Origin of the sequence: Pseudomonas sp. RIT357 (assembly GCF_000632245.1) — a bacterium.
In the GTDB taxonomy this organism is placed as follows: domain Bacteria; phylum Pseudomonadota; class Gammaproteobacteria; order Pseudomonadales; family Pseudomonadaceae; genus Aquipseudomonas; species Aquipseudomonas sivasensis.
Genome location: NZ_JFYX01000049.1, coordinates 228,428 through 286,098 on the forward strand (window position 1 = coordinate 228,428; position 57,671 = coordinate 286,098).

General features: G+C 61.1%; 44 protein-coding genes and 1 pseudogene (2 of these 45 running past the window's edge). 18 read left to right on the forward strand and 27 right to left on the reverse strand.

Annotated elements, in window-relative coordinates; all coding sequences use genetic code 11:
* The 3 genes in view from BW43_RS00235 to BW43_RS00225 are tightly spaced (each overlapping or abutting the next) and all read left to right on the forward strand, a layout consistent with a single transcriptional unit that may run on beyond the window.
* Window positions 1–276, forward strand: partial view of an ATP-binding protein gene (locus BW43_RS00235; RefSeq protein ID WP_032891816.1) — the 3' end only. The gene continues 1,626 nt to the left of window position 1, outside the view; 276 of the gene's 1,902 nt are visible here — the last part of the coding sequence; its start codon lies off the left edge, out of view; its stop codon occupies window positions 274–276.
* Window positions 273–1,610, forward strand: coding sequence for a sigma-54 dependent transcriptional regulator (locus BW43_RS00230; protein WP_032891818.1), 1,338 nt, complete (start codon window positions 273–275; stop codon window positions 1,608–1,610). The genes BW43_RS00235 and BW43_RS00230 overlap by 4 nt, the downstream gene beginning before the upstream one ends.
* Window positions 1,610–1,948, forward strand: a complete 339-nt coding sequence (locus BW43_RS00225; protein WP_032891820.1) for a GlpM family protein — start codon at window positions 1,610–1,612, stop codon at window positions 1,946–1,948. The genes BW43_RS00230 and BW43_RS00225 overlap by 1 nt, the downstream gene beginning before the upstream one ends.
* Before the next feature lie 124 nt (window positions 1,949–2,072).
* On the opposite strand, the gene BW43_RS00220 is transcribed toward BW43_RS00225, so the two are convergent.
* The 6 genes and pseudogenes from BW43_RS00220 to BW43_RS00200 form a co-directional block, all read right to left on the reverse strand.
* Window positions 2,073–3,470 (reverse strand): sigma-54 dependent transcriptional regulator, encoded by a 1,398-nt coding sequence (locus BW43_RS00220; RefSeq protein WP_032891821.1) that lies wholly within the window; start codon window positions 3,468–3,470, stop codon window positions 2,073–2,075.
* Window positions 3,460–5,229 (reverse strand): HAMP domain-containing sensor histidine kinase, encoded by a 1,770-nt coding sequence (locus BW43_RS00215; RefSeq protein ID WP_032891822.1) that lies wholly within the window; start codon window positions 5,227–5,229, stop codon window positions 3,460–3,462. Before BW43_RS00215 ends, BW43_RS00220 begins: the two co-directional genes overlap by 11 nt.
* Entirely contained in the window at window positions 5,226–6,353 is a 1,128-nt protein-coding gene (locus tag BW43_RS00210) for a GNAT family N-acetyltransferase (RefSeq protein ID WP_032891823.1), read from the reverse strand. Before BW43_RS00210 ends, BW43_RS00215 begins: the two co-directional genes overlap by 4 nt.
* Window positions 6,354–7,225: 872 nt before the next feature.
* Window positions 7,226–8,056: pseudogene (locus BW43_RS0127900) on the reverse strand (alpha/beta hydrolase); the annotation flags it as partial.
* A complete protein-coding gene (locus BW43_RS00205) occupies window positions 8,053–9,447 on the reverse strand; it encodes an aspartate aminotransferase family protein (RefSeq protein WP_032891824.1) in 1,395 nt (464 codons plus the stop codon). The pseudogene BW43_RS0127900 and the gene BW43_RS00205, both read right to left, overlap by 4 nt.
* A complete protein-coding gene (locus BW43_RS00200) occupies window positions 9,440–10,138 on the reverse strand; it encodes an MtnX-like HAD-IB family phosphatase (protein WP_032891825.1) in 699 nt (232 codons plus the stop codon). Before BW43_RS00200 ends, BW43_RS00205 begins: the two co-directional genes overlap by 8 nt.
* Before the next feature lie 226 nt (window positions 10,139–10,364).
* Between BW43_RS00200 and BW43_RS00195 the strand changes: the two genes are divergently transcribed.
* Window positions 10,365–11,120: a MipA/OmpV family protein gene (locus BW43_RS00195; RefSeq protein WP_032891826.1), complete on the forward strand. Its 756-nt coding sequence runs from the start codon at window positions 10,365–10,367 to the stop codon at window positions 11,118–11,120.
* A 52-nt stretch (window positions 11,121–11,172) separates the two neighbouring features.
* On the opposite strand, the gene BW43_RS00190 is transcribed toward BW43_RS00195, so the two are convergent.
* From BW43_RS00190 to BW43_RS00170, 5 genes are all read right to left on the reverse strand, one after another.
* Window positions 11,173–11,565, reverse strand: coding sequence for an EamA family transporter (locus tag BW43_RS00190; RefSeq protein WP_032891827.1), 393 nt, complete (start codon window positions 11,563–11,565; stop codon window positions 11,173–11,175).
* Window positions 11,562–11,942 carry a transporter gene (locus BW43_RS00185; protein WP_032891828.1) on the reverse strand — a complete coding sequence of 127 codons (381 nt, stop codon included), beginning with the start codon at window positions 11,940–11,942 and terminating at the stop codon, window positions 11,562–11,564. The genes BW43_RS00190 and BW43_RS00185 overlap by 4 nt, the downstream gene beginning before the upstream one ends.
* Window positions 11,939–12,859: an arginase family protein gene (locus BW43_RS00180; RefSeq protein WP_032891829.1), complete on the reverse strand. Its 921-nt coding sequence runs from the start codon at window positions 12,857–12,859 to the stop codon at window positions 11,939–11,941. Before BW43_RS00180 ends, BW43_RS00185 begins: the two co-directional genes overlap by 4 nt.
* A 179-nt stretch (window positions 12,860–13,038) precedes the next feature.
* Window positions 13,039–13,692 (reverse strand): DsbA family oxidoreductase, encoded by a 654-nt coding sequence (locus BW43_RS00175; RefSeq protein WP_032891830.1) that lies wholly within the window; start codon window positions 13,690–13,692, stop codon window positions 13,039–13,041.
* Between the two features lie 54 nt (window positions 13,693–13,746).
* Window positions 13,747–14,766 (reverse strand): alpha/beta fold hydrolase, encoded by a 1,020-nt coding sequence (locus tag BW43_RS00170; RefSeq protein ID WP_032891831.1) that lies wholly within the window; start codon window positions 14,764–14,766, stop codon window positions 13,747–13,749.
* Between the two features lie 182 nt (window positions 14,767–14,948).
* Here BW43_RS00170 and metR point away from each other — a divergent pair, with 182 nt between their 5' ends.
* A complete protein-coding gene (gene metR, locus BW43_RS00165; protein ID WP_032891832.1) occupies window positions 14,949–15,866 on the forward strand; it encodes a transcriptional regulator MetR in 918 nt (305 codons plus the stop codon).
* Window positions 15,867–15,981: 115 nt separating this feature from the next.
* Here metR and BW43_RS00160 read toward each other — a convergent pair whose 3' ends face one another.
* From BW43_RS00160 to BW43_RS00150, 3 genes are read right to left on the reverse strand one after another with little or no spacing between them, the layout of a single operon-like run.
* Complete coding sequence (locus tag BW43_RS00160; protein WP_032891836.1) at window positions 15,982–16,488, reverse strand: GNAT family N-acetyltransferase; 507 nt, start codon at window positions 16,486–16,488, stop codon at window positions 15,982–15,984.
* A 24-nt stretch (window positions 16,489–16,512) separates the two neighbouring features.
* Window positions 16,513–16,926, reverse strand: coding sequence for an NUDIX domain-containing protein (locus tag BW43_RS00155; protein WP_032891837.1), 414 nt, complete (start codon window positions 16,924–16,926; stop codon window positions 16,513–16,515).
* A 31-nt stretch (window positions 16,927–16,957) separates the two neighbouring features.
* A complete protein-coding gene (locus BW43_RS00150) occupies window positions 16,958–18,274 on the reverse strand; it encodes an HD domain-containing phosphohydrolase (protein WP_032891839.1) in 1,317 nt (438 codons plus the stop codon).
* 380 nt (window positions 18,275–18,654) lie between these two features.
* Here BW43_RS00150 and BW43_RS00145 point away from each other — a divergent pair, with 380 nt between their 5' ends.
* The 6 genes from BW43_RS00145 to BW43_RS00120 all read left to right on the forward strand — a co-directional run bounded on the left by BW43_RS00145 (window position 18,655) and on the right by BW43_RS00120 (window position 28,620).
* Window positions 18,655–19,578: a cytochrome-c peroxidase gene (locus tag BW43_RS00145; protein ID WP_371260767.1), complete on the forward strand. Its 924-nt coding sequence runs from the start codon at window positions 18,655–18,657 to the stop codon at window positions 19,576–19,578.
* 10 nt (window positions 19,579–19,588) lie between these two features.
* Window positions 19,589–21,403, forward strand: coding sequence for a DAHL domain-containing protein (locus BW43_RS00140; RefSeq protein ID WP_032891843.1), 1,815 nt, complete (start codon window positions 19,589–19,591; stop codon window positions 21,401–21,403).
* The gene (locus tag BW43_RS00135; RefSeq protein ID WP_032891844.1) at window positions 21,400–22,794 is read left to right on the forward strand and encodes an ATP-binding protein; all 1,395 of its coding nucleotides are present in this window, start codon (window positions 21,400–21,402) and stop codon (window positions 22,792–22,794) included. Before BW43_RS00140 ends, BW43_RS00135 begins: the two co-directional genes overlap by 4 nt.
* Before the next feature lie 232 nt (window positions 22,795–23,026).
* Window positions 23,027–24,658, forward strand: a complete 1,632-nt coding sequence (locus tag BW43_RS00130; protein WP_032891847.1) for a glucan biosynthesis protein — start codon at window positions 23,027–23,029, stop codon at window positions 24,656–24,658.
* The gene (locus tag BW43_RS00125) at window positions 24,655–26,919 is read left to right on the forward strand and encodes a glycoside hydrolase family 3 N-terminal domain-containing protein (RefSeq protein ID WP_155989992.1); all 2,265 of its coding nucleotides are present in this window, start codon (window positions 24,655–24,657) and stop codon (window positions 26,917–26,919) included. The genes BW43_RS00130 and BW43_RS00125 overlap by 4 nt, the downstream gene beginning before the upstream one ends.
* Window positions 26,920–27,000: 81 nt before the next feature.
* Window positions 27,001–28,620 (forward strand): FMN-binding glutamate synthase family protein, encoded by a 1,620-nt coding sequence (locus tag BW43_RS00120; RefSeq protein ID WP_032891850.1) that lies wholly within the window; start codon window positions 27,001–27,003, stop codon window positions 28,618–28,620.
* On the opposite strand, the gene BW43_RS00115 is transcribed toward BW43_RS00120, so the two are convergent.
* The 3 genes from BW43_RS00115 to BW43_RS00105 are packed head-to-tail and all read right to left on the reverse strand — an operon-like array spanning window position 28,621 to window position 31,464.
* On the reverse strand, window positions 28,621–30,111 hold the full coding sequence (locus tag BW43_RS00115; RefSeq protein WP_032891852.1) for a glucosyltransferase domain-containing protein: 1,491 nt from the start codon (window positions 30,109–30,111) through the stop codon (window positions 28,621–28,623). It lies immediately after the preceding gene.
* Window positions 30,089–31,093, reverse strand: coding sequence for a glycosyltransferase family 2 protein (locus BW43_RS00110; RefSeq protein ID WP_032891853.1), 1,005 nt, complete (start codon window positions 31,091–31,093; stop codon window positions 30,089–30,091). Before BW43_RS00110 ends, BW43_RS00115 begins: the two co-directional genes overlap by 23 nt.
* Window positions 31,090–31,464: a GtrA family protein gene (locus BW43_RS00105; RefSeq protein ID WP_032891855.1), complete on the reverse strand. Its 375-nt coding sequence runs from the start codon at window positions 31,462–31,464 to the stop codon at window positions 31,090–31,092. Before BW43_RS00105 ends, BW43_RS00110 begins: the two co-directional genes overlap by 4 nt.
* Before the next feature lie 224 nt (window positions 31,465–31,688).
* Here BW43_RS00105 and BW43_RS00100 point away from each other — a divergent pair, with 224 nt between their 5' ends.
* Window positions 31,689–32,819 carry an OpgC family protein gene (locus BW43_RS00100; RefSeq protein ID WP_032891857.1) on the forward strand — a complete coding sequence of 377 codons (1,131 nt, stop codon included), beginning with the start codon at window positions 31,689–31,691 and terminating at the stop codon, window positions 32,817–32,819.
* A 39-nt stretch (window positions 32,820–32,858) separates the two neighbouring features.
* Here BW43_RS00100 and BW43_RS00095 read toward each other — a convergent pair whose 3' ends face one another.
* Window positions 32,859–34,277, reverse strand: a complete 1,419-nt coding sequence (locus BW43_RS00095) for an amino acid permease (RefSeq protein WP_032891858.1) — start codon at window positions 34,275–34,277, stop codon at window positions 32,859–32,861.
* Window positions 34,278–34,652: 375 nt separating this feature from the next.
* On the opposite strand from BW43_RS00095, the gene BW43_RS00090 reads away from it, so the two are divergent.
* Together BW43_RS00090 and BW43_RS00085 are read left to right on the forward strand one after the other, a co-directional pair.
* The gene (locus BW43_RS00090) at window positions 34,653–37,775 is read left to right on the forward strand and encodes a transglycosylase domain-containing protein (RefSeq protein ID WP_050442884.1); all 3,123 of its coding nucleotides are present in this window, start codon (window positions 34,653–34,655) and stop codon (window positions 37,773–37,775) included.
* Window positions 37,776–37,874: 99 nt separating this feature from the next.
* Entirely contained in the window at window positions 37,875–42,869 is a 4,995-nt protein-coding gene (locus BW43_RS00085) for an NEL-type E3 ubiquitin ligase domain-containing protein (protein WP_032891859.1), read from the forward strand.
* A 4-nt stretch (window positions 42,870–42,873) separates the two neighbouring features.
* On the opposite strand, the gene BW43_RS00080 is transcribed toward BW43_RS00085, so the two are convergent.
* The 5 genes from BW43_RS00080 to BW43_RS00060 form a co-directional block, all read right to left on the reverse strand.
* A complete protein-coding gene (locus tag BW43_RS00080; protein WP_032891885.1) occupies window positions 42,874–43,356 on the reverse strand; it encodes a CS1 type fimbrial major subunit in 483 nt (160 codons plus the stop codon).
* 5 nt (window positions 43,357–43,361) lie between these two features.
* On the reverse strand, window positions 43,362–44,123 hold the full coding sequence (locus tag BW43_RS00075) for a pilus assembly protein (protein ID WP_032891860.1): 762 nt from the start codon (window positions 44,121–44,123) through the stop codon (window positions 43,362–43,364).
* Between the two features lie 62 nt (window positions 44,124–44,185).
* Entirely contained in the window at window positions 44,186–45,217 is a 1,032-nt protein-coding gene (locus tag BW43_RS00070) for a hypothetical protein (protein ID WP_326490174.1), read from the reverse strand.
* 216 nt (window positions 45,218–45,433) lie between these two features.
* Entirely contained in the window at window positions 45,434–47,953 is a 2,520-nt protein-coding gene (locus tag BW43_RS00065) for a CS1-pili formation C-terminal domain-containing protein (protein WP_032891861.1), read from the reverse strand.
* A 119-nt stretch (window positions 47,954–48,072) separates the two neighbouring features.
* Window positions 48,073–48,573 carry a CS1 type fimbrial major subunit gene (locus BW43_RS00060; RefSeq protein WP_032891862.1) on the reverse strand — a complete coding sequence of 167 codons (501 nt, stop codon included), beginning with the start codon at window positions 48,571–48,573 and terminating at the stop codon, window positions 48,073–48,075.
* A 494-nt stretch (window positions 48,574–49,067) separates the two neighbouring features.
* Between BW43_RS00060 and BW43_RS00055 the strand changes: the two genes are divergently transcribed.
* Together BW43_RS00055 and BW43_RS00050 are read left to right on the forward strand one after the other, a co-directional pair.
* A complete protein-coding gene (locus tag BW43_RS00055; protein ID WP_032891863.1) occupies window positions 49,068–49,607 on the forward strand; it encodes a PadR family transcriptional regulator in 540 nt (179 codons plus the stop codon).
* On the forward strand, window positions 49,604–50,371 hold the full coding sequence (locus BW43_RS00050; RefSeq protein WP_032891864.1) for a siderophore-interacting protein: 768 nt from the start codon (window positions 49,604–49,606) through the stop codon (window positions 50,369–50,371). Before BW43_RS00055 ends, BW43_RS00050 begins: the two co-directional genes overlap by 4 nt.
* Before the next feature lies 1 nt (window position 50,372).
* Here the strand turns inward: BW43_RS00050 and BW43_RS00045 are convergent, their stop codons facing one another.
* Together BW43_RS00045 and BW43_RS00040 are read right to left on the reverse strand one after the other, a co-directional pair.
* Window positions 50,373–50,996 (reverse strand): Pr6Pr family membrane protein, encoded by a 624-nt coding sequence (locus BW43_RS00045; RefSeq protein WP_032891866.1) that lies wholly within the window; start codon window positions 50,994–50,996, stop codon window positions 50,373–50,375.
* Between the two features lie 4 nt (window positions 50,997–51,000).
* Window positions 51,001–51,234, reverse strand: coding sequence for a VF530 family DNA-binding protein (locus BW43_RS00040; protein WP_016977534.1), 234 nt, complete (start codon window positions 51,232–51,234; stop codon window positions 51,001–51,003).
* A gap of 150 nt (window positions 51,235–51,384) precedes the next feature.
* Between BW43_RS00040 and BW43_RS00035 the strand changes: the two genes are divergently transcribed.
* A complete protein-coding gene (locus BW43_RS00035; RefSeq protein WP_032891869.1) occupies window positions 51,385–53,403 on the forward strand; it encodes a TonB-dependent receptor in 2,019 nt (672 codons plus the stop codon).
* Between the two features lie 445 nt (window positions 53,404–53,848).
* Window positions 53,849–56,260, forward strand: coding sequence for a glucose/quinate/shikimate family membrane-bound PQQ-dependent dehydrogenase (locus tag BW43_RS00030; RefSeq protein WP_032891870.1), 2,412 nt, complete (start codon window positions 53,849–53,851; stop codon window positions 56,258–56,260).
* A gap of 185 nt (window positions 56,261–56,445) precedes the next feature.
* On the opposite strand, the gene BW43_RS00025 is transcribed toward BW43_RS00030, so the two are convergent.
* The gene (locus tag BW43_RS00025; RefSeq protein ID WP_032891871.1) at window positions 56,446–56,865 is read right to left on the reverse strand and encodes a group 1 truncated hemoglobin; all 420 of its coding nucleotides are present in this window, start codon (window positions 56,863–56,865) and stop codon (window positions 56,446–56,448) included.
* Window positions 56,865–57,671, reverse strand: partial view of a DUF3034 family protein gene (locus tag BW43_RS00020; RefSeq protein ID WP_032891888.1) — the 3' portion only. Its footprint extends 51 nt past the window's final position; only the last 807 of its 858 coding nucleotides appear in the window; its start codon lies beyond the right edge, outside the window; its stop codon occupies window positions 56,865–56,867. Before BW43_RS00020 ends, BW43_RS00025 begins: the two co-directional genes overlap by 1 nt.

Sequence of the window (57,671 nt, forward strand, 5' to 3'; positions counted from 1 at the left end):
GAGTTGTGGCTGGAAGGCAGTGTCGCCGAAGGCAAATACCGCCTGCATGTACGCGACAACGGCCACGGCATCGACGCCGAGGCACGCAAGCATTTATTCGAACCGTTCTTCACCACCAAGCCCGGCGAGCAAGGTCTGGGCTTGGGCCTGACCCTGTCCGCCAGCCTCGCGGCGGCCACCGGCGGCACGCTCGCCGTTGAGCATCCGGCCAGTGGTGGTACCGCTTTTGTCCTGAGCCTGCCGCTGGTAGGCGCTCAACAAGCTGAGTCGACATGAATATTGATCCTCAAGACCTCACCGTGCTGATCGTCGAAGACGACCCCCATGTGCTGCTCGGCTGCCAGCAGGCCCTCGCGCTGGAAGATATTCCCAGCGAAGGCGTGGGCAGTGCCGAAGAGGCGTTGAAGCGCATCGGCGAGAACTTCGCGGGCATCGTGATCAGCGACATTCGCCTGCCGGGCATCGACGGCCTGGAGCTGCTCACCCGCCTCAAGGCCCTGGATAAAAGCCTGCCGGTGGTGCTGATCACCGGGCACGGCGATATCTCCATGGCCGTCGGCGCCATGCGCAATGGCGCTTACGATTTCATGGAGAAGCCCTTCTCTCCCGAACGCTTGGTGGATGTCGCTCGTCGTGCCCTTGAGCAACGCGCACTGGCGCGGGAAGTCTGGTCGCTGCGCCGTCAGTTGGCCGAGCGTGACTCCCTGGAAGGCCGCATCATCGGCCGCTCCCCTGCCATGCAGAACCTGCGCGAGCTGATCGCCAACGTCGCCGACACCTCAGCCAACGTGCTGATCGAAGGCGAGACCGGCACGGGTAAAGAACTGGTCGCCCGCTGCCTGCATGATTTCAGCCGGCGCCACTCGCACCAGTTCGTCGCCCTCAACTGCGGCGGTCTGCCGGAGAACCTGTTCGAAAGCGAGATTTTCGGCCACGAAGCCAACGCATTTACCGGCGCCGGCAAGCGGCGCATCGGCAAGATCGAGCACGCCCACGAAGGCACGCTGTTTCTCGATGAAGTAGAAAGCATGCCGATCAACCTGCAGATCAAATTGCTGCGGGTGTTGCAGGAACGCACTCTGGAACGCCTGGGTTCGAACCAGAGCGTGGCCGTGGATTGCCGCGTGATCGCCGCCACCAAGTCCGACCTCGACGAACTGAGCCGCGCCAGCCAGTTCCGCAGTGACCTGTACTACCGCCTCAACGTGGTCACGTTGGAACTGCCGCCGTTGCGCGAGCGCCGCGAAGACATCCTGCAACTGTTCGAACACTTCCTGCAGCAGTCATCCCTGCGCTTCGACCGCACCGCGCCGGAGTTGGACAACCAGACCCTGTCCAGCCTGATGAGCCATGACTGGCCCGGCAACGTGCGTGAGCTGCGCAACGTCGCCGAACGTTTCGCCCTCGGCCTGCCCGCCTTCAAAAAAAGCGGCGCCAGCAGTGGCAGCCACGGCCTGGCGTTTACCGAAGCGGTAGAAGCCTTTGAGCGCAACCTGCTCAGCGACGCCCTGCAACGCAGCGGCGGCAACCTGACCCAGGCCAGCCAGGAACTGGGGATGGCCAAGACCACCCTCTTCGACAAGGTCAAGAAATACGGGTTGAGTCACTGATGGATCTATTCTTGAAAGCCGCCCTCGGCGCGGCGGTGGTACTGATATTGGCCGCATTGGCCAAGACCAAAAACTATTACATCGCGGGGCTGGTACCGCTGTTTCCGACCTTTGCGCTGATCGCCCATTACATCGTCGGCAAGGGCCGTTCGGTAGACGATTTGAAGACCACGATCCTGTTTGGGATGTGGTCGATCATTCCGTACTTTGTGTATCTGGCGACGTTGTATGTAATGGTTGACCGCATGCGGCTGGAGGCCTCTTTAGCCGTAGCCGCGGTAGCGTGGCTGATCGTCGCGACGATCCTGGTGAGTATCTGGGTACGCCTCCATACCTGACCCGACTCGGTCAAAAAATGTGGGAGGGGGCTTGCCCCCGATAGCGGTCTGTCAGTCAGTTCATCTTTAACTGATCCACTGCAATCGGGGGCAAGCCCCCTCCCACATTTTTAATCGAGGTGTGTCAGCGGACTATCTTGTCGACCTGGATGCCCAGCTTCTTAAGGCGATACCAGAAACTGCGCTCAGAGATCCCGATCTTCGCCGCCGCCGCAGCCTGCACGCCATTACTCTCCTGCAACGCCGCCAGGATGTAGGCCTTCTCCACCTCCGCCAGCGCCGCATCCAAGTCCTGAGGAATCCCTGGCCCGTCGCTGAGAATCGCCGTCACGCCCAGCTCGCTCGGCTTCGACGCAAACAGGTAACCCGGCAGGTCGATATCCTCGATGACCGGCGAGGCCGCCACAATCGTTGCGCGTTCCACACAATTTTGCAGCTCGCGGATATTGCCGGGCCAGTGATACGCGGCCATCGCCTGCAATGCTTCGGGGCTGAAGCCGGTGATGCGTTTGCCCGCAGTGGCGCTGAGGGTCTGGGCGAAGTGGCGGGCCAGGGGCGCGATGTCTTCGACGCGCTCGCGAAGGGCCGGCAAAGGGATCGGGAACACGTTGAGGCGGTAATACAGGTCTTCGCGAAACTCCTTCTTGGCCACCGCTTCCAACAGGTTCTTGTTGGTGGCCGCGATCACTCGCACATCCACCTTGCGCTCGCGGGGATCGCCCACCGGCTCGATGACCCGCTCCTGCAATGCGCGCAGGATCTTGGCCTGCAACGCCAGAGGCATATCGCCGACTTCATCAAGGAAGAGCGTGCCTTTGTCGGCCTGCATAAAACGCCCTACCCGGTCCCCTACCGCGCCAGTGAATGCGCCTTTGCGGTGGCCGAACATCTCGCTTTCCAGCAGCCCTTCAGGGATTGCGGCGCAGTTGACCGCCACGAAGGGTTTGTCGGCACGGCTGCCGTGTTTGTGGATGGCACGGGCGACCATTTCCTTGCCGGTCCCGCTTTCGCCGGTCAGCAGGACAGTGGCGCTGCTGTCACGCACCGATTCCACCGCTTGCAACACCGTGCGAAACGCCGGGCTGTCACCCACCAGGCTGTCGAACTGGGCATGCTCATCCAGCTCGGCGCGTAGGCGTGCGTTGTCGCGCATGATGTCGCGAAACTGCAAGGCTTTGCTGACGGTGATGTCCAGCTCGTCGATATCGAACGGCTTGGCGATGTAGTCATAGGCGCCATTGCGCATCGACTGCACGGCGTTTTTCACCGTGCTGTAGGCGGTCATCACAATCACCGGCACATGGGGGTAGCGCACCTTGATCTCCGCCAGCAGCGCCGGCCCGTCCATACCTGGCATGCGCCAGTCACTGATCACCAGGTCGATGTCTTCCTGCTCCAGCACCTTGAGCGCGTGCAGACCGTTACCGGCGATAAATACCTGGATGCCGTTCTGACTCAGGGCCGACGCCAGCAGATCACAGAGCTTGGGTTCGTCGTCGACCACTAGAATGTTATGCGTCATGACTGTCCTCGTCGTCTTCGCCCATCGCCGGAATGTACAGGCTGAAGGTGGCGCCGGCATCTTTCTCGCTGGCGCATTCAATGCTGCCGTCGTGACTTTCCATGATCGAATAGACCTTGGCCAGACCCAAGCCGGTGCCCGAGGCCTTGGTGGTGACGAAGGGCGTAAAGATGCGCTCGACCATCTCTGCCGGAATGCCCTGGCCGGTGTCGGCAATGCTGATAACGGTGTTGTCGCCCACCGTGCGAATCCCCACGGTCAGGCGCCCGCCTTCGGGCATCGCGTCGATGGCGTTGAGAATCAGATTGAGGCACGCCTGTTTGAGCTGTTTGGCATCCGCGTAAATAGTCGCGCCCGGTGCCTGGTCGTCGATCTGCGCATCGATGTTGTGAGTAGACAGTTCCGGGGCGCAGAAACCGAAGATTTCCTCCACCAGCGGACGTGCCGGCTGCACCACACGTAGCGGCGGATTGGGCTTGGCGAAATCGAGGAACTCGGTGATCAGGTCGTTGATGCGGCTGACTTCACTGATCACGTACTCCAGGTGGCGCTTATCGGTGTCCGCCAGGTCGGCGCGGCGGTGCAGCAACTGGGTAGCGGTCTTGATGATGCCCAGGGGGTTGCGGATCTCGTGGGCCAGGCCCATGGCGACTTCGCCCAGTGCATGCAGGCGATCGCGGCGGCGCAACTGGGCTTCGAGGTGATGCAACTCGCCCAGACGCTCGGTCATATGGTTGAAGGTGCTGCTCAATTGCGCCAGCTCATCGCCGCCGCTGACCGCTACGCGATGGGTGTAATTGCCGGAAATCACCGCACTCACGCCTTGGGACAAGTCTCGCAGCGGCCGGGTCAGGCGCCGTGACACCAACACCCCCGCCGCCAATGACAGCGCCGAGCTGACCAGGAATATCAAGACGAACAGATTGCTCTGGTTGACCAGCCCCACCAGGCTGCTATGGCGCAGCAGGCCGCTGAAAATCACGCCCTGCAAATCGCCCGCGTCGTTGAAGATCGGCCAGTACAAACCGCTGTAGTTATTGGTGAATTGCTCGCTGGGCTGTTTGGTGCTGCGCATAGCCGCTTCGACATTTTTGGGGATGCGCGACGGGTGATCCTCGAAGCGCTGGGTCGAGAAAATTTCCGAGAAACCCTCGGGGTTGGCCAGGTACAGGCGCAGGTCAAGGGAGTGCACATCGGCCACGCTGGTGAGGAAACTGCTGTCCAGGTAAGTGGCCACCAGCAACTGGTAGTCGACGCCGTCCCGGGAAGTGTCGAACGTAGAGACCACAATGCCCGTGCTCACGCCCGCCACCTGCACCGTCTGCAACACCGCGTTGCTGGTCAGGCTGATCTGCTTGACGATGTCGTCGGAGGCGGTGCTGAACACCGTTTTGTGGTCACTGACGCGAATCAACGCGACCACGTCAATGTCCGTGGCATCGGCGATGTCGGCCGTCAGCCGGTCGTGCCGGGCAGCTTGCCGGTTCTCCGGTGGGCTGGTGTAGCGCAAGAACAATTTGGCCATGCGCGCGTTGTCATGAAGGATGTCACCGATCTCGTCCTTGACGATCTTGGTCGACTCCTGCAGCCAGATCCGCACGTTGCTGTCGAAAATCTGCGACAGCGTGGTGGCGGCCAACTCCGCCGCGATCATGGTCGGAATCACGCTGACCAACCAGAACGCCAGCACCAGCTTGCGCTGGACACTCCAGCGCGAAATGGCAAAGGGACGGGCTTTCTGGCGGGTCTTGGTGATCATCGGGTTTCGCTTATCGCAGCAGCCATGGCAGGGTCGGAACGGTCCGGTCGAATAAACAGTTTTACAAGCTTGAGCAGGCCATTGACCAGCCGGTTGCGGTGGCGGAAAAACACACTGTTGCCCTGGAACTCGCAGCCCAGGCGCAGCTTACTGGCATACCCGGCCTGCCCGCACTCGTACACCGCAATATTGTGCTCAATACAATAGTCGACGTTGGTCAGCCAGCTACGGAAATACAGGTTGTAGTCGCGGGTGAAGTTCACGTCATGCCCGAAGAACTTGTCCACCAGCCGATGCTCATCCACCAGCATCAGGTTGAACGCCACCAACTGCTCGTCCACCCAGTAAAGCGCACACACCGCGCGTGACTCAAGGCGTTCAAGCACACCGGTGAAGTAGCCCGCAGGCAGGCGTTCGAACTGCAGCTCGGCGCGGGTGAGTGTGGCTTCGTAAAGGCGCATGACCTCAGGCAGTACATCGTCGATGTTGCGCCGCCACTCCACCCGTGGCCCCGGTGCGCGCAGTTTGCGACGCAGATCCTTGCGCGTGGATTTGCCCAGAGAGCCCAGGTAGGCGTCCACTGAACCGTAGGGCAACGGCAACACACCGGTGGGCAGGCTCGGCATGGTCTGGAAACCGGCGGCGCGACAACTGTCGGCCCAGTGCGGATCGTTGCTCGGCGCGTCCTTGACCGCCACCAGGCCGATACCGAAGTCATCGGCGTCGTGGCGTGCGGCGTCCAGCACATGCTTGAGCAACAACGGGCGACGCGACTCGGGGACATGGCGGGAAAATCCGGCATCACAGCGCTCGGCAACCGGCGAGCCGATGGCATAGAGGCCCAATGTCAAAACCCCCGGCCACCGTCGCTCAAGACGTTCGGTGAAACGCTTGCCGACGCCTGAAACCGTGGTGTCGAGGCGGTAATGGGTGATGAACGCGGGTGCGACTGCCACCAGGGTTCCGTCTTCGTAGACCGCAAGGTAGCGCCACTGGAAATCATCGAGGGCCGCGTTTTCCACGGCGACGTAATAGTCCCAGTCTTCCAGGGCACCGGGGAAGCAATCGTTCCACGCACTGCGCTGGAGGGCCCGGATGGTGGGGAAGGCTTGGGTGGTGATCACATCGTTTCCATATTCAGGGCCTGGGGTCGGCGATTTTTTGTGGTGAATGGGGCTATCTGTGATGAAAGATTTTTTGTAGTGAATGGTACTTTTTGTGGTGAATGGCACCTTTTGTAGTGGGCGGTACTTTTTGTGGTGAAAGGCACCTTTTGTGGTGAGTAGTACTTTTTGTGGTGAAAGGCACCTTTTGTGGTGAGTAGTACTTTTTGTGGTGAATGGCACCTTTTGTGGTGAGCGGTACTTTTTGTGGTGAGCGGGCTTGCCCCGCGCTGGGCTGCGAAGCAGCCCCACTCCAGGCAACGAGTTTCTCCAGCTAGACCGCAATGGCCGGTTTTGGGGCGGCTTCGCCACCCAGCGCAGGGCAAGCCTGCTCACCACTAGAGCCCTGCACACCACAACACTCTGGAGGGTCCGGAGGGTGGGTAAGGATTGGGTGGTGATCACATCGTTTCCATATTCAGGGCCTGGGGCCGGCGATTTTTTGAGGTGAATGGGCCTATCTGTGATGAACGGTTTTTTTGTAGTGAATGGTACTTTTTGTGGTGAATGGCACCTTTTGTGGTGAACGGTACTTTTTGTGGTGAGCGGGCTTGCCCCGCGCTGGGCTGCGAAGCAGCCCCACTCCAGGCAACGAGTTTCTCCAGCTAGACCGCAATGGCAGGTTTTGGGGCGGCTTCGCCCCCCAGCGCAGGGCAAGCCTGCTCACCACTGGAGCCCTGCACATCACAACCCCTCTGCTCACCACTACAGCCCTGCACACCAAAACCCCTCTGCTCACCACTACAGCCCTGCACACCAAAACCTCTCTGCTCACCACTACAGCCCTGCCCACCACAAAACCCCTGCTCAGCAAACACTGAGCCGCAGCCCGCTGCAGATGTATGCCGCTCGATGAACGCAGCACTCAACTCAATCACCCGCCGGTATTGCAGGTCGACGGTGATCATGTGGTAGCAGTTATCCAGCAGAATCTTGGTAACTGGGCCGCCGAGGTGGCGCTCTACATAGTCGGCGTTCCAGCGGCTGGTGATGTCGTCCTCGATGGAGTGCAGCACCAGCGCCGGCACGTTGATCCGGGGCATGCGTTTTTTGACCACTGCGTTCATCCAATGCAACTCGCGCACGGTGACGCCTTCCATGGTCAACAACCCCGCTTCGCTGCTCTCGCCCTCTTTCATCTGGCGTTCGACAATCGCCCGCAGGCGCTCATTCTTGATGCCGTAGGGCGGTTTCTCAGTGAAGCGAAACAGACGCACACCAAAGGGAATCCGGATCAGCAACGGCGTGATGAACGCCATTTTGTTGATGCTCCAACCGTCGTACTTCAAGGTGGTCGAATACATCAGCAGCCCGGCGACCTGCCCCGGGTGTTCCGAGGCCACGTACATCGACATCACCGCGCCCATGGACAAACCGCCAACGAACACCTGTGCGTGGCGCCGCTTAATCTGTACGAAGGTCTTGCGCACGCCTTCATACCAGTCGCGCCAGCCGGTGGCCTGCAGGTCGCTGTTATCGCCGCAGTGCCCCGCCAGCGTCGGCACGTACACCGTGCAATTGCCGGCCTTGGCCAGGCCTTTAGCGACCTGGCGCAATTCAGTCGGAGTGCCGGTCAGGCCGTGGATCAACAGGATCCCGACCGGACCATCACCGAGAACGAATCCGGCATCACCTTCACCGAGGTCGATCTCTGCACTGTTCACCGATTGGTCGCTCGCACCAGCAACTGCTCAAGCAGCTTCAGGCCCAGTTCGATTTCCGGGTAGCTGATTTCCAGGGACGGTGCCAGGGTGATCACGTTCTTGTAGTAACCGCCCACGTCGAGGATCAGGCCGAGTTTCTGGCCATCCACCACCATGTCGCCCTTCATGCCTTCTTCGACCATGTAGTCCAGGGTCGCCTTGTCCGGTGTGAAGCCATCCGGTCCGCAGATTTCGCAGCGCAGCGCCAGGCCCAGACCGTCGACGTCGCCGATGATCGGGAAACGTTTCTGCAGGTCCTGCAGGCCTTCGAGGAAGAACTTGCCCTTGGCCATGACCATCGCGCCGTAGTCGACTTCGTTGGTCATCTTGAACATCTCCAGGCCCACCGCCGTGCCCAACGGGTTGGAGGCGAAAGTGGAGTGGGTGGAACCCGGCGGGAAGATCTTCGGGTTGATCAACTCTTCACGGGCCCAGATGCCGCCCAGAGGGTTAAGGCCGTTGGTCAGCGCCTTGCCGAACACGATCACATCCGGCTGCACGTCGAAGTGTTCGATCGACCACAACTTGCCGGTGCGGTAGAAGCCCATCTGGATTTCGTCGGACACCATCAAGATGCCGTGCTGGTCCAGCACGTGTTTGAGTTCGCGGTAGAAGTTCATCGGCGGGATCACGTAGCCGCCGGTGCCCTGGATCGGCTCGACGTAAAACGCGGCGTATTCACTCTGGCCGACTTTCGGGTCCCACACGCCGTTGTATTCGGTCTCGAACAGGCGGGCAAATTGCTGCACGCAGTGGCTGCCGTACTCTTCCTTGGTCATCCCTTTGGGGCCCCGGAAGTGGTACGGGAACGGGATGAACTGCGCGCGTTCACCGAAGTGGCCGTAGCGGCGGCGGTAGCGGTAGCTGGAGGTGATCGACGAGGCGCCGAGGGTACGCCCGTGGTAGCCGCCTTCGAAGGCGAACATCAAGCTTTTGCCGTTGGTGGCGTTACGCACCACTTTCAGGGAGTCTTCAATCGACTGCGAGCCGCCGACGTTGAAGTGCACGCGACCGTCGAGGCCGAATTTCTTCTTGGCGTCCACCGCGATCATTTCCGACAGCTCGATCTTGCCTTTGTGCAGGTACTGGCTGGCGATTTGCGGCAGGGTGTCGATCTGCTGTTTCAGCGCATTGTTCAAGCGCGGGTTGGCGTAGCCGAAGTTGACCGCGGAGTACCACATTTGCAGGTCGAGGTAGGCCTGGTCTTCGGTGTCCCACACATAGGAGCCTTCGCAGCGGCTGAAAATACGCGGCGGTTCGATGTAGTGAACGGTGTCGCCGTAGGAGCAGTATTTGGCTTCTTTATCCAGGAGGACCTGGTCTTCGGCGGTAGCGATGCGGATATCAGACATGGTGGAAAATTTCCTGAGTGTCGGCAGTGAAGGAGGTAGCGTTGGCGGCGATGCCCTGAGGCAGTCGGGCCAGCAACGCAGGCACTTCGGCGAAGGTGTCGAAGCGCGCGTGAGGGATGTTGTTGGCCTCGCAGTACTGGGCGAGGCTGCCTTTGGCGAACACGAAGTCGGCGGTGGACGCCACGCACATGTCGGACTTGCCGTCGCCGATCACCAGCACGCGCTTGTTTCGCGGCGTGGATTTGCACTTGCAGTTGCCGGACGCGGCGCGGCAGGCATCGCTGGAATAGGGGAAATCGATGCGCCAACTGTTCTGGTCGACCTGGCGCAGGCGGTTGGCGAGGATCGGCAGCAAGGTCACGTAGTTGCGCGACAAGATCCGCGCAATGCCTTGCTCGATGCCGTCGCTGACCACTTCAATGGACGCGCCCAGGCCGATCACGTGATCGACGAAATCCGGGAAATCCGGGTCGATCTCAACGCTGTCGAAGTACGCCAGCAACTCGCTGGGGGTGGCCTTGATTAACGCCAGTTGGCGGCTCAGGCATTCGCGTGAACCGATATGCCCATCCAGCCATTGCTGCTCGATGGTTTCCCATTCGGGGCCGGCGAAGCGTTGGAGGACGTTGTCGATGACATCGGTGGGGGTGATGGTCCCGTCGAAGTCGCACACGATATGCCAATCAATCATTGTGGTTACCTTGATGGAGTGCGCTGTCTGCGCTTTCATCAGGGCTAGAGCAGGGAGTGTGCCAATTGGTTAAAGCCCCGCAGGGCTGGGGGTTTAACGGGTGTGAGCGGGGAATTTGTGTCGTCAGAGCTACAATTTTTGTAGCTTGCTACAAACAAGATGAGTGCTTGCATGGGGGCGATGGTTTGCGCGTTCATGCGCGTGTATTCACTTAGGAACTGTGACCATGTTGAGGATCACATGCGCGGCGTTCGCCGGTTTACTGAGCCTCGCCGCCCAGGCCGAAGGCATCAGCGGTGACGTCGGCGCAGGCGTCAGCTACCAACCCCACGACCCGACCGGCAGCCGCTACGAAACCCGGCCCGTGCCCTATCTCGACCTCGACTGGGGCAACGTGAGCCTGAGCACCGACGACGGGCTGAGATGGAGCGCGCTGAACACACAGGGTTTAAGTGCCGGTCCGTATATCAATTACTTGCAAGGGCGCACCTCCAACGGTTCGCTGCAGGGGATGCGCAATGTGTCGGACATGGCCGAGGTCGGGGGTTTTATCCAGTACGCGCCGGCTGACTTCTGGCGGGTTTACGCCCAGTTGGGCCAGGCCGTCGGTGGCGGGCACTCCCAGAGCGGCGCGCTGGGCAAGGTCGGCGGTGAGCTCGGTTACCCGCTGGGCGGTGGAATCATCGGCAGCAGTGGCCTGGTGGCGCATTTCGCCGATGCACGCCAGACCCAGACGTTTTTCGGGGTGGATGATAACGAGGCGGCGGCCACAGGCTTCAAGGCCTACAACGCCAGTGGCGGCTTCCAGAACGTAACCCTGAGCCAGAGTTTCCAATTCCCCCTGGCGCCCAATTGGTCACTGCTGACCAGCGCAAGTTGGGTGCACCTGGTGGGCTCGGCGGCCAACAGCAGCATCGTCAAGCAGACCGGCGACGTGAACCAGGGCCAGGTACAGACGGCGATCAGCTACACGTTCGATTGATCACTTCGGCCTCATGTGAGAGGGACTTGCCCCTCCCACATGGGTCCGCATTTCAGTTTTCTTCGCCTTCGGCCAGCAGCGCTATCCCACCGATAATCACCGCCACGCCTACCCAGTGCAGCGGGCTGATATGTTCCCCCAGCCCCAGCCACGACCCCAGTAGCACCACCACAAACACCAGTGAACTGAGCGGAAACGCCAAGGACAAACTGCTGCGCCGCAGGATCAGCATCCACACGAAAAACGCGCCGATGTAGCAGGCAATCGCTGCGAGGATCCCAGGGTTCCGCGCCACGTCGGCCAGCCACTGCCAGTTGAAATCCATTTGCCCCAACTGGTCACCGGCGACTTTGGTAAATAACTGCCCGGCGCTCTCGGTGCAGATCAGTAAGGCCCATAGCACCACGGTGCCAAAACGCCCATGCAACCACGCGTGCGAATTCATGCCTGACTCCCTGCAATCGCCACCAACATCACCCCCAAGGTAATCACCAGCGTGCCCAGCCAACGGCGGCGGCTGACGGTTTCGCCCAGCACCACTTTGCCCGCCAGCACCACCCCGCAATACGCCAGCGCAGCGGCTGGAAACAACAGGCTCAACGGCGCGCGGGACAAGGCTTCCAGCCAGATGAAAAACTCAATGACGTAGGCCCCGATCCCCGCCCACAGCAACGGCGCATTAAACACCTGGCCCCAGAACGCGTTCAGGCGAAAGCCACCTTCCAGCTCCGGCAAACGGTCCAGGCCGAGCTTGAAACACAACTGGCCGATCACATCGAGCACGATGGAAAACGCCACCAGCAACACCACGGTCAACGTCACGGGAACAGCTCCTCAAACAGGTCGATCAGGGCCTCATTGGTGGCGGCATTGCGCTGCAAATCCTCGGGGCTCCAACGCTCCGCTGAAGGCTGGTCAGACTTGGCTTCCCAGCGCTTGAAAGCATTGCTGAAGGCCGGTGTAGCGAACTCGCCGCACACGTCGATACCGATGATGCGCTTGCGTGCCGCCAGCGCGCGCAAGGCTTGCAGCAAGTGGGTCAGGCGCATGCCGCCCTGGTCCCAGTTAGTCGCCGCGTCTTCGCTGGCGAGCACGTCTTTGTCGACGGTAATCCAGATCGCGTCAGTGGGCAGGCTGCTGATCATCTGCTCCAGGAATGCAGCCCAATCCAGCTCCGCCAGGTTGCGCCAGTGCAGGTGGTTTTCCTGCTGCTGGTGACCGGCGCCATCGCCGACCCTGCCCCACACTTTCGACGGCGGGTGTTGCCACGGGAACAGCTGCAAATGCCCGCGCTTGAGCGCACCAAGGTTGCCGCCGCGCAGCTGCGGGTTGTGCAGGTCATCGCTGCACGGGCCGAGGGTGACGATGCGTTTGATCGCCGGCATCTTCAGCGCGCGGTTGACCCACGAACCGCAGTGCCGCTTGGGCGCAAAGCGCACCCAATCGGGATGGTTGTCGAAGTGGATCAGGCTGATGGGTTCTTTGAGATCGGCAAGGAATGCTGGCGTGAGGTGGTGATAATCGCCGGAGCCGACAAACAGGATTTCCGGTCGCGCATCCGTGGGCCGTGGCCGCTGGGCCAAGCGTTCAGCGAAGCGTTTCCAGGTTTTTTCGGTGGACCACAGGCGCAGCTTAGGGCCCAGGTCGAGCAGGTCGATGCGCGTGGCACGGCCACTGGCCAAACGCCGGGCAATCGGTGCCTGACCGGTGAGGCTGTGGTCGAGGTCAAGAATGTTCAAGGTAATGTTTCCCCTATGGCTTTAGGGGGTCAATGCAAGGGGCGGGCCAGCGAGATATTCAGATTCACACAGAACTCATGTGGGAGGGGGCTTGCTCCCGATAGCAGTGGTTCAGTCAATACACGTGTTGACTGACACTCAGCTATCGGGAGCAAGCCTCCTCCCACATGGGAACACGGTCAGGCTCGGGCTTCGTTGATGATCTGGCGAATCGCGCCCACAAAGGCTTCCGCCGGCTGGCCACCGCTAACGGCGTACTGGTCGTTGAACACGATGGTCGGCACCGACGTCACGCCACGGGAGGTCCACAACTGCTCTTGTTCACGGACTTCGGCGGCGTACTCGTCGGAGGCGAGAATCTCGGCGGCGCGCTTGATATCCAGGCCGACGCTCTCAGCAATAATCGCCAGGGTGGCGTGGTCGGACGGGTCTTGGCCATCGGTGAAATAGGCCTTGAACAACGCTTCCTTGAGGTTGTACTGCAAACCTTCAAGGCCAGCCCAATGCAAAAGGCGGTGGGCATCGAAGGTGTTGTAGATACGGCTCTGGCCATCTGTGCGGAAGGCAAAGCCCAACTCGGCGCCCATGTCGCGGATACGCGCACGGTTGGCCTGGGACTCTTCGGCGGTCGAGCCATATTTTTCAGTGATGTGCTCGACGATGTTCTGACCCATGGCGGGCATGTTCGGGTTCAGTTCGAACGGTTGGAAATGAATCTCGGCCTGCACCTCGGTGCCCAGTTGGTCGAGGGCCTCAGTCAGGCCGCGCAGGCCGATGATGCACCAGGGGCAGGACACGTCGCTGACGAAATCGATTTTCAGGGGAGTACTCATGGTAGGCAACCTCGTTGGCAGTCATACGCCGCAAAGGTTGCACGATACACCACCTCACAGCAGCTTCGCAGGCGCCGCCTGATCAATCTGCGCCCAATGGGCAGCGTCTTCACGATGAGCTTGCAGGTACGGCAACACGGCCGTCAGCAGCGGCGCCTTGAAGGCTTCCTGAAAACGATGGGCCATGCCGGGAATCAGCTTCAATTGGCTGCCCTGGATATGTGCCGCCAGGTGCACGCCGTGCATCACCGGCAATAACGGATCGGCGGTGCCGTGGACCACCAGGGTCGGCACGCGCAACTGGTTGAGCAACGGCACGCGACTTGGCTCAGCGAGAATCGCCATGATCTGGCGTTTCACGCCCTCCGGGTTGAAGGCGCGGTCGTAGGACAGCGCCGCCTGGTGCAGCAACGCTTGGCGATCATCCTTGATAGTCGGACTGCCCAGCGCGGCCAGCAAGTCAGCCTGTTGCTCCAACGCGACTTCACGATTGGGCGCGCCGCGCCGTGACAACAGTTGCACCAGCGCCGCACTCGGTGCCGGCAAGCCTTCAGCGCCAGAGCTGGTCATGATCAAGGTCAGGCTCTCCACCCGCTGCGGCGCCATGGCCGCCAAGTGCTGGGCGATCATGCCGCCCATGCTCGCGCCGAGGACGTGGAACTGTTGAATCTGCAACGCGCTCATCAGCCCGAGCGCATCATCGGCCATATCGGTCAGGGTGTAAGGCGCCGCCACCGGCAAGCCGAGCTTGTAGCGCAGCACTTCAAACGTGAGATTGGCGTTGGCCGGCGCCTCGCGCCAAGTGGACAGGCCGACATCACGGTTGTCATAGCGGATCACCCGAAAGCCTTGTTGGCAGAGGGCAACCACCACTTCGTCCGGCCAGTGGATCAACTGCCCGCCCAAGCCCATCACCAGCAGCAAGGCCGGATCGGACGCACGGCCGATACTCTGGTAGGCGATGCTCACCTTTTCCAGGTCGACCGTTTGGGTCGGGACATTGACATCACATCGAGACGCCGCAAAAGACGGCAGGCCGAACAATAAGGCGGCCAGTAAAAGCAACACGCGCATGAAAAACACCGAAACGCAGAACCCCAGTAGAGCGCGAGTCTGATGAAGTTTGTTCAAGCGCGCTGCCACACTTCCATGACAGTTTGATGAAGAGTGCCCAGTGGTCGTGGTCGACATGCCTTGCAACATGAGACAAACTCACGCTATTCAACTTCGTCACAAATTATCTTCATGGAGAGCACGTGCTCGAAATCCGTCACCTCAAGACCCTGCACGCCCTGCGCGAAGCCGACAGCCTGGTGGAAGCCGCTGAGCGCCTGCACCTGACGCAATCGGCGCTGTCCCACCAGTTCAAGGAGTTGGAGGAACGCCTGGGCATGCAACTGTTCGTGCGCAAGACCAAACCGCTGCGCTTCACCAGCGCCGGTCTGCGCCTGCTGCAACTGGCCGACGCCACCCTGCCCTTGCTGCGCGGCGCCGAGCGCGACATCGCACGTTTGGCCGGCGGCACCGCCGGGCGTCTGCACATGGCGATCGAGTGTCACAGTTGCTTCCAGTGGCTGATGCCAACCATCGACCAGTTCCGCGATGCCTGGCCCGAAGTCGAACTGGACCTGGCTTCAGGCTTCGCCTTCGCGCCGCTGCCGGCCCTCGCCCGTGGCGACCTCGACCTGGTGGTGACCTCCGACCCGCTGGAACTGCCGGGCATCACCTATGTGCCGCTGTTCACTTACGAAGCCATGCTCGCGGTGGCCAATCAGCACGCGCTGGCGAGCAAGTCGTTCATCGTGCCCGAAGACTTGCTTCCCGAAACCTTGATTACCTACCCGGTGGAGCGCGATCGTCTGGACATCTTCACCCGCTTCCTGGAGCCCGCCGACATCGAGCCGGCCCAGGTGCGAACCTCGGAACTGACGGTGATGATGATGCAACTGGTCGCCAGCGGCCGTGGCGTGTGCGGCATGCCCCATTGGGCGCTGCATGAATACAGCTCGCGTGGCTACGTAAAGGCCAAGCGCCTGGGTGAGAAAGGTTTGTTTGCGACGCTGTATGCGGGGATTCGTGCGGACATGCTGGATGCGCCGTATATGCGCGACTTTTTGCTGACGGCCAAGGACACGTCGTTTTCCACTTTGGACGGAGTCAGCGCGGTGCGTTGAAACCACACAGTTCCAACTGTGGGAGGGGGCTTGCCCCCGATGGCGATTGCACATTCAACATTTCTGTTTGCTGACACTCTGCTATCGGGGGGCTAGCACCCTCCCTCATTGGATCTCAGTCAGCCTTGAGTTCGCGCCACATGTGGATTTTATCGAAGTAATCCACGCCCACCCGCACCGCCAGCGGCTCCAGGCCGTACTGGATAAATCCGCAACGTCGGTACAGCGCAAACGCTGCATCGTTGCCGGCGGTGACGGTCAGTTGGATGACTTTGAGGCGCGGATGTTGGCGCGCTTCATCCAGCGCCGCTTCCACCAACCGTCGGCCCAAGCCCTTCTGCTGATAAGCCTCGGTCACGTACATCCCAAACAAGGTCACTTTGTGCCGCGCCTTCTCCCGAAGCTCGAACGCCAGGCCGACGATGCCAGCCAGTTCATCCCCTGAATACGCGCCGAGCAAACGATCCTGGCGCCCGTCCAGACGCTTTTCCCACCAGCTCAACGGCATGGCTGCGCGCTCGGCCACACTGGAGGTGAATGCCTGGGGATAAGCGCCATACGCCTCCAGCATCAACGCTCGATAAGCCTCGGCGTCGTTGCCGCCCAGCGTACGGATGATCACGTTTGAGTCCTTTGCGCCTGAGCGTCAGGCAGTAATGGCCAGCGATGAGCGATAGAACGGCAGGATCTGGTCACGGGTCAAGGGCGCCAGCACCAGGCCGCCATCACCGGCAGGGTCGATCCAGCGAACCTCTTCGATTTCAGCAGCCGGACTGACCTGCGCATCGATCTGCACTTGGAACAATTGAGCTTGCACGGTAAATCCGGGCTCATTGACCGCAGGGGCCGAGAAGTTACCCAGGTAGACCGCGTCGCTGGGTTTGATGCGCAGGTTCAGCTCTTCGTACAACTCACGGGCCAGGGCCTCGGCAGGTTGCTCACCGGCGTCGATCTTGCCACCGGGTTGCATAAAGGCCTGGGTGCCGCGCTTGCGCACCAGCAGGGTTCGGCCGTCAGCGCCGATCAGCAGGGCGGCGGCGATACGGATAGTGGTAGGCATGAATTGAACACCTTGAATTCAAAAATAAACATTATTGGAGCACTGCTTCGGTGTCGTCCGGCTTCTTGATAAACACGCTGTACTTGGCGCCTTCCATCGCTTCGAACGCAATCAGCTTGTCCACCAACGGCAGGTTCAGCACCTTGCCGGCGTTGAGCAGCAACATCCCGTTGTCGGCATTGAGGTTGCGCGCCAGGACCATGCCATCGGCCAGTTCCCGGGTGCTCAACACTTTGACGGTCGGGTCGCCCAGGGTCACATCACTGAGAAATGCCGCGCAGGCCTGGACGAAGTCCTCGATCAGCTCTGGATCGTAGAGGCGCCCGGCGTATTTGCGGATATATAACAGCGCTTCATCGCTGTTCAGATGCCGCTCAAGGATCAGACCCTTCTGCAGTTCGATAAAGTCCACCGCCAGCTTCAGCAGGCGCGAACCGAACGGAATCGCATCGCCCTTGAGGTGGTCGGGAAAACCACTGCCGTCCCAGCGCTCCTGATGGTGACGAATCATCCGCGCCGCATCCTTCATCGGCTCCAGGGTCATCAACAGCGATTCGCTCTGGGTCGGATAACCGCGGTACCGTTCGCGATCGGTGCTGTGCAGCTTGTCGGCCGGTTCGATCAACATGCTGTCGCTCCAGCTCAGCTTGCCGATGTTGTACAACGCAGCTGCCATGGCCAAGTCACGGGCGCTGGCGTCGTCTATGGACTGGGCGGTGCAGTACACGCGCACCAGTTCGATCAGCGCGCGGTTGGTCTGTTTGTCCTTGGGCAGACGCAGGTTGGCCAACAACGAAAACACTTCGGTGCCGGTCACGTAGCTGCGCTTGAGCTCGTCATAGGCCAGATCGAGCATATCGGCGGTTTGCTGCAACTCGGACGTGCGCGCTGCCACCCGTTTTTCCAGCGTGTTGTTGAGCGCCTTGAGCTGCTCGTTCTGCTCCTGGGTCAAGCGCTCCAGGCGCTGATGCTCCAGAGCCTGCTGCAAGATCAGCTTTAGTTCGTCGTCGTTCCAGGGTTTGCCGATATAGCGGTGGATCTGCCCTTCGTTGATCGCCTTGATGATGGTCGGCAGGTCGGCGTAGCCACTGAGCAGAATGCGACTGGTAGCGGGATAAAGGCGATGAACCTCGGCCAGCAATTGCGCGCCGTCCATGCCCGGCATGCGCGCATCGCTCATCACCAGGTCAATGGGTTGGGCGGCCATGATCTCCAGGGCCTGTGCGCCGCTGCCCGCGAGCACTACATCGAAGGGTTGGCCGCGCAACAGGCGGCGCAAGCTGTTGAGGATCGACTCTTCATCGTCGACCAGCAAAATAGTGGGTTTCGTCGCAAGTTGTTCATCCATGCCTACTGCGCCTTCACATTGAACTGAATGGAGCTGAATTGAACCCTGGTACTAAGCCGTGTTCCCTCGCCCAAGGCGCGGGCTTGATTTGACGCCAACTGGCCGCCGAATTCAAGGGAGCTCGACTAAGCTGTGACATCAGGTCGGTGCCCCGCCGCGCCAAGTTGCCCAACAGCACGTTGCCGGGCAACCGGCCCTCCTCAAAACCCGGGAGAGCGAAGAGAGCCAGGGTTTTCTATTCAGCAAGGCCGCGTCGACAAAGGATTTTGCCCAACGGCTGCAGTTGGGCTGCGCCATGCCGATAACCTATCAATAGTCCACACGATGCAAGGAGTGCTCGCTTGAGCGACGTCGCAACTCACGGTTTCGGCCTGGTCCTTATGATGGGACTCAGTGTGTCACTGATGGCCGCGCCGCTGGATGAGGCACTCAAACCTTTGCCGACGGTTCCAGTACTGGACTCAGCCAAAGTCGAGCTGGGTAGGCAACTGTTCAATGAGCCGCGCCTGTCGGTGAATAACACCCTGTCTTGTGCCAGCTGTCACCGGCTGGCCTCCGGCGGCGCTGACGACAAGCCGTTCTCAATAGGTTTCGACGGCAAACCGGTGCAAATCAATACCCCCTCGGTCTTGAACGCCAGCCTGAACTTCAAGCAGTTCTGGAATGGCCGCGTAGACACGTTGCAAGCGCAGGTCGAACAAGTGGTCATCAGCCCCGTGGAGATGGGCAGCGACTGGAAAACCGTGGTGCAGAAACTGTCAGACGTGCCCGCCTACCAGAGCGCCTTCAAGCAGGCGTACCCCGACGGCGTCACCGTCGACAATGTGCAAAACGCCCTGGCCACCTATGAACGCACGCTGCTCACCCCTAACTCGCGGTTCGATCAGTACCTGCTGGGCAACACGGAGATTCTCACGATCGAGGAAAAATACGGCTACCAGCGTTTCAAGGATTACGGCTGCATCGCTTGTCACCAGGGCGTGAATATCGGCGGCAATATGTTCCAGAAGTTCGGCGTGATGGGTGATTACTTCAAGGCGCGCGGCAACCCGGTGGAGTCCGACCTGGGGCGCTACCTGCTGACCCTGGACGAAGAAGATCGCCACGTGTTCAAGGTGCCCAGCCTGCGCAACGTGGCCGTCACCGCGCCGTACTTCCACGATGCCTCGGCCAAGACCCTGGAAGCGGCGGTGGATGTGATGTTCAAGTACCAGTTGGGGCGCAACCCTTCCCAGGAAGACAAAGACCTGATTATCCAGTTTCTCAAGACCCTGACCGGCGAATGGGCAGGCAAGCCCCTATGAGCATACCGTCATGACCCCCTCCCGCCGTCGCACCAGCCAAGTGTTGCTTGGCCTGATCACCCTGTTGCTGGCCTCTACGCTGGTGTTTTTGTACCTCAAATCTTCACGCGACCAGACCGCCGGCTACACCCAATCGCGGGATCTGATCCGCCAGTTGCAGCAGCTCAACGCCCAATGGGACAGCGAAGTGCTTAAGGCGCGGATCGCGATCACTCACAACTACGATCCGCTGGTCACCCCACTCACGGAAATGACCCGGCTCTGGGCCGAACTCAATACCCGCGATACCTACCACGACCCGCAAGACCTGAGTCGCTGGCAAACCAGCCAGGAGGCTTATCAGGCGGCGATCCAGGAAAAAGCCAGGCTGATCGACCAGTTCAAGTCCCACAACGCGGTGCTGCGCAATTCCCTGGCGTTTTTGCCAACAGCCGAGGACGACATCCAGGCCCAGTTCAATCGCATTGACAATGAAGGCCGCCTGCAACTGCAGGATGTCGCCACGGACATTTACGACCTGTTGCTCAGTAGCCTCGAATTCGCCCAGGTCACCAGCGACGATCGCGCCGCAGATATTCTGGTGGGGTTGGGCAAGCTGGCAATCAACAAGGAGAGCCTGCCCGCTGAGTTCCAGGGCCCGATAGACATCCTCAGCAACCACATTTCGCTGATTCTGCGTGAGCAGCCGGTGGTCAACAGCCTGCTCGAACACATTGCCTCCATACCCGTGGCCGAGCGTCTGGACGACTTGACCACCCACTTCGATCAGGACCAGCAAGCATCTGACCTGATCGACCATCAATATCACCGCTACCTGTTGGTTTTCTCGACGTTACTGGTGGTGCTGCTGCTCTACCTGGCCGTGCGCCTGCTGCGTAGTTTTGCCGAGATCAATCGAGTCAACCGAGCGTTGCAGGCCGCCAACGAAACCCTGGAACAACGGGTGGAACGCCGCACCCAGCAGCTCAAGGATGCGCAGAGCGAACTGCTGGACAGCGCGCGCCAGGCTGGCATGGCGGAGATCGCCACCAACGTGCTGCATAACGTTGGCAACGTGCTCAACAGCGTGAATATCTCCGCCGAGCTGGTCACCCGCAAACTGCGCAGCAGCAAGGCGTTGGGCCTGGGCAAGGCCATGCAACTGATCAACGAGCACCAGGCAGACCTCGGCGCCTTCCTGACCTTGGATGAAAAAGGCAAGCTGCTGCCGGGCTACCTGAACCAACTGGTGGACGCCATTGCCGTCGAACAACAGGCCATGACCGATGAGCTGGCGCAACTGAGCAAAAGCGTCGATCACATCAAGGACATCGTCTCCACCCAGCAATCCTATGCCGGCGTGTCCACGCTGATGGAGCCGGTGCACATCAGCGATTTGATGGAGGACGCCTTGCGCATGAACGCCGGTTCGCTTAGCCGCCACAACGTCACGGTGGTCAAGGAATATGGGCGGGTACCGGAGATCATGGCGGACAAACACCGGTTGCTGTTGATCATGGTCAACCTGATCAGCAACGCCAAGCACGCCATGTCCAACCTCACCGACCGGCCACGACAGATGACCCTGGCGGTGCAACAACTGGAGGACAGCACCTTGCAGATAAGCGTGAAGGATGAGGGCGAAGGCATCCCCGCCGAAAACATGACCCGGATCTTCACCCACGGTTTCACCACCCGCAAGGAAGGCCACGGCTTCGGTCTGCACAGCTGCGCCCTGGCGGCAGTGGAAATGAACGGCCAGCTCAGCGCCCACAGCGACGGGCCGGGCCTGGGCGCGGTGTTCACCTTGAAAATCCCTCTCACCCTTGCCGGAAGCCCGCCATGAACCAGCCCCCTAACCGGCGTATTTTGCTGATCGACGATACCCCCTCGATTCACGACGACTTTCGCAAGATCCTGATGCCCGCTGTCGAGTCAAACGAGGCGCTGGATGAGATGGAGTCGGCGCTGTTTGGCGACACCAGCAAACCCACGGTGCAAACCTTCGAGCTGCACTCGGCCTACGGCGGCGAAGAAGGCCTGCAACTGCTCATCACCGCGATGACAGAGCAACGACCCTACGCGCTGGCGTTTGTGGACATGCGCATGCCTCAGGGGTGGGACGGGGCCAAAACCATCGAGGAGTTGTGGAAAATCGACCCCGGCCTGCAGGTGGTGGTGTGCACCGCGTATTCGGATTATTCCTGGGATGACCTGCTGTATCGCCTGCACGGCCACGATCGTTTGCTGATCCTGAAAAAGCCTTTCGACAATATCGAAGTCCAGCAGATGGCCAACACCCTGGCTAACAAATGGGACATGGCCCGGCGCGCCTCGGTGAAAACCATCCACTTGGAGCAATTAGTGGAGCAACGCACCCAGGCGCTGCAACTGGAAATCGACGAGCGCAAGCAGCTGGAAAGCCAACTGGTGCAGTCGGAAAAACTCGCGTCCCTGGGGCAACTGGCGGCGGGTGTGGCCCATGAGATCAACAACCCGGTGGGGTTTATCTCGTCCAACCTCAGCAGCCTCGACACCTACTTCAACCAGCTGCAACAGATGCTGGACGCTTACCGCCAGGCCGAGGAAAGCCTCGCACCGGGTGAACAACGCGATCAACTGAAGTCCTTGCGCAACGAGCTGGAGCTGGATTTTCTCAAGGAAGACATTCCACTCCTGATCCGCGAATCCAAGGAGGGCATAGGTCGTGTGGCCCAGATCGTCAAAGACCTGAAGAACTTCTCGCGGGTGGACAACGATCAGACTTGGCAATTTGCCAATCTGCAACAAGGCATCGACTCGACGCTGAACATCGTCGCCAGTGAACTCAAGTACAAGGCCGATGTGGTGAAGCATTACGCGCCGCTGCCGGACATCGAATGCCTGGCTTCGCAGCTCAATCAGGTGGTGATGAACCTGGTGATCAACGCCGCACAAGCCATGGGGCCGGAGCGCGGCACCATAACCATCAGCAACGGCGTGGAGGGCGAAAACATCTGGCTGGAAGTGGCAGACAACGGCTGCGGAATTCCACCGCACGCGCTGCAAAAGATCTTCGATCCGTTCTTCACCACCAAGCCGGTGGGCGAAGGGACGGGCTTGGGATTGTCGCTCTCCTACGGCATCGTCAAGAAACACCGTGGTGATATTTCCGTCAGCAGCGAGCTGGGTAAGGGCACGACGTTTCGCGTGGTGTTGCCGATTCGGCAGACGGTGGCGCGGGACACGCCATCGTAATCAGCCTCACGTCTCGTTTTTTCCGGACTCGCCCCAAACGAGGACCTATTGAATAAGCGCCGATGACAGGCGCCGCGCGCCTGCCCTGCTCATCAGCTGCCTCTGGGACCTGTTATTTCTGACAGTAGACAGGCACCTTCCCCCCCTCGAAACTCCTGGCAAGCAACACGGTTGCAGGCCGGCGGCGTGTTGACCGTGAAGATGGCTCCTCTTCGTCCAAGGAATGGTCACCATGTCCACACGTCGCGAGTTCCTGGCGTACGCTTCGCTGACCGCCCTGCTCACGCATCTGGGCAAGGGCGCCCTGGCTGCCGACAGTGCCGAGCAGGCCGGCCCCTTTTCCTTCGACGGCTTGATCGAACAGGCACAAGCCGATGCCTTGAAACCCTACCGTTATCCCAACACGGACTCGGACGCGCTGTTGACTAAACTCGACTACGCCGCCCACGGCCAAATCCGCTTCAAACCCGAGTTGGCTCTGTTTGCCAAGGGGCCGGGGCAGTTTCCCGTGACCTTCTTCCATCTGGGATCATTTTTTCGCACACCGGTGAGGGTGTATGCGCTGGACAACGGCGTCGCCCGCGAGATCGTTTACGACCCGGCGAACTTCGACATGCCCGGCGACAGCCCGGCCCACGCCTTGCCCCGTAACAGTGGATTCGCCGGTTTTCGCATCCAGGAAAGCCGTCTGGGCAACCAGACCAAACTCCCGTGGCAACAGAACGACTGGGTGGCCTTTCTTGGCGCATCGTACTTCCGGGCTATCGGCGAGTTGTACCAATACGGTCTGTCGGCACGGGCGATTGCCCTGGACGTGGCTGAGGCCGGCAAGGCCGAAGAATTCCCCGCCTTCACCCACATCTGGTTCGAACCGCCGAAGGACCTGCACGCCACGTCCATGACCCTCTACGCGCGGCTCGACGGGCCCAGTATCTGCGGCGCCTACCGTTTCGTGATCGACCGCACGCAGGGCGTGATCATGGACGTCGACTGCACGTTCTTCCTGCGCAAGAGCGTCCGCCGGCTGGGCATTGCACCGCTGACTTCGATGTTCTGGTTCAGTGAAACCGCCAAGCGAACCGCCTCCGATTGGCGCCCCGAAGTCCACGACAGCGACGGACTGGCGCTCTGGACCGGCAACGGCGAGCGCATCTGGCGCCCTCTGAACAACCCGCCGCGCACTGTGGTTTCGGCGTTCAGCGACCATCAACCGAAGGGCTTCGGCCTCTTACAACGTGACCGCAATTTTGACCACTACCTCGATGGCGTGAATTATCAGCGCCGCCCCAGCCTATGGGTCGAGCCGTTGGGCGACTGGGGCGAAGGCAGCGTACAACTGATGGAAAATGGCACTGACGATGAGATCCACGACAACATCGTCGCCATGTGGGTGCCCTCGGCCCCCGCCGAAGCGGGCAATCGCTATACGCTACGTTATCGCCTGCACTGGCTGGCCCAGGAACCTTACGCTTCGCCATTGGCGGTGTGCTTGGCCACGCGTCTGGGCAAAGGCGGCCAACCGGGGCAGCCACGTCCCGCGGGAGTGCGTAAATTTGTCGTCGAATTTCAAGGCGCGCCGTTGGAAAAACTTGCACCGGGCGTCAAGCCCGAAGCCGTGATCAGTTGCTCCCGAGGCGAGCTTGGACTTGTCTTCACCGAAGCCGTGCCGGACGGCGTCGTCGGTCATTGGCGAGCACAGTTCGATTTAACCGTCGACGGCAAGGAACCGGTGGAGCTGCGCCTGTTCCTGCGCCTGGACGGTCAGCCGCTGTCAGAGACTTGGCTGTATCAGTACCACCCCTTCAACTCGGATTCGACGGCAATCGGTGTCGCTTCAATGGCTGACACCGGCAACCGGCAATGAAGCGCTTTCGTCAATTGACGCTGCTCTACCTGACGCTCAGTGTCACCACCGTGGCCCTGCCGGCCAATGAGCAGGAATGGGTGGAAGGCTTGCTGCAACAGATGACGCTCGAAGAAAAAATCGGCCAACTCAGCCAGCTCGGCATTCAGGACACACCGACCGGCCCTGTCATCGACCAAGGCACACAGTCGCATCTGCCCGAGAGCATGGTCGGCTCGATCCTTGGCGCGTACGGTTTCGAGCAGACTCTCGCGCTGCAGAAACACGTCGTCACCCACTCGCGCCTGCACATACCGCTGCTGTTTGCATTCGATGTGATTCACGGCTTTCGAACGGTATTTCCCGTGCCGTTGGCGGAAGCCTCGGCCTGGGACCCCGACCTGGCGCAGCGCACCGCTCGCGCGGCTGCCATTGAAGCGACGGCCAGCGGCGTGCACTGGACGTTCGCGCCCATGGTCGACATCGCCCGCGACCCGCGCTGGGGCCGTGTGGTGGAAAGTACCGGTGAAGATCCGTTTTTGGGCGCAGCGCTGGCCAGTGCCAAGGTAAAGGGGTTCCACGGTGCGGGGCCGCACGACAGCTCGTTCATGCTGACGACCGCGAAACACTTCGTCACCTACGGCGCGGCCGAGGGTGGGCGGGACTATAACGTCGCCGACGTGTCGGAACGCACCTTGCAGGAAGTGCACTTACCGCCTTTCCGGGCGGCCGTCGCGGCGGGCGTCGATGCAATCATGCCCTCGTTCAACGAAATAGCCGGGACACCCCTGCACAGCAACACCGCGTTATTGACCGGTGTGCTGCGCAATCAATGGCGATTCACCGGCCTGATTGTCAGTGACTTCAACGCGATCTGGGAGTTGAGTCAGCATGGCGTAGCGGATATTCCGGCCGACACGGCGCGGCTGGCACTCACCGCCGGCGTGGACGTCGACATGGCCAGCCAGATGTACCGCCGATACCTGCCGACACTGGTACGCACTGGCCAGATTCCCATGGCCGCCGTGGATGCTGCGGTGCGCCGCGTCATCCAGACTAAACAACGCCTGGGCCTGTTCGATGACCCTTACCGCTACAGTAATGAGGCGCGGCAGCGAGCCAATACCCTGACACCGCAGCACCGGGCCCTGGCCCGAGAGGCTGCGCAGAAATCCATTGTGCTGCTGAAAAACAACGACGCACTGCTGCCCCTGTCCAAGCACCTGCGCAACGTGCTGGTGGTCGGCAGCCTGGCCACGGATGCCGAAGCCACGATCGGCCCCTGGGCCTTGGCGGCTCATCCTGAAGATTCGATCACGATCTTGCAGGGCATACGCCATGCCGTCGCCCCCGACACCGAGGTGGTTTACCTGGGCGGTGCATCGCCCATCAGCAACGCGGTTGATGACCTGGCAGAAGTCCTGCAGGCCGCCCGCGATGCCGAGGTGGTGATCGCGGTGCTCGGCGAGCGGGCCGATCAGAGCGGTGAAGCTCGCAGTCGCACGGACTTGGGCCTGCCGGGTGCCCAGGACACGTTGTTGCGTGCCCTGTTGGACACCGGCAAGCCCGTGGTCATCGTGCTGATGAATGGCCGCCCGCTCGTGCTCTCGAAGACCGTGCGCGAGGCGCCGGCGCTTTTGGAAACCTGGTTCCTGGGCAGTGAAATGGGCAACGCGGTGGCCGATGTTCTGTTCGGTGACATCAACCCCAGCGGCAAACTGCCGATTACCGTCCCCCGTAACGTGGGGCAGATCCCCCTCTACTACGCGCACAAAAACACCGGCCGCCCGCCCACCGGTGCCGGCGGTTATGAGTCCGGCTACATCGATGAACTCTGGACGCCGCTGTATCCCTTCGGTTTCGGCCTCAGCTATACCTCGTTCAGCTATGACACGCCTCGGATAAGCGCCGAGCGGCTAGCGTCCACCGAGTCCCTGACGGTTCACGTGAACGTCACCAATACCGGCCAGCGCGCCGGTGATGAAATCGTCCAGCTGTACCTGCGCGACGACGTCGCCAGCGTCACTCGCCCGGTCCGCCAACTGCGCGGCTTTCGCAAAATCCACCTGGCGCCCGGTGAGACGCGCAGCGTGAACTTCAATCTTGGCCCACAGGACTTCGCACTGCTCAATCAACATTTTTCGCCGGTAATAGAGGCCGGCACTTTTACCGTCTTCGTCGGCGGCGATTCGACCACCACCCATCAGGCTCGGTTCGAGGTCACGGACAGCCGTGAACTCTCTGCCTCAGGCCCATCCGAGCCCCCCACACGCGCTCGCTGAATACCACGGTGGGTTGTCCGGGCTTTCCTTACTGGCGCAGAATGCCGGATCGACCTGAGAGTCCGAACCCAAGGAAACCGTATGAGCCTGTCCTTGCTAAGCCGTTACGCCTTCTTTGCCGTGTGCGTCATTTTCACCCTCGCCAGCCTTCCCTTTATCCAACACGAATGGCTGTGGCCCATCACCCTGGTCACCGGCGTGTTGAGCCTGATCGGTATCTTCGACCTGTTGCAAAGTCCCCACGCGGTGCGCCGCAACTACCCGATCCTGGGCAATATCCGTTACCTGGTAGAAGCCATCCGCCCGGAAATCCGCCAGTACCTGCTGGAGTCCGACAGCGACGCCCTGCCCTTCTCGCGTTCGCAACGCTCACTGGTTTACTCGCGCGCCAAGAACGAAACCGCCGACAAGCCCTTCGGCACCCTGATTGACGTGTATCAGGCGGGCTTCGAATTTATCGGCCACTCCATGCGCCCCGCGCCGTTGAGTGACCCCAGCGCCTTTCGCGTGATGGTCGGCGGTCCGCAGTGCACGCAGCCGTACTCGGCGTCAGTGTTCAACATATCGGCGATGAGCTTTGGATCATTGAGTGCCAACGCCATCCGCGCGCTCAACCAGGGCGCCAAGCTGGGCAACTTCGCCCATGACACTGGCGAAGGCAGCATCAGCCCCTATCACCGCGAAAACGGCGGTGACCTGACCTGGGAACTGGGCAGCGGCTACTTCGGCTGCCGCACCAGCGACGGCCGCTTCGATCCGGAGCGCTTTGCCGTGCAGGCGCAGAACCCACAGGTGCGCATGATCGAAATCAAGATGAGCCAGGGCGCAAAGCCCGGCCATGGCGGGATCTTGCCCAAGCACAAGGTGACTAAAGAAATCGCCGAGACCCGTGGCATCCTGATGGGCGAAGACTGCATCTCGCCGTCGCGTCACAGTGCGTTCTCCACGCCCATCGAACTGATGCAATTCATCGCCCAACTGCGCGAGCTGTCCGGCGGCAAGCCGGTAGGTTTCAAGTTCTGCCTGGGCCACCCGTGGGAATTCATGGGCATCGCCAAAGCCATGCTCGAAACCGGCATCCTGCCGGACTTTATCGTGGTAGACGGCAAGGAAGGTGGCACCGGCGCGGCGCCCGTGGAGTTCACCGACCATATCGGCGTGCCGCTGCGTGAAGGCCTGTTGTTTGTGCACAACACCCTGGTGGGACTGAACCTGCGCGACAAGATCAAGCTCGGCGCCAGCGGCAAGATCGTCAGCGCCTTCGACATCGCCAGCGTCCTGGCCATCGGCGCCGACTGGGCCAACTCGGCGCGCGGCTTCATGTTCGCCATCGGCTGCATCCAATCGCAAAGCTGTCACACCAACAAATGCCCCACCGGCGTCGCCACCCAAGACCCGCTGCGCCAGCGCGCCCTGGTGGTGCCGGACAAGGCCCAGCGTGTGTTCAACTTCCACCGCAACACCCTCAAGGCCCTGGCCGAGATGCTCGCGGCGGCAGGCCTGGATCATCCGTCGCAACTGTCGGCCAAGCACCTGGTGCGGCGCATGTCGGCGACCGAGATCAAGTTGTTCTCGCAGTTGCATGTGTTCCTCAAGCCCGGCGAGTTGCTCACCGGCGAGGTGAACGGCGAATTCTATTCGCGGATGTGGCAGATGGCGCGTGCGGACAGTTTTGAGCCGAGTGAGATCATTGCGGCTTGATTAGAAACCCCTGTCGGGATGCTCGCGTGGCTGTTTTTTCATGACGATGTACCCGTCCCCACCTTCCACGTAAATGGCATAGAACAGCGTATCGACGATGGGGCGGGCGTCGCGCCCCAGTCGTACGCGGGCAGAATGTTCATGGCTGGCTTGCACCACGTTAGTGATCCCGATCCTGGCCAATGCTTCCGGCAAGAACAGAAAATTGGCCGCCACCAGATAGGGCATGCCCGGCACGATCGAAACGGTGCCGGCAGAGGCCGGCAACCAGTAATCCTGGGCACTGGCGTTAAAGTAAAAAACCCCTACCGACGCCAACGCCGGGGAAGCATTTATCGAGTAGGCCAACTGCGTCATCACGCTGGTTTCCAACGTTTTCTTTAAACTTAGAACCCGCCCGTAACTATAGGAAATAGACACCAGCACAATGATGGGCAGCACCACCAATACCGTCAGATGTCGATGCCGCGCCTTGAGCAACGGGTGTATCACCAGCAGCATGAACATCAGCAGAGGTCCGGCGCCCAACATTGCCCTCGAATCACTGTTTTCATAGAAGAACACCAGCATGATGCCCGGAACGCAAATGATCAGCAGCGGTACGATCGATACATAAGCCAGGCTCATCAGGACTTTAGTGGACGCCTTCGGCCTGTCACGCAATGCCGACCACCATGCCCCTATAAACCCCAGCACAAACAGTATCGCCATCCCCGCAAACAGCCATGCACTGCCGCCGGTGTAGAGCGGACGAATTCTCTCTTCGGCATTCTCCAGGCGCTGGAACACGATGGATACCCAATCGTCACCCCACGCCAGCATCCCCTGGCGTTCCTTGCCCATGAACGGAACCACAACCCATAGATAAAAAAGCGCCGCTGCGGCGGCTTGAGTCAGCTTTTCACCAGCCAATAGCGCCAAGTCACGGGTGTCTTTTTTAGCGTTAATCGCTCTGTACAGCTCGATACAGCACAACCCGACAAACACATTGAGCAGGGGCTGATAAATACACAGCGCACAGCAGAGCAGTACCGTGCCTGCGCCCCACTCGAGGGTTTTTCTTTCGCACTTGAACGTGATCGCAAACATCACCAGCGCCACCCCGACGGTGATCACCGGTCCGTCGTACTTATAGGCAAGATCGCTCAGGAACAGCGGGCTGAAGAACATCGGCAACACCACCGACGCGGAACAAACATTCACGCTGGAAAAGTAATGAAAGGCCAGTTTTCTCAAAGCAAATGCCATGACCACGCACGCCACCAGCAACCCCAGAGGGAACGTATCTGGCGCGCCATTGGACAGAGACAGGGCATGATAAAAACCATCAATTAAAAAACGCCCTTCAGCACGCCACGACGCATATCCGGAGGCCGCTCGAAAACTGTCCTCCACGTAAAAATAGTCGGCCAGGATCAACGGAAACACATAGACCAGCACGGCCACCAAAAAAAATACCAGGCTCTCTTTACTCGACCATTGAGCCGTCATCACTCTGCTCTCCTGCGTTGCTGTGCGTCCATCTATCCACTGCTTCGGGCGCATGCCCCTGGCGACTGACAATGCCTTTAACCACGTAGCGCGGCCGGTGTTTGGCTTCCATATAGATGCGCCCCACATACTCCCCCAATATTCCGATGCCGATCAGTTGCACCCCTCCCAGGAACAGGATCGCCGTCATCAACGACGGATACCCCGGCACGTCGTTGCCGAGCAGCAGCTTGTCCACCACCAGGTATCCGGCGTACACCAGCGCCAGCAACGAAATGCACCCGCCGATGTAACTCCACAGACGCAGCGGCAAGGTGCTGAACGAGGTGATGCCGTCCAGTGCCAGGTTCCACAGTTTCCACGCGTTGAATTTGCTTTGGCCCACACGGCGCGGTGCACGGTCGTATTCAACGATGGCGACGTTAAACCCGGCCCAGGACAACACGCCTTTCATGAACAGTTGCTGTTCCGGCAGGGCCTTGATCACGTCCACCACCTTGCGGTCCATCAACCGGAAGTCGCCGACGTTTTCTTCGATATGGGTGTAGGAAATACGATTGAGCAAGTGATAGAACAGCGACGCGCTATGACGCTTGAAGTAGCCGTCGCTCGCGCGATTGCGCCGTTTGGCCAGCACCACATCGGCGCCGGCCTGCCATTTTTCGATCAACTGCGGGAGCACGCTGACCGGGTCTTGAAGGTCGACGTCCATGGGCACCACGGCGGCGCCCGTGGCGTATTCCAACCCGGCAAACAGCGCGGCTTCCTTACCGAAGTTGCGCGACAGATTCACCAGCGTCACGTGGTTCTCGGCCAGGGCAATCGCGCGGGCGACCTGCTCGGTGCGGTCGCTGCTGCCATCGTTGATAAACACGATATCGACAAGGTGTTCGCACAGGCCGGGTTCTTGCCGGATGGCGCGGTAGAACGCACCGATCGCGTGTTCCTCGTTGAACACCGGCACCACCAGCGTAACCCTCATTGCTCACGCTCACGAAACACCACCCAACGGGACAGCAGGAACCCGCAGACCAGACTCAGCAGCGAGAACACCAGTACCGTGACAACCCCCGGCAGGCGCCAGCGATCCGACAGCCACCCCACGCCCAGGCTCAAACCGCCCATGCACAACATGAACAGCGCATAGCGCGGCCACGAGGCCGGCGTGGCAAAGGTGTAGATCGAATTGACGTAAAAGGAAAAGGTCGCCGCCATGCAGAAAGCCAGGACATTACTGGCCGCCTGACTCAGTTCAAAGGTGGTCCGGAACAAGAAAAACAGCTGCCAGTGGATCACCGTGTTGGCGATACCGATCACTGTGTAGCGACTGAATCCCTTCCACAGTCTGGTCATGCGCGAGTCCCGTCGTGGTCTTCGTCAGCAAGCCACGCCAGGGATGTGTCCGTCTACTGTCAGAATTAACAGGTATCTGACGCGGCAAATTGAGACATTCAGTAATATCCAGCCTTTGCAATTGCTTGGAAATACCGCCAACCTGCGCCCGCCCGACCTGCGGCGTACGACAATTCGCGCCTGCGCCTGTCATTACTAAACCTTTCGTCAAAGAGCCCGCTGCCATGCTGAACGGACGCGACCCGCGCATCGATTTTTTTCGGGGCCTGGCGTTGATCTTCATTTTTTGGGATCACGTTCCCCACAATCCCCTCGGCCAGATCACCCTACGCAATTTCGGTTTCAGCGATGCGGCCGAAGTCTTCGTGTTCCTCGCCGGCTACGCCGCTGTGCTGGCCTACGGCAAGATCCTGCAGCGTGACGGCTATTGGTTCGCCACGCTGAAGATCCTGCGCCGTACCTGGGTGTTGTACGTGGTGCACATCTTCTTGCTGGCGATGCTGATGGGCATCGTGTTCTTCGCCAACAGCCATGTGGAAACCCGCGACCTCGTCGAGGAGATGGGCCTGACGCACTTCGTCACCCACCCGCAGCAGGCGCTGACCGATGAACTTCTGCTGCGCTTCAAGCCCAACCTGATGGACCCGCTGCCGTTGTATATCGTGCTGCTCGGTGGTTTGCCGCTGGTGTTGCCGCTGTTGCTGCGCAAGACCTGGCTGGTGGTGGGCGCGTCGATGACGGTGTACCTGCTGGCGCCGTGGATGGGCTGGAACCTGCGGGCGATTGCCGACGGCGTGTGGTACTTCAACCCGGTGACCTGGCAGTTTCTGTTCATCCTCGGTGGCGCGGCGGCGATTCATGCCAGCCGCGAGCGCCCGGCCGAACTGCGGCCACTGCGCCGGCAGCCGTTGTTCATGGCGGCGGCGATCTACACCCTGGCTGCAGCGGTGCTGACACTGTCGTGGCGCTGGCCCGAAGTGCACGATACGTGGATGCCATCGGCGGTCAGCGATCTGATCTACCCAATCAGCAAGACCGACCTGTCGCCGCTGCGCCTGCTGCACTTCCTCGCACTGGCGTATGTCACCGCCAAGCTGTTGCCCGGACGCGGCTGGACCGACAACTGGCTGGCGCAGCACACCTGCCGCATGGGCCGTTATTCACTGGAAGTGTTTTGCCTGGGCGTCGTGCTGGCGCCGTTGGCCGACATGGTCAATGCGATGGCTGGCGATGCGCTGCTGATGCAACTGCTGACAGCGCTGGTCGGCGCTTCATTGATGGTGATGCTGGGGTTGTGGCTGGAATTCAACAAGCGCCTGGATCAGTCGCACAAGCTGGTCACGCAGGCCAGCTGAAGGCTAAGGCCCGCCGCACGCAGCGGGCCTTGCCAGGCGTCAGGCGGAGTGCACTGGCGCCGCGTTGGCGGTGTTCGGTTGCAGCTTGAACACGTAGAACAACACGGTCAGCAGCACCAGGAAGACTGGACCGACGTACAGCGCAATGCGGGTGTCCGGGAAGTACGCCATCAGGCCCACCACCAGCACCAGAAATGCCAGCGCCAGGTACGAACTGACCGGGTACAGCCACATGCGGTACTTCAGGGCTTTCTGCTCGGCCGGGCTCAGGCTCTTGCGAAACTTGAGCTGGGCCAACAGGATCATCACCCAGGTCCAGATTGCGCCGAAGGTGGCGATGGACGTGACCCAGACGAAAACTTTCTCCGGCACCAGGTAGTTGAGCAGCACGCCGAGCAGCAAGGCGAAGATCGACAGCAGCAAGGCTTTGCGCGGCACGCCGTTGCTCGACGTGGTGGCGAACGCGGCCGGCGCCTGGCCGTTCTGCGCCAGGCTGTAGAGCATGCGCCCGGTGCTGAAGATGCCGCCGTTGCACGACGAGAGCGCCGCCGTGATCACCACGAAGTTGATGATGCCCGCTGCGGTCTTGATGCCCAGACGCTCGAAGGTCATCACGAACGGGCTGCCCTGGGTGCCGATTTCATTCCACGGGTAGATCGACAGGATCACGAACAACGCGCCCACGTAGAACAACAGGATGCGCCAGAACACCGACCCGATTGCGCTCGGAATAGTCTTCTGCGGGTTGCGCGCTTCACCGGCGGTGAGGCCGATCATCTCCACGCCGAGGTAGGCGAACATCACCATCTGCAGCGACATCAGCACACCCTGCACGCCATTGGGCATGAAGCCGCCATGGGCCCACAGGTTCGAAATCCCCAGCGCCACGCCGTCGTTGCCAAAGCCGAAGGCGATGATGCCGACGCCGCCGATCACCATGGCAATGATGGTGACGATCTTGATCAGCGCGAACCAGAACTCGAACTCACCAAAGGCTTTTACCGCGATCAGGTTGATGGTGCCCATGCTGATCAACGCCGCCAGGGCCCAGATCCAGCGCGGGGTGTCGGGGAACCACACGCCCATGTACACCGCCACGGCGGTGATCTCGGCCACACAGGTCACCAGCCACAGGAACCAATAATTCCAGCCGGTCAGAAAGCCCGCCAACGGGCCGAGATAATCCTGGGCATAACGACTGAACGAGCCGGCCACCGGGTTATGCACGGCCATTTCGCCGAGGGCGCGCATGATCACCAGGATGGCCAGGCCGCCGATGATGTAGGAGAGCATGATGGCCGGGCCGGCCATTTCGATGGCCTTGGCCGAGCCGAGGAACAGGCCGACACCGATACAGGCGCCGAGCGCCATCAGGCGGATATGCCGCTCACCCAGTTCGCGTTTGAGCGGGCCGCCCGAAGCGGTCTCGCCATGGGGCAGGTGGTTGCCGACTGGCATAGGGATACAACCTCGTCTTGTTATTGGATATGAGCCTCCGAGTCCAGCACGTCGCGGCGGGTCTGCCGTGACATGCCATCGCCGGTTCACCTTGTGGGCAAACCGGTCCGGCGGGGCCAGATCGGGGGGATGCAGTATAAAAAGCTCAACCCAGTGATTTTCACTCTATAAAAGGCAATATTCAGCGGGAATTGCCGCCTTAATACGATTTAGCGGTGGGAGTATCGCACACCAATGGTGCGACCCTTCAAGCCACCTACGCTGTCATCGGGCTTTGCCCATGCCCGGCCCGGTCGATAAATTCCTCACGCAAGCCAATCAGCGTCTACGCTTGAGACAAGTCCGATCAATCTGCCGGGATGGGATCAATCGACTATGGGCGCTTTATGGCAAACCGATTCAACCAAAGCTGCGGCGCCTGCCGACAGCGAGGATGAACAGCCATTGCCACGACGCCCCCGCAAGCGGTTGTACAGGTGGCGAATGGTGTGGCTGCTACTGGTGATCGCGCTGATCGCCGCAGCGTATGTCGCCCAGCGCGAAATGCGCAGCGCCGACTGGCAGTCCCGCGAACTGAGCCGTCTGGCCACGACCCTCAGCTACACGGTGGAGCCCGGCGCCAGCGACCGCATCGTGTACCCCGGTGAAGGGCCCTTCGACAAACGCCTGGGCTACAGCGCCATCGATGAATTCCTGCCACGCCTGCTCAAGCGCAATTTCCTGATCCAGAGCCAGGCGCAGTTTTCCGACGCCTTGATGGACTACACCGCCCACGGGCTGTTTGTGCCCTACGCCGAAAAAATCCAGGCCGGCCTGTCGATCAACGACTGCCGCGCCACGCCGCTGTACCAGTTCAGCTACCCCCAGCAGTTTTACCCGGACTTCACCGCGATCCCGCCGGTGGTGGTCAGCAGCCTGCTGTTCATCGAAAACCGTGACCTGCTGGACCCCGCACAGCCCCAGGCCAACCCGGCGGTGGATTGGCCGCGCTTCGCCAAGGCCGCGTGGTCGCAAGTCGCCCGCGTGCTGCACCTGCCCGGGCAAAGCGCCGGCGGCAGCACCCTCGCCACCCAACTGGAAAAATACCGCCACTCCCCCGACGGCCTGACCCTGTCCGGTAGCGAGAAGCTGCGCCAGATGTTTTCTGCCAGCGTGCGCGCCTACCAGGACGGCCCGCAGACCTTGCTCGCGCGCCAGAACGTCGTGCGCGATTACCTCAACAGCGTTCCGCTGTCCGCCGTGCCTGGCCATGGTGAAGTGCACGGCATGGCCGAAGGTCTGCGGGTGTGGTACGGCGCCGACTTCAAGCGCACCAATGCGCTGCTGGCCGACGCCGGCACTGGCAACCTCGAGCAAAAAGGTGTGGCCCTGCGCGAAGTCTTGTCGCTGATGATCGCCCAGCGCCGGCCGTCCCATTACTTGTCCAAAGGCCGCCCGGAACTTGCGGACCTGACCGACAGCCACCTGCGTCTGCTCAAACAGAACGGCGTCATCGAACCGGCCCTGGCCGATGCCGCGCTGGCGAGTCAGGTGACGTACCGCGACTGGCAGCAGCAACCGACCTTGCAACCGATCGAGACCAACAAGGGCATCAGTGTGGCGCGCAGTCGCCTGGCCGCGCTGCTCAACCGATCGCTGTACGACCTCGACCGCCTCGATCTGGCCGCCACCAGCACCTTGCAGAACGACCTGCAAACCCAGGCCACCGCCTACCTCAAGCAGCTCGCTGACCCTGCCTTCGCCGCGCAACTGGGTCTGCTCGGGCCACGGCTGCTGACGCCGGCCAGCACCGCGCAAGTGCGCTACAGCTTCACCCTATACGAGATGACCGCCGACGGTGCACGGGTGCGTGTGCAGACCGACAACACCGACCAACCCTTCGACATCAACGAGAGCAGCAAGCTGGAATTGGGCTCCACCGCCAAGCTACGGGTACTGACCACCTACTTACAGATCATCAGCGAACTGCATGATCGCTATGGCGCACAGCCCGCCGCCGCACTGAAAAAAGTCAGCGTCGACGAGCAGGATCGCCTGTCGCGCTGGGCCGTGGACTACTTGGCGCAAAGCACCGACCGCAGCCTCGCGAAGATGCTCGACGCAGCCCTCGACCGGCAGTATTCCGCCAGCCCTGGCGAGAGCTTTTTCACCGGTGGCGGCCTGCACCGCTTCCACAATTTTCGCAACGAAGACAATGGTCGCAGCCCGAGCCTGCGCGATGCCCTGCGCGAGTCGATCAACCTGCCGTTCATTCGCCTGATGCGCGACCTAGTGCGTTACAGCACCTACCACGGCCCCAACAACAGCGCCGAGTTGCTCAAGGACGACAGCGACCCGCGCCGCCAGGAATACCTGGCCCAGTTCGCCGACCGTGAGGGCACCACCTTTCTGCTGCGTTTCTGGAAACGCTACCGCAACAAGGACACCCAGGCGCGGCTCGACACCTTCCTCGACAGCATGCACCCCACCGCCATACGCCTGGCCGCCGTGCACCGCTACCTGCTGCCCCAGGCCAGCCAGCAGAGTTTCAACGGGTTCGTGCGCGCTCACCTCAAGAGCAAGGAACCGGAAAAACTCAGCGACGAGCGCCTGACCAAGCTCTATCAGGCCTACGGCCCCGGCGCCTACGACCTGCCGGACCAAGGCTACATCGCCAAGGTCCATCCGCTGGAATTGTGGCTGCTCGGCTACTTGCTGGAACACCCCGACGCCACCTTCACCCAGGCCGTCGCCGCCAGTGAGCATGAGCGCCAGGAAGTCTATGGCTGGCTGTTCAAGAGCCGCCACAAGAGCGCCCGTGACAGTCGCATCCGCACCATGCTGGAAATCGAAGCGTTTCTGGATATTCACCAGCGCTGGCAGGCAGTCGGCTACCCCTTCGACCATCTGGTGCCATCGCTGGCCACGGCCATCGGCAGCTCCGGCGACCGCCCCGCTGCGCTGGCGGAATTGGTGGGGATCATCCTCAACGACGGCGTGCGCGAACCGACCCTGCGCATCGACAGCCTGCATTTTGCCGCCGACACCCCCTATGAAACCCGCCTGGTCAACAACCCCGATCGCGGCAAACGCGTGATGCCCAGCGAAGTCGCCACCGCCCTGCGTGGCGCGTTGTCGCAAGTGGTGGACGCCGGCACCGCCAAACGCGTGGCCGGCAGTTTCAAGCTGACTGACGGCACACCCTTGATCATGGGCGGCAAGACCGGTACCGGCGACAACCGCATCGAAGCCATCGGCGCCGGTGGGCGTGTGCTCAGTTCCAAGTCCATCAACCGCACCGCGACGTTCGTGTTCTATATCGGCGAGCACCACTTCGGCACCCTCACCGCATTCGTTCCGGGCAGTTCGGCGCAGCAATTCACGTTCACGTCGGCGCTGCCGGTGCAGGTGCTCAAGGGTATGGCACCGATCCTCACGCCTTACCTGCAACCTGACGCGCAGACCCTGTGCCAACCGCCGAAACAGGGTGTTAGTTATGCGCATCTTTCATTCGAATAACGGGTGCTCAACGCACCGAACCGCCCAGGATTTTGAGCTTTTGTTCTAGTCTTCAGTGGATACGCTAATGGCTTCGAATCCCTTAGCGAGCGCCATTGCATGCCCGAATCCCCCCCTCCTGCCAGTCCTCTGGCAACGCCCTACAAGGGGCCTCATTACGCGCTGATCCAGCAGAGAATTCCCGACTGGCTCACCACCGCCGTCCCCGCCCGAATCAGCCTGTTCAACAGCACCACGCTGTCCCGACCGGACTGGTACGCCAGCGCCTCACCCGATCAACACAACACGCTGCAGCTGGCGAATGCCGAGGGCTGGCGCGCACAAAACGCCGTGGACCAACACCTTCGCGACGTGCAGGACCTGTATGGTTTTTCCGAGCCGCTGTTGCAGGAGGCCATCCGCGAAAAACACGGCCTGGATCTGAACGTCAAAACCACCTACCTCAACCTGTATATCCCCACGCAACTGCCCTGGTATGCGTTGGATATTTCCAAGGGGGTGACCACCCGCAGGGTGTCGTTGCTGGATGCGGCGTTGCATAACTTCGCCGCCGGTGAAAGCTTTGAAAAAGACTCCTGCTACATCACCCAACCGGACGCCCGAGGCCACTTCGACATCCTGCCACTGGCCGAGCGAATGCCCCTTCTGCAGTTCAAGACGCTGTGCCGCGAACTGAACCTCGGCGCCCGCTATCAACAGCACCTGAACCAGCATCTGTTGCCGACCGACCTCGCCCTGCGTGCCACGCTCAAGACCCGCATCATTGCCAGCCAAAAGGCCGCGCTCAAGGCTGCCGCGCAATTGGCCGTGCTGAAAAAGGACCTGGGGCCCGCGGCGTGCGCAGTGCTGCTGCAAGCGCTGCGCGGTGAGCGTGGGGTGCTGCAGTTCTACCGTTTGAACATCCTGGATGCGCCACTGGCCGGCATACTGCTGATTGCGGCGGATTTGGACCGCGTGTCCAGCGTGTCGAAACTGATCGCCTACATCCCTCATGACCCCGAAAGTCCCGTCAAGGAATACGACTCCAGCGTGGCGTTCATGACGGATCTGACACGCAAGCTGCACGCCAACGCAGCGATCCCATCACGCGGCCAGCAAACCTATCAGCAGTTCTTCAGCGAGTTTGTCGGGCATAACCGACGCGGGCACTTCTTTGCCGGGCTGGGCCAACGGCTGCCATTTTCAGCCATCAGGATCGACGCAGACCTTTGGGAACACCGCTACCAGCAGGCGCTGAATAAAATCCTCAATGACGGGCGCAGCATGGCGGTGTCCACCTCCGATGCCGACAGCGCCGAGCGTTGGGCCTGGTGGGACAACGCCACGAAAATGATCACGGATATCTTCAACGCCGCCCTGATGGTGATCACGCCGTTCGTGCCGTTTCTCGGTGAGTTGATGCTGGCCTACACCGTTTATCAATTGAGCAGCGAGATCATTGAAGGGGTCGTCGACCTGGCCGAGGGCCAATATCGCGAAGCCGCCGAACATGTGGTGAGCGTGACCAGCGAGGTGGTGCAACTGGGCACGTTTGCCGCCGGCGCCGCCGTGGGCGGTGCGTTGCGGCGCTCACTGTTCGTCGATGATCTGCGGGTGGTCGAGGTCAACGGGCAACCACGCCTGTGGAACCCGGATCTGGCGCCCTATGCCCGGCATGATCTGCAATTGCCGGCCGATGCACAGCCCGACGCGCTGGGTCTTCACGAGCATCAGAACCAACGCATCCTGCGCCTGAAGGACCGCCATTACGTGGTCGCGCACGAGGCCGCCAGTGACACCTACCGCATCCAGCACCCGACCCGCCCCGAGGCCTATTCCCCGCGACTCGAACACAATGACAACGGCGCCTGGCTGCATGAAGGAGAAGACCCGCGCACCTGGGACAGCGCGGCGCTGCACGAGCGCCTTGGTCCTCTTCTGGTGGAAGGCCTCACTCCCGCGCAACGGGCACAAGCCTGCGCCACCAGCGGAACTCACGACGGCGCCCTGCGCATGATGTATGCCGACCGCTCCCCTCCTCCGCCACTGCTGGCCGACAGCCTCAAGCGCCTGCAACTGCGTCGGCACGTCGAACAGACACCCCAGCGCATCCGCACCGGCGCCCCGGCCGAGCTGCCGACCAACTGGTCGGTGCAAACCACCACGGAGTTACCTGGCTGGCCGTCGCACAAAGCCATCGACGTGTTCATCGAACCGGACCTGAGCGGCTACGCCATGCGTTATGGCGCCGCCGATGCATTGCCCGCCGACACCCTGAACATCAGCCATGCGCAGGTGCAGGCCGGCTCGTTGCCGGAGCGAATCCTCGCGTTTCTCAACGAAAAGGAACTCGACGCCCTGCTGCCCTCGCCCCTGCCCGAGACCCAAACCGCGCGGGTCGCGGCGCTGCGCAACCAACTGGCCGATCGGCTCACGCCACACACCGTTGCGATGTTCAATCACCTCTACAGCGCACGCGAAGTGCTCGACACCCCTCACGGTCAACTGATTCAACAGCAGTTCCCGCAGTTGCCCGCAGAGCTGGTGACGACGCTGCTACTGCGCACATCGCCCCAGGAACTGGACGTGATGAGCCGTGAACAGCGCATCCCTCTGCGCCTGAAAAACCTCGCACGGGAACTGGCCAACGAAGTCCGCGCCAGCCACGCCAGTGAAGGCTTGCATGACGATGCCCTGCTGACGCCGGACACCGAGCGCATGGTCCTCAATCTCCTGCGTCTGAACACCGATGCTCTGGGGGACCTGAGTATCGCCATCCATGAGCAATCGCCGGAGGGCGCCTTGCGGTGTCGGGTAGGCCCGGCGGCGGCCGTCACACAGAAAGTCCTGATCTACCAGGGTCAGGGCCGCTACCAGATCCACGGGGTACCGGCGTCGACACCGCCCGCGCACTACCGTTTTTTCGAAGCGCTGTTGCGCGTGCTTCCTGACGGGGCTGTTGATTTGCGCCCTGGCCAGGGTGAAAACCTCAAGGCCTGGCTCAGGGCGCAACTTGAACCATTGGCCGTGCGCCGCACCCTGCTGGAACCGCCGACCGGGCGCCTGGCCGACGACCGCAGCACCCAACGCCTGCTGCAAAAACCTGGCTTCGAGGCCTTCCGCCGCCTGTTTCGCAGGCAACCCACCCCGGCACCGACGCCCGCAGAGACCCTGACCAAGCTGTGCCCACGACTGAACGCAGAAGAGATCGCCAGCGTCTCGCCGTTCCTCGACACTGCGCAAGGTAAGGCGCTGCTGGGCACGCTGGAGGCCGACCACCGGTTGCTGGGCGAAGACCTGCGCAGCCTCCGCAAACAGCGTCCTCTCGGCGCGGTCGGCAGCGTGCTCGCGCAAAACGAGCTGCTCATGCGCGGGCTGATCATCAAAGAGTTGCAAAGCTGCTGGGAAGACGGCGCCTACCTGCGCATGTTGCCGCCACAACCACAGCCGCGCGGCACGCTCCTGGACTTGAGCAATCTGGTGCTGGGGCGCTACGTGCAACACATGGAGCCGCTGCGGGCGGACTTCAGCCATGTCACCCGCCTGAACCTGAGCGGCACGCGTCTGAAGGACGAGGAAATGGGCTTTCTCGACAATTTCCCCGCCACGCGCATCGTCGACCTGTCCGAGAATGAACTGGCCGGTGTGCCGTCCCAACTGACCGACATGAAAGCACTGACCGCGCTGAACCTGCGCGACAACCCGATCCGCTGGGGCCGCTACGACTACGAGGCACTCAAGCACCTGCCCTTGCTCCGCTCGCTGAACCTGGAGGGCAACGCATTGATGAGCGTGCCGCCGGACATCGGCCCGCTGCCCGAACTGCGGCGACTGACCTTGCGCAGGACCGGCATCAGCCAATGGCCGGCGGGCCTCGACAGTCCAAGGCTGGCCATCCCTGAGTTGGACCTGACCCACACCCGAATCACCAGCGTTCCACCGTTCGCCGAAGATTCGGTGGGCGCGCGCATCGTCGCCAGCAGTTGGCTCGACCGCAGCCGCCTGGAACCGGCAGACGAAGATCGCGTGGTCGCGTATCGGCGTGCCTTCGGTTTCGATCCCTACCGCACCACGCCGCGCAGCAAGCCGTCCGACCGTGAATACTGGCTGATTGGCTTGAGCGGCGACGCGCGCGACGAGGCCATCAAAGTCTGGGAGGACGTGGAACAGGAGCATGGCTCCCAGGGCTTGTTTGACCTGTTCAAACTGCTGAGTCCACCCGTGGAGTTCCAGACCGAGATCGACGCGCAACTGTTCCAGCAGGGGCGGGAAGATTTGGCCATCCGGGTGTGGCAGTTGCTGTTCACGGTGGACCAGAACCCGAGCTTTCGTGAACGCATCTTCAGCCTGGCCGCGACGCCGCCCAATTGCGCGGATGCCGGCGCGCATATATTCAATCGCATGGGCGTCGAAACCCTGCTTGAGCAGATCCTCAAGGACGACGCCCCACTGGCTTTGCTCCAGCGCGAAAGCCGCCTGGTAAAACTGGCGCGGCAAGCCTGGCGCCTGGACCAAGTCAACCGTCTGGCCCGCGAAGAAGTGCGGCGCCGTACCCTGCCGATCAACGAAGGCGGCCTGGGACAAACACTGGGCATCGGTCAAGGCCAGGTGGATGACGTGCAGGTGTACCTCGCCTATCAAACTGGGCTGAAGGAACGCCTGGACTTGCCATGGCTGTCTGAACACATGGTGTATCGCAACACGGCCCAGGTCACTCAGGCCCATCTCGACCGAGCGGCGCACGCCATTCGCCAGCTGCAACAAGGCGATGGTCTGATCAATGGCCTGCTGGAGCAGCCGTTCTGGAGCGATTATCTGCACGAGGCCTATCTGGGCGCCTTCAACGCCCAGCGAAGGCTGCGCACGGAGGCCGGCAGCCACCTGCAGGACCTGCTCGAATTGCACGAGCAATGGGTCGCTACGCCGACGGACAGTGTGCGCGAGCAGTTGACCCGCCTGGCCGACGATCTGGTGATCCCGTACAGCGTGGTGCTTACTGAAGAGGCGTTTTCAGACAGCACGGTGCTGGGTTTCTACGACCATATCCAGCATGACTATAACGAGCTGGCGCGGCGTTTGACCCGTGAAGCCTTGCTCAAGGCCAGCACCGAGTAGGCAATCACGGCGCCAGGAAATCGAACACCAGGTGCACCGTGCCGTAGTACTCGCCGCCGCGATAGCCGCCTTCGGGCTCTACGGCGGCGATGTCCAGCTCGGCCCGGCGTCCCACTCGAGCTTCAGCGGCGCCGACCACTTCCACCGGGTCGAGGGTCAGCGCTACCTGGTTGAACTGCACCTGCAGGTCGATACGGTTACGCCCGTTAAACAAGTACGGCTCGGCCCCAAGGCGGGCCGCGACGCCGCCGTTGAGGTGCTTGACGTCGAAGTTCTTGCGCAGGCGGCTCAGTTGCGAGGTCACCAGGTTCCACGCCAGCAGTTGGTCCTGGCCCATCCAGTCAGGTTCGGACGGCAGCACATAGGCCTCGTTTACCGGGATGGTCACCGAGACATCGAACGAGTGACGTTCCTGGATCGCCGAGGTGGGTGCGCCCGCCAGCATGCAGGCCGCCAGTACACCGAATCTTGTCAGCTGCTTGAACATCATGATCACCCGTTAGTCTTCTCGACCTTCAGCGGTTTTTTATCCAGCCCTTCCACCAGCACGAAGCTGTAGCGCCGGCCCGGTTTTTTCTCGAACGTCAGTTGTCGCTCGGGCAGGATGTGGTGCTTGGTGGTCGGCACGCAGTCAGTGGGGTTGGTCACCGAACAGTCGTGGAACTCGTCGAGCACCACGGTGCTGTTGCCCGCGTTACGCAGTTGGTATTGGTCAGGCCTCTCGTTGATGCGGGTGTCGAACCGCGCATCCTTGGGCCGTACGAAAAACACCGTGCCGTAGCCGGCCATCACGTTGATCCCGGCCGCCAGGTGATCCTTATAGTCGGCGCGCTCCTCGTCGCTGATACCGAAGTTGTCGTCCTTTTCCGGGACCACGGGGATAAAGCGCAGGCGGAAATAGCGTTCCTTGTCGCGCGGCCCCATGTACAACAGGCGAGTGCCCTGGCGGCCGTTTACCGGCACGATCAGTCGCGACGGGCTGGCCATCAGGCCGTCGCGACTGGTCGTGACGCCCTTGTCATCGATGATCGAGGGCACCGGGATTTCGCGGGTGGTGCCATCTGCGTTGTAGACAATTTCCAACACGTTGACCTTGATGAACGCGGTGCTGGTGCCGCCATTGAACACACGCTTGAGGTAGGAACTGCGATCACTTTCGAGGTAGTCGTAAACCACCCCGACGTTGATCAGCGGCCCGGCCTGGACGGTGAGCGACATCAGGCACAACCCGATCCATAACACTGCTTGTTTCATCGTTTACTTCGCCTCGTTGATTGACTGCGACGGGCCTGGCCCGCCGTTGGAGTGGGGCCGATCTAAATTTCCGAGTCCCAGATCACGGTCGCCACGCCCGAATAGGTACTGCCCGGCTGGTTGAGCATGTCGGCCATGTCGTCGCGCAACACCTCGAAGTGCAAGGTGCCCGGACGGTCGTTCACGTAGAACAGCGGCTGGAACAGTTCGGTGCCGTCACCGTCCAGGCGCAACGGGCGCTTGAGCACGGCCTGGTTACCGCGCCCATCGATCCCGCTGGGCAGCGTCACGGCGACCTGCAACGGCACCTCATCGCCATTGGCATTGCGCAGGCCGCAGGTGTTGCCCATGACGATCGAGCACTCCAACTGCATCTTGAAACGCGAACTGGCGGCGATGCGGAAGGTCTGGTCGCGGTACAGCCGCGTGGGCGAGCGTCCACGGTTGAGCCAGGCTTGCCAGCCGCCGTCGGGGATCAGTTCGATGCGGTTGCCGCCGGGTGGGAGGTCGACTTTTAAGTCGTGCTCCACCGACAGATTAAAATTCAGCGTCAGTTGCGAGTCATTCGGGATGACCACATCACCGAAGTCGAAATCCAAACCCGGCCCCATGGTGTAAGTCAGGCTGCCCGTGTACTCACCCGATGACATGCCCAACGGGTTTGGGGTCTTGAGCGCATAGGCGAATTCGAGAGTGCGATATTGAAAATAGGTGATGGTGGTTCCGGGAAAACGACTGCACACACCAGCGTTTTCCGGCACCAGCCAGAAAAATAAGGCGAGGGATGAAGCGCCGGTAAGGAACCCGGTGCTCTGGCAAGGGGCAGGAGCGCTCATCCACTGCCCTTGCCAGGAAAAACCTGGCCGTGCCCATGCGCTGGTGTTCGGTCGAATATCCCAACGGTGCCCAATGCCGGCAATCCGCATTTGCACCGTCTCAACTTCGCCGGTGCGCGCATGGGTGACCTGTACATCGCGCCACTGCGAAGGCACTTGCCACATTGCGCCTTTGCGCGGGTCTTCGTGAAACGCCTCAATGGGCGCAATAGCGGTCGCTCGAAACGCGTCATCAATACGGATGGTGAAAATCCCCATCTGTTTGCACCGCACGGGCATGTGCCCTGCACAAATGCCCGTCACCGGAGTCGTGTTCACAAAGTCGTTTTTCATCGGGTTTGCAGGATCAGGCCGGAAGACAGCGGTAATGTTTTGGCTGAGCGCGCTCGCGGGCTCTGCAAACAACGCCCCCAATAAGCCTGCCAACAAAAGGCCAAACACATTTCGCTCAAACTGCTTTTTCATAAGACGTCCTTAACCAGCGGTCTCGGTCTGGAAAGTGTTTTCAGCCAAGGTGTCCGGCGTGCAGCGCAGGTCACCGATCATCAACACGTCCTGTTCATTGGCGGAGGTGGCCGGGTCCAGGCGGAACTGGCACAGCAATTGGTTGCGGTAGCGCACTTCGAGGGTTGGCGAGCTGGCGCTCATTTCCATGGAGAAGAACCCGTCGGCCTCGCTGACCCCACGGCTGGCGTGGTTGATCACGTGATGCCCCCTGAGCGGCTGGCCCTGGGCATCGAGCAGGCGCCCGAGTACCGACACGGTTTTCATGACGGTAATTTTCCGGTAGTCCACCCCGCCCTTGTTCAGGTGGTAGGTGGTCCGCGCCGGCTGGATATTGGCCGCCGGTGGGTGGTTGCCGTCGAAGTCGAAGTTCACCGTGCTGCTCTTGTAGGCCGCCACCGGTACGAAGTTGCGCCCAGGACGCAGGATCGCGCCGCCGCCGCTGAAGTCGTCGGCACGCAGGGTGATCTCATCCAGATCGGTTTCGACGTCGACGATCATGCCCGCGCCATTGCTCTGGTACTGGCTGGTCATCAGCATCTGGTCGCCACCGGCAACGAAGGTGCTGTGCAGGTTCAGGCCGCCGCTGAGGTCGCCGTTGAACGAGCTGCGTTGGATGAAGCCGTCGCCGCTGACCACATCACTGTCGAAACTGGCCATGCCCGAGAACCCGACGCCATAGGTGTCGGTGATGGCGGTGGCCGAGACGCTTTGCAGCAGGTGGTCGGTGAGGTCCTGGCGAACGGTGACCGACGCATTGTTATCGCGACCGCCGTCCCGCGCGGTGCGGGTGCCGATGCTGCCGGAAATCTGCCGGCCATCTCCGCCCAGGGCCAGGCTCACAGAGAGGTCCACGCCGCGGTTGCGCTTGTCGTTGGTGCCGGACGTGCCCGGTCGGTCGAACACCGAGAAACGCCAGTTGGCGTCGCTGCCCCACAAGGTGTCGCGGCGGCTCCAGCCCAGGTCGAGCCCTGCGCCTTCGGCATTGCCCTCGCTGTGGGACAGGCGCAGGTTCCAGGAGTTGCGCGCGTCGACCCGGTGGTTCACCGAGAGTGCCGAGTTACTGGTCTGGCCAACAAAGGTGTTGCGCCGCAGGCGGGTGCCGTCGGGCAGGGTCTCGAAGGTGTCGCGGGTGTCGAGCCAACTGCGGTTATGGCTGAGCACCAGGTTGGTGGCGCCAAACGTGTAGAGGCCCTGAACGTCCAGGCCGGTGCCGTGTTCGCGGGTCTGGTAGAGGTTGGTGTAGAGGCTGGTGTTGTTGGCCACCGTCCAGTCCACCGAACCGCCGTATTGCAGCTGCTCACGCACTTCCCGCGCCGAGAGGCCGAGAATCACCCGTGGATGCACCAGGTAATTGACCGAGGCACCCGCGGTGATCGAGCCGGAAGACTGTTCATCCCAGTTGCTGAACAGCTTGGTTTCGCGTCCGGCAAACACGTTGTACCGCCAGCGGTCATCGACGTTGCGCCAGTTGCTGGGTTTGTACACCAGCTCTTGGGAGGTGCTGACGGTGAGGCCGTCTTCCACCAGGCGCACTTCGACTTCGTAGATGCCGCCGGGCAACGGCCGCGTGTCCAGGGTCTGCAAACCGGCCGCGACCGCCTGGGTGTTGATCAGCAGACCGTTGCGGTAAATCTCCACGGCGGCCTGGCGATTGGCGGTGACGTAGATCGGGTAAACGCTGGCCTTGGCATTGTTGATCGCCAGGCTGTCGGAGCTGCCGTACATGACGCCTAACGCGGTATCCGGGCTGGCGCCAAAGCTGCGCAACTGCCGGGTCAGGCCGTCGGAATTGGGGGTGAAATGGCCCAGGCGCAAAAACTGGCCTTCCAGTTCTCGCTGGGTATACAGCTCATGGATTGCATGGCGCAGTTGTTCTTCGTCGCCACTCTGGCGCGCCAGCTGCAAGTTGAACACCTGGGTCCAATTGCCCAGGCTGGCACTGGCTTGCAAACCATAACGTCCGCCCAGGTTTTCTTCCTGGCCGCCGTTGAGGTTGAGCTGGTTGTTGATGATCAAGCCACGGCTACCGCCTTCGGGCTGCGCGTGAAAACGCGGTGCGTCGCTGGTGTGTTCGACGTTCTGGGTGATGATCGACAGCAGCGAGCTTTCCAGGTTGTAGTGCACTGACACCAGTTGCTGCGGGCACGCCTGGGTGCATGCGCCAAGGCCGACGCCGCTCTCCAGCAAGGCTTGCCAGGTGTCGCGGGTGGTGGCGGGGACTTTGCTGTCGCCGGTATCGGTGAACTCCAGCAGCGTCACCCGTTCGTCCTGGGACAGCACAATCAAGGCTTCCCCCAGGGGTTGCTGATCCAGTTCGACCTGTACCGCCAGCGGTACGTCGAAAAAATGGTCGCCGAACCCGGCAGGCAAACCCTGAGCCTGGGTCAACAAACTGCCAGGCGTGACGGTGCCTGACGTGGGCGCGGCCAAGGCACTCGTACAAATCACTAGCGCAAGCGCAACCGCGATGGGCGTCATCGGGAACATGAAAGGAACTCTCTGAGGGCCAGGAGACTTGATAAAAAACAGGCCGACCAATGGGGGAAAATCGGCCGGCCCGAACGCAAATGCCCGCGGGCAAGAAAGCCCGGCGGGCACCTACACCATCAAGGTGCTGGCGTTGGCGGCACCGCATCGAACACCAGCGCCACAGCGGAGGTGTAGGCACCACGCTGGGTGGCCGTAGGCTTTGCTGCCACGATGCGCAGTTCAGCCCCCACGCCCGGGGTGGAGTCGGCTTCGTTCACCACTTCTTTTGGCGTGCCGGTCAGTTCAACGCCGTGCAGGGTGGTGGTCAGCGGGATGTTCTGCGCGACGTTGCCGTTGAACAGAACAGCCGGGCCGCCTTCGATGTAGGCGTGGACCGAACCACTGGTGTTCTTCAGGTCGTAGATAGCGCTCAACGGCGCCAGCTCACCGCTGACGATGTTGTAGGTCAGGGTTTCGTCGCGGCCGAAGTTCGGATCACGTGGCTGCGCGTGGAACACCGTGGTAGGGATATTCGCCTTGATGTTGACGGTGTGGTTGGCTTCGCCGGCAGCGAAGGCCGTCGAGGCGTTCAATGCCAGAAAGGCCAATGGAGCAGCAATTGCAAACTTCTTGAACATGATGAGTTCCTGTTTTGAGGACAAGTTAGTGCCCCATTGAAAGTTGAACAGTGAATTCAACACACAATGAGGTCCGCTGCAGCGAGACGTAAGTGAGTGCAACGCGAGAGGAATGATCCACTAACTTTAAAAACAGGTATGCAGGCTGCTTCCCATGCCTTCGTAGCCAATGTATGCGGGCAAATACAGAAAAATATGGCATTTTGCCAAAACTTTAATTTTCTCCGTAAGACATGGACTACATGAATTATTCAACAACGCTTGTTGTGAATATTCCGTAGGAAAAACACCACGCATAAAAAACAGAAGTTATAAAAGCCTCTTTGAAAGTACGAGTTCCAACTCTAATCTTAGTTGGATCGGCGCACCACTAATAAGTCAATCCAAATGCTTGCAATGTGCGATAGGCCACACTGACCGTTGGTCGTCTGTGGCTATGCATCTCTTAAGATATATCTTACGTTATGTCTTATCCACACAAGGAGAGCATGACAATGAGAGACCATCATTCCCACCGTGAACCCGGTGACGGCTTCGAGAAACGTCCAGGCCGCGAACGTGCCGGCCGCGGCCCACGGGTATTCGCCCCGGGTGATTTGAAATTGCTGCTGCCGGCATTGATTGCCGAACAGCCCTGCCACGGCTACGACCTGATCCGCAAGATCGAAGCCCTGTTCGACGGCGCCTACAGCCCAAGCCCCGGGGTGATCTACCCCACATTGACCTTCCTCGAAGAGAGCGAATTGATCAGCGGTGACGCCGACGCTGGAAAAAAACGCTACACAATCACCGACGCCGGTCGTCTCTTCTTAAGCGAACAGGCGGTGGCCCTCGACGGCATTCGCCAGCGCATGGAGGTGAGCAAGCGCTCGCTGCGCGGCCAGGATCGCCCGCCGGAAATCCACGAGGCGGTGCACAACCTGCGTCACGCCTTGCATTCGCACCACGGGCATTGGAGCCCGGAAGAAATCGTTCGTGTCGCGGCGCTGCTCAACGGCACCGCCCAAGCCATTGCCGACGGGAAAGCCCAATGAATACACAAGCCATCCACCGCGTGACCCACGAAATCAAACGCCGCCGCCTCGACGTACTGCGCGTGGTCGACATCACTCCGCGCATGCGCCGCATCACCCTGGGCGGGCCGGAATTGGCGGGCTTTGTCAGCCTGGGCAGCGACGATCACATCAAGCTGCTGTTCCCGCAAAATGCCGCCGAGCAAGCGGCGCTGGAAAGCCCGACGTTCAGCATCAAGGGAGATGGCCCGCAGCCGGCCATGCGCGACTACACGCCACGGCGTTTTGACCTGGACATTGGCGAATTGGACATCGACTTCGTGCTGCACGGAGACGGCCCCGCCTCCACCTGGGCCGAGCAGGCCAAGGTGGGTCAGCACCTGTACATCGGCGGGCCACGGGGCTCGATGATCGTGCCGGATATGTTCGACAGCTACCTGCTGATCGGCGACGAAACCGCGCTGCCGGCCATCGGTCGTCGCCTGGAAGAACTGCCGGCCGGGCGAAAGGTGCTGGCGGTGATCGAGATCGCGAATACCGCAGAAAAACAGGTCCTGCACAGTCAGGCCGATGTCGAGGTGATCTGGGTCATTCGCGGCCAGGATGATCTGCTGGAAACCGTGCAGAACCTGACGCTGCCGAGCGGCTCGCTGTACAGCTTCGTCGCGACCGAAACCAAAGTGTCGCGCCAGGTACGCCGGGTACTGCTGGATACGCACAAGGTCGATGAAACGTTCCTCAAGGCCGTCGGCTACTGGCGCGCCGAGGGCAGTGAAGAAGCGTGAATCAAGGTCGGGGCTTGATAACTTTATCCAGCCCCACCACTGCCAACGCGATCAGCACAAACCCCGCCAAAATCCCTCCGGCATTCACGAACACTTGTGGATAACCAAGGGTGGCCACGTCGATGAACGGGTACTGATACTGCCCGAGCAAATCCCCGCGCAGCAGCGCATAAGCGAAGTACACCAGCGGGTAAATCATCCACGCGCCGATGTGCTTGAGGCGAAGGCTGCCCTTGGGCACGCACCGCCACCAGTAAATCAAAAACAGCACCGGCATCACGTCATGCAGCAGTTCATCGGCGATCAACTGAAAGCCTTCGGGCTGCCATAAATGCCGCAGCAACAGGCTGTAGGCCAAGCCCACTACCAGAATGCTCACCGTGATACCGCTGCTGATCGCCGGCCTGAGAAAAAACCGCTTCGCCGCCGAGTCCCGTTGGACCAAGGCATAGCTCAACACCACCACCGCCAGGGTGTTGGTGAGCACAGTGAAGAAACTGAAAAAGTTGATCAGCCCGCCCAGCAAGCTTGCGCCGCTGGACCAGCGCGAATAGAAAATCAGGTATTGCTGAATCGCCAACCCCACCCAACCGGCCAGTGCTGTCGCCGCTATAAACCGCTTCATGGATTCAATCCAGCGGACGTTTGGTGCGCATCAGCTTTACGTACAACCCTTCGACTTTCTCCCGCGCCCACGGAGTCTTGCGCAGGAACGTCAGGCTCGACTTGATACTCGGGTCGCTCTTGAAACACCGCACATCAATGCGCTCGGCCAGGCCTTCCCATTCGTAGTGCTCCACCAAGGTGGTGAGGACGTGCTGCAGGGTTACACCGTGAAGGGGGTCGTTGCTTGTCGCGGTCATGCCAGGCCTATGAAAAAAGTAATCACGAAGGCGCACACCTTATCACCCCCTCCGCTCAGGGATAAAAAGTTCCCGTGGCTCGCGAAAAAGAGATGTTATATTGTAACTATAACTTTCAAATCTTTTCGTCGTTTTGCCAAGGAATGTCCGATGTCCCTCTCTTCTCTGTGGCGCTTGACCCCGCTTGCCGCCGCCCTGCTGATCAGCTCCGAAGCCCACGCCCTGGAGTTGCAACCCCAAGTCATCACCGGCAACCCGCTGGGCAGCGAGCAACTCGCTTCACCGACCACCGTGCTGGAAGGCGATGACCTGACCCTGCAACAAAAAGGCAGCCTTGGCGAAACGCTGAACAAGCAGCCGGGTGTGTCGTCTTCGTACTTTGGTCCAGGCGCCAGCCGGCCAATCATCCGTGGCCAGGACGGCGATCGTATTCGTATCTTGCGCAACGGCGTGGGCGCCCTGGACGCGTCGTCGCTGTCTTATGACCATGCGGTGCCGCTGGACCCGGTCAACGTCGAACGCATCGAGATCGTGCGCGGCCCCGCTGCATTGCTGTACGGCGGCAGCGCCATCGGTGGCGTGGTCAACACCTTCGACAACCGCATCCCCACCGAAGCCATCGAAGGCATCCACGGCGCCGGTGAACTGCGTTATGGCGGCGCCGACACTACACGCAGCAGCGCAGGCAAACTCGAAGCCGGCAACGGCACGTTCGCCCTGCACCTAGACGCCAACGCACGGGAATTCAACGACCTGAAAATTCCCGGCCAGGCCCGCAGCCGCCATGCACCGGAAAGCGAAGAAGGCCCCGGCAAAAACGGTCGCCTGGGCAACAGCGACGGACGTCAGGACGGTGGCGCGGTGGGCAGTTCCTACACGTGGGACGACGGTTACGCCGGGCTGTCCTACAGCAGCTACGACGCCAACTACGGCTCGCCGGCCGAACAGGACGTGCGCATCCGCATGAAGCAGGATCACTACGCCTTTGCGTCCGAGATCCGCAACCTGCAAGGCCCATTTACCTCGGTGAAACTCGACGCGGGCTACACCGACTACGAGCACCGCGAAATCGAAGGCGGCGAAACCGGTACGATCTTCAAGAACAAAGGCTATGAAGCCCGCGTCGAAGCGCGTCACCAGCCCATCGGCCCGTTCGATGGCGTGGTCGGCGCCCAAGTGACCCGCAACGAGTTCTCGGCCCTGGGCGAAGAAGCCTTCGTACCGCAGACCGACACCAACGCCGGCGCGCTGTTTATCCTCGAAGAAATGAAGGCCACCGAGCGCCTCGCACTCAGCCTTGGCGGACGCCTGGAACACACCAGCGTCGAGCCGGATGCCAAGGGCAACGCGCGCTTTGCAGGCGCCGACAAAACCAACGATTTCACCGCCGGCAGCCTGTCCTCGGGTGCGGTGTATACGCTGACGCCGATCTGGTCCCTGGCGGCGACTCTGGGCTACACCGAACGTGCGCCGACCTTCTACGAGCTGTACGCCAATGGCGCCCACGTCGCCACCGGCACCTACGAACTGGGCGATGCCAACCTGAAGAAAGAAAAAGCCGTGTCCAGCGACCTGGCCCTGCGCTTTGACAATGGCACGCATAAGGGCAGCTTCGGTGTGTTCTACAGCCGCTTCTCCAACTACATCGGCTTGCTGGGCACGGGTCGTACGCTGAACGACGAAGGTGAAGAAGACGCGAATGGCATTCCTGAGTACGAATATTCCGGCGTGCGTGCACGTTTCGCCGGCTTTGAAGCTCAAGATCACATCAAGCTCGGCGAAGGCGCCTACGGCAAATTCGCCTTGGAGCTGTCGGGCGACTATACCCGCGCCACCAACCTCGACACCGGTGACGCCTTGCCGCGCATTGCGCCGCTGCGTTTGAACAGCGGCTTACTGTGGGAACTCGACCGCTGGCAGGCACGCATCGACGTGGAACACGCGGCAGGCCAAGGCCGTGTGCCGGATAACGAAAGCGGCACCGACGGTTACACCACATTGGGCGCGAGCGCGGGTTATCACTTCAATGTCGGTGGCAGCCAGTGGTTGGCGTTTGTGAACGGTGAAAACCTGACCAACCAGACTGTGCGTTATGCCAGCTCGATCCTGCGGGACATCGCACCGGCACCCGGTCGCAGTGTGCAGTTCGGCATCCGCACCACCTTCTGACGCACACCGCTAACCCCTTGTGGGAGGGGGCTTGCTCCCGATGGCAATCGGTCAGATAACCCAACGGTGTCTGATCCACCGCCATCGGGAGCAAGCCTTCTCCCACACTTATTGTGCAGCGACGTTCTGTCACTGTTACCAAATCGGAAATGATGCATCTTGCGATTTGCGCTTTCTCTCGACGCGTCCGCGCTTTATCCTTGTCGGCAATAACCTGAAACGTTTCACTCCCCGGTCGACCCCATCTTGCTGAATATTCCCACACACCAAGACAGCGCTGTCTTACACCGACCTGCGCCTGGGTATAAATCGCGCGCCTGTGGATAACCCTCGCAATCCTCAGAAAAACCGAATTAACGCTGAACCAAGCCTGTGCCGAATCGTCATCTACAGTGAGTGAAGCACGGGGTTACACAATTATTCCAACGTCACGGAGAAACACACTATGAGCACTGATGGTGCTTCAAGCCCAAGCCGCCTGCTGCCCAGGTTGCTAGGCGTCTTGCTGCTGATCATGGGCCTGGCCCTGCTGGCCGGCGGTATTAAGCTGACGATGCTCGGCGGGTCGCTGTATTACCTGCTGGCCGGTATCGGCATCGCCCTCACCGGCGTCCTGCTGCTGGCTACCCGCCGCGCAGCGCTGGGCCTGTACGCGCTGGTGCTGTTCGCCAGTACCGTGTGGGCATTGTGGGAAGTCGGCCTGGACTGGTGGCAGTTGGTGCCACGTCTGGCACTGCTGTTCGCCCTCGGCATCGTCATGTTGCTCCCGTGGTTTCGCCGTCCGTTGCTGCGTGGCCAACCTGCCCCGCTGGGCACTGGCGCGCTGAGCGTGGCCGTGGTGTTGGCCGGCGCTGCCGCCCTTGCCAGCCAATTCACCAACCCCGGTGAGATCAAAGGCCAACTGGACCGCGACGCGGTGCCGGGCATGGCCAATGCTGCGCCGTCCCAGGCTGATGGCGATTGGAATTCCTACGGTCGTTCGGCCTTTGGTGATCGTTACTCGCCACTGGCGCAGATCACCCCGGAAAACGCCCACAAGCTGGTTCCGGCGTGGACGTACCGCACCGGCGACATCCCTGGCCCGAACGATCCAGGCGAGACCACCGCGGAAAACACCCCGCTGAAAGTCAACGGCATGCTGTACGTGTGCACGCCGCACAGCCAAGTGATTGCCCTGGACCCGGACACCGGCAAGGAAATCTGGCGCTTCGATCCGAAGATCAGCAGCCAAGGCGCTGAGAACTTCAAAGGTTGGGCGCACATGACCTGCCGTGGCGTGTCGTATCACGATGACGCCGTCTACGCTTCCGAGCAGAGCCCAACCGGCAGCGCCAGCCCGGCTGCTGCGCCGAATGCCTGCCCGAAACGCATCTTCGTGCCGACCGCCGATACCCGCCTGATCGCCCTGAACGCCGACACCGGCAAGATGTGCGAAGACTTCGGCGACAAAGGCCAGGTCGACCTGCGTGCCAACATCGGCAGCTTCGCCCCAGGTGGTTATTACTCCACTTCGCCACCGGCCGTGACCAAAAACCTGGTCGTGATCGGCGGTCACGTCACCGACAACGTTTCGGTCGACGAGCCAAGCGGCGTAATCCGCGCGTTCGACGTGCACACCGGCAAGCTGGTGTGGAACTGGGACAGCGGCAACCCGGACGACACCACCCCGTTGGCCGAGGGTAAGACTTACACCCGTAACTCGCCGAACATGTGGTCCATGTTCGCCGTGGATGAAAAACTCGGCATGCTTTACCTGCCGATGGGCAACCAGATGCCCGACCAATACGGCGGCGACCGTACCGACGATTCCGAAAAATACGCCGCTGGCCTGACCGCCCTGGACATCGACAGCGGCCATGTGAAGTGGACCTTCCAGTTCACTCACCATGACCTGTGGGACATGGACGTAGGCGGCCAGCCGTCGTTGATCGACATCAAGACCGAAGCCGGCGTGAAGCAGGCCGTCATGGCGTCGACCAAGCAAGGCAGCATCTACGTGCTGGATCGCGCAACCGGTCAGCCGGTCGTGCCGATCCATGAAGTGGCTGTTCCGCAGGGCGCAGTGGCGGGCGACCGTACCTCCCCTACCCAACCGAAGTCCGAACTGAACTTCATGCCGCCGCCGCTCAAAGAGCGCGACATGTGGGGCGTGACGCCGTTCGACCAACTGCTGTGCCGCATCGATTTCAAATCCATGCGCTACGACGGCCCGTTCACCCCGCCATCGCTGCAAGGCTCGATCGTTTACCCAGGTAACTTCGGCGTGTTCGACTGGGGTGGCATTTCCGTCGACCCAGTGCGCCAGATCGCCTTCGTGAACCCAAGCTACATGGCGTTCAAGTCCAAGCTGATCCCAGCTGCCGACATCGCCAAGCAAGGTCCACGCGTCAGCGAAACCGAAGGCGTGCAGCCGAACAAAGGCGCGCCGTACGGCGTGATCCTGGAAGCGATGCTGTCGCCAATGGGCCTGCCGTGCCAGGCACCGGCGTGGGGTTATGTGGCAGCGGTCGACCTGACCACCCACAAAACCATCTGGATGCACAAGAACGGCACCGTGCGCGACAGCTCGCCGGTTCCGATCCCACTGAGCATGGGCGTACCTAGCCTGGGCGGCACCTTCACCACCGCCGGTGGCGTGTCCTTCCTCAGCGGTACCCTCGACCAGTACCTGCGTGCGTATGACGTGAAAAACGGCAAGCAACTGTGGGAAGGCCGCCTGCCAGCGGGTGCGCAAACCACACCGATGACCTACACCGGCAAGGACGGCAAGCAGTACGTGCTGGTCGTGGCGGGTGGTCATGGTTCCCTGGGTACCAAACAGGGTGACTACGTAATGGCGTTCAAACTGCCGGATTAAGCGTTACCGGCGGCAAAACAAAGGCGGCTACCCTCACAGGTAGCCGCCTTTTTCATAAACAACACAGATCAAAACGTGGGAGGGGGCTTGCCCCCGATGGCAGTGGGTCAGCCAATGCTCATGTCACTAGCGCACTGCTATCGGGAGCAATCCCCCTCCCACGCTTGCCGCCGGCACTCATGAAACTAGTGCTCGATCACTTCACCGCGCATCACCGCCAACCGTGCAATCAACCGATTCTGAACCGGCACCGAGATCCCTTCGCTGTCCATCGCCTTGATCAAATCCTCCACCAACGCATTGAAGTCACTGCGGCTCACATTCTGGCCCTTGTGACTCTCGGCCATGCTGTCACCGGTGTAGGTGCACGGCCCGCCTGCTTCAACACAGAACTGTTCGATCAACTTGTTGCGCAGGCGCTGGATATCGACGCGCCGAAAGCGTTCGACGATGCGCTGATCCCGGGCAATGTTGAGCAGCATGCCTTCGACAATCCGCGTGATGCCGGGCATGGCGCCAAGGTCGCGGTACAGGCTGTCGTCCTTGGGCGGTTGCTGGGCGCAGGCGCTGAGCAGCAGCACCAGCGCAATCGGTAAAAGGCGCATTAGAAACTCCCCTGTACGGACAGGTAGGTGCCGTTCTGGTTATCCAACGTAGCGATTTCGCCGAGGCGCGCGTAGGCCAGCACAAACGACACATGCTTGTTGGGAAAGTAGCCGACAAACACGTCCGCCCAGTCGCTTTCGCCAGCGAACGACAAATTATCGGGCTTCTCGCGGTACTCCACGCCCACCGCCCAGCGCGGGTTGAACAGCAGGGCCACCGAACCTTCCTTGAGCAGGCTGCGACGGTCGCGGCGGTCGCCGCCGAAGCCAAGCAGGCCAGTTTCATTGGCGCGGCTGTAACGCAGGCTACCGTTGACCAGCACGTTGTAGCCAAACGCCGCGCCCATGAACAAACGGCTGGCGGCGAGGTAGCCCTCCACGTCGCTGTCACGCTTGGCGCCAACCAGGCTGGGGATGTCGAAGTTGGTCTGGTGTTTGTATTCCAGGCCCAGCGAAACCTGCGGCAAGCGGTCGTAAATCACGTCACCGAACAGGCGGACCTTCACACCGAGCACATCCTGGCCAAGGTTGTCTTCCGGCAGATTCAGCTTGTGCACCAGGCTGCCGAGGTCAAAGCGCTGGCGGGCAAAAGAGACTTCGACGCGGTTGTCATAGGCCAACGCCAGCCCCGCCACATCCAGCCGATAGTCCGGCAGGTTGACGCTGGTGGCGAACGCCGTGGCGCCCCACTCGTGCTGTTCGCCATAGCCAGCCAGCACCGCCCACGGCGTGATGCCGCCGCCCGCCGTGCCCTCGATGCTGCTGGCACCGCCGGTGGCGATCAGGCGGCCGTTGTCGGCCAGGGT

Bases quoted from the DNA above. Each gene is read 5' to 3' on its own strand.
- BW43_RS00230 (WP_032891818.1), top strand. From the start codon at position 273: ATGAATATTGATCCTCAAGACCTCACCGTGCTGATCGTCGAAGACGAC.
- BW43_RS00225 (WP_032891820.1), top strand. From the start codon at position 1,610: ATGGATCTATTCTTGAAAGCCGCCCTCGGCGCGGCGGTGGTACTGATA.
- BW43_RS00220 (WP_032891821.1), bottom strand. From the start codon at position 3,470: ATGACGCATAACATTCTAGTGGTCGACGACGAACCCAAGCTCTGTGAT.
- BW43_RS00215 (WP_032891822.1), bottom strand. From the start codon at position 5,229: ATGATCACCAAGACCCGCCAGAAAGCCCGTCCCTTTGCCATTTCGCGC.
- BW43_RS00205 (WP_032891824.1), bottom strand. From the start codon at position 9,447: ATGTCTGATATCCGCATCGCTACCGCCGAAGACCAGGTCCTCCTGGAT.
- BW43_RS00200 (WP_032891825.1), bottom strand. From the start codon at position 10,138: ATGATTGATTGGCATATCGTGTGCGACTTCGACGGGACCATCACCCCC.
- BW43_RS00195 (WP_032891826.1), top strand. From the start codon at position 10,365: ATGTTGAGGATCACATGCGCGGCGTTCGCCGGTTTACTGAGCCTCGCC.
- BW43_RS00190 (WP_032891827.1), bottom strand. From the start codon at position 11,565: ATGAATTCGCACGCGTGGTTGCATGGGCGTTTTGGCACCGTGGTGCTA.
- BW43_RS00175 (WP_032891830.1), bottom strand. From the start codon at position 13,692: ATGAGTACTCCCCTGAAAATCGATTTCGTCAGCGACGTGTCCTGCCCC.
- BW43_RS00170 (WP_032891831.1), bottom strand. From the start codon at position 14,766: ATGCGCGTGTTGCTTTTACTGGCCGCCTTATTGTTCGGCCTGCCGTCT.
- BW43_RS00155 (WP_032891837.1), bottom strand. From the start codon at position 16,926: ATGCCTACCACTATCCGTATCGCCGCCGCCCTGCTGATCGGCGCTGAC.
- BW43_RS00150 (WP_032891839.1), bottom strand. From the start codon at position 18,274: ATGGATGAACAACTTGCGACGAAACCCACTATTTTGCTGGTCGACGAT.
- BW43_RS00145 (WP_371260767.1), top strand. From the start codon at position 18,655: ATGATGGGACTCAGTGTGTCACTGATGGCCGCGCCGCTGGATGAGGCA.
- BW43_RS00140 (WP_032891843.1), top strand. From the start codon at position 19,589: ATGACCCCCTCCCGCCGTCGCACCAGCCAAGTGTTGCTTGGCCTGATC.
- BW43_RS00135 (WP_032891844.1), top strand. From the start codon at position 21,400: ATGAACCAGCCCCCTAACCGGCGTATTTTGCTGATCGACGATACCCCC.
- BW43_RS00130 (WP_032891847.1), top strand. From the start codon at position 23,027: ATGTCCACACGTCGCGAGTTCCTGGCGTACGCTTCGCTGACCGCCCTG.
- BW43_RS00125 (WP_155989992.1), top strand. From the start codon at position 24,655: ATGAAGCGCTTTCGTCAATTGACGCTGCTCTACCTGACGCTCAGTGTC.
- BW43_RS00120 (WP_032891850.1), top strand. From the start codon at position 27,001: ATGAGCCTGTCCTTGCTAAGCCGTTACGCCTTCTTTGCCGTGTGCGTC.
- BW43_RS00115 (WP_032891852.1), bottom strand. From the start codon at position 30,111: ATGACGGCTCAATGGTCGAGTAAAGAGAGCCTGGTATTTTTTTTGGTG.
- BW43_RS00110 (WP_032891853.1), bottom strand. From the start codon at position 31,093: ATGAGGGTTACGCTGGTGGTGCCGGTGTTCAACGAGGAACACGCGATC.
- BW43_RS00105 (WP_032891855.1), bottom strand. From the start codon at position 31,464: ATGACCAGACTGTGGAAGGGATTCAGTCGCTACACAGTGATCGGTATC.
- BW43_RS00100 (WP_032891857.1), top strand. From the start codon at position 31,689: ATGCTGAACGGACGCGACCCGCGCATCGATTTTTTTCGGGGCCTGGCG.
- BW43_RS00095 (WP_032891858.1), bottom strand. From the start codon at position 34,277: ATGCCAGTCGGCAACCACCTGCCCCATGGCGAGACCGCTTCGGGCGGC.
- BW43_RS00090 (WP_050442884.1), top strand. From the start codon at position 34,653: ATGGGCGCTTTATGGCAAACCGATTCAACCAAAGCTGCGGCGCCTGCC.
- BW43_RS00085 (WP_032891859.1), top strand. From the start codon at position 37,875: ATGCCCGAATCCCCCCCTCCTGCCAGTCCTCTGGCAACGCCCTACAAG.
- BW43_RS00080 (WP_032891885.1), bottom strand. From the start codon at position 43,356: ATGTTCAAGCAGCTGACAAGATTCGGTGTACTGGCGGCCTGCATGCTG.
- BW43_RS00075 (WP_032891860.1), bottom strand. From the start codon at position 44,123: ATGAAACAAGCAGTGTTATGGATCGGGTTGTGCCTGATGTCGCTCACC.
- BW43_RS00070 (WP_326490174.1), bottom strand. From the start codon at position 45,217: ATGGGGATTTTCACCATCCGTATTGATGACGCGTTTCGAGCGACCGCT.
- BW43_RS00065 (WP_032891861.1), bottom strand. From the start codon at position 47,953: ATGTTCCCGATGACGCCCATCGCGGTTGCGCTTGCGCTAGTGATTTGT.
- BW43_RS00060 (WP_032891862.1), bottom strand. From the start codon at position 48,573: ATGTTCAAGAAGTTTGCAATTGCTGCTCCATTGGCCTTTCTGGCATTG.
- BW43_RS00055 (WP_032891863.1), top strand. From the start codon at position 49,068: ATGAGAGACCATCATTCCCACCGTGAACCCGGTGACGGCTTCGAGAAA.
- BW43_RS00050 (WP_032891864.1), top strand. From the start codon at position 49,604: ATGAATACACAAGCCATCCACCGCGTGACCCACGAAATCAAACGCCGC.
- BW43_RS00045 (WP_032891866.1), bottom strand. From the start codon at position 50,996: ATGAAGCGGTTTATAGCGGCGACAGCACTGGCCGGTTGGGTGGGGTTG.
- BW43_RS00040 (WP_016977534.1), bottom strand. From the start codon at position 51,234: ATGACCGCGACAAGCAACGACCCCCTTCACGGTGTAACCCTGCAGCAC.
- BW43_RS00035 (WP_032891869.1), top strand. From the start codon at position 51,385: ATGTCCCTCTCTTCTCTGTGGCGCTTGACCCCGCTTGCCGCCGCCCTG.
- BW43_RS00030 (WP_032891870.1), top strand. From the start codon at position 53,849: ATGAGCACTGATGGTGCTTCAAGCCCAAGCCGCCTGCTGCCCAGGTTG.
- BW43_RS00025 (WP_032891871.1), bottom strand. From the start codon at position 56,865: ATGCGCCTTTTACCGATTGCGCTGGTGCTGCTGCTCAGCGCCTGCGCC.